Annotated in this window: 48 protein-coding genes and 1 tRNA gene (1 of these 49 cut by a window edge); 15 read left to right on the top strand and 34 right to left on the bottom strand. The window is 73.6% G+C overall.

From position 1 onward, the window contains the following. The 11 genes from GCL72_RS02715 to GCL72_RS02665 form a co-directional block, all read right to left on the bottom strand. Positions 1-755 carry the 5' portion of a ribose-phosphate diphosphokinase gene (locus GCL72_RS02715; RefSeq protein ID WP_153143177.1) on the bottom strand. 226 nt of this gene lie to the left of the window's left edge, so only the first 755 of its 981 coding nucleotides appear in the window; its start codon is at positions 753-755; its stop codon lies beyond the left edge, outside the window. Positions 756-803: 48 nt separating this feature from the next. Beyond that, positions 804-2,279 carry a bifunctional UDP-N-acetylglucosamine diphosphorylase/glucosamine-1-phosphate N-acetyltransferase GlmU gene (glmU, locus tag GCL72_RS02710; protein ID WP_153143176.1) on the bottom strand — a complete coding sequence of 492 codons (1,476 nt, stop codon included), beginning with the start codon at positions 2,277-2,279 and terminating at the stop codon, positions 804-806. Between the two features lie 90 nt (positions 2,280-2,369). Beyond that, a tRNA-Gln gene (locus tag GCL72_RS02705) sits at positions 2,370-2,441 on the bottom strand. 177 nt (positions 2,442-2,618) lie between these two features. Further along, positions 2,619-4,421, bottom strand: coding sequence for a calcineurin-like phosphoesterase C-terminal domain-containing protein (locus GCL72_RS02700; protein WP_211364949.1), 1,803 nt, complete (start codon positions 4,419-4,421; stop codon positions 2,619-2,621). Positions 4,422-4,626: 205 nt separating this feature from the next. After that, positions 4,627-6,564 carry an ABC-F family ATP-binding cassette domain-containing protein gene (locus GCL72_RS02695; protein ID WP_153143175.1) on the bottom strand — a complete coding sequence of 646 codons (1,938 nt, stop codon included), beginning with the start codon at positions 6,562-6,564 and terminating at the stop codon, positions 4,627-4,629. An 89-nt stretch (positions 6,565-6,653) separates the two neighbouring features. Continuing rightward, the gene (locus GCL72_RS02690; protein ID WP_153143174.1) at positions 6,654-7,631 is read right to left on the bottom strand and encodes a 4-(cytidine 5'-diphospho)-2-C-methyl-D-erythritol kinase; all 978 of its coding nucleotides are present in this window, start codon (positions 7,629-7,631) and stop codon (positions 6,654-6,656) included. 120 nt (positions 7,632-7,751) lie between these two features. Continuing rightward, positions 7,752-8,258 (bottom strand): DUF3995 domain-containing protein, encoded by a 507-nt coding sequence (locus GCL72_RS02685; protein ID WP_153143173.1) that lies wholly within the window; start codon positions 8,256-8,258, stop codon positions 7,752-7,754. Position 8,259: 1 nt separating this feature from the next. Continuing rightward, positions 8,260-9,261, bottom strand: a complete 1,002-nt coding sequence (gene rsmA, locus GCL72_RS02680; protein WP_153143172.1) for a 16S rRNA (adenine(1518)-N(6)/adenine(1519)-N(6))-dimethyltransferase RsmA — start codon at positions 9,259-9,261, stop codon at positions 8,260-8,262. Next, a complete protein-coding gene (locus GCL72_RS02675) occupies positions 9,258-10,196 on the bottom strand; it encodes a TatD family hydrolase (protein ID WP_153143277.1) in 939 nt (312 codons plus the stop codon). Before GCL72_RS02675 ends, rsmA begins: the two co-directional genes overlap by 4 nt. A gap of 301 nt (positions 10,197-10,497) precedes the next feature. After that, entirely contained in the window at positions 10,498-12,399 is a 1,902-nt protein-coding gene (locus tag GCL72_RS02670; RefSeq protein ID WP_153143171.1) for an AMP-dependent synthetase/ligase, read from the bottom strand. Between the two features lie 26 nt (positions 12,400-12,425). After that, entirely contained in the window at positions 12,426-14,075 is a 1,650-nt protein-coding gene (locus GCL72_RS02665; protein ID WP_153143170.1) for a dolichyl-phosphate-mannose--protein mannosyltransferase, read from the bottom strand. A gap of 119 nt (positions 14,076-14,194) precedes the next feature. On the opposite strand from GCL72_RS02665, the gene rsmI reads away from it, so the two are divergent. Next, the gene (gene rsmI, locus GCL72_RS02660; RefSeq protein ID WP_153143169.1) at positions 14,195-15,184 is read left to right on the top strand and encodes a 16S rRNA (cytidine(1402)-2'-O)-methyltransferase; all 990 of its coding nucleotides are present in this window, start codon (positions 14,195-14,197) and stop codon (positions 15,182-15,184) included. A gap of 74 nt (positions 15,185-15,258) precedes the next feature. On the opposite strand, the gene galE is transcribed toward rsmI, so the two are convergent. After that, positions 15,259-16,197 carry a UDP-glucose 4-epimerase GalE gene (galE, locus tag GCL72_RS02655; protein ID WP_153143168.1) on the bottom strand — a complete coding sequence of 313 codons (939 nt, stop codon included), beginning with the start codon at positions 16,195-16,197 and terminating at the stop codon, positions 15,259-15,261. A 309-nt stretch (positions 16,198-16,506) separates the two neighbouring features. Here galE and GCL72_RS02650 point away from each other — a divergent pair, with 309 nt between their 5' ends. The 3 genes from GCL72_RS02650 to GCL72_RS02640 all read left to right on the top strand — a co-directional run bounded on the left by GCL72_RS02650 (position 16,507) and on the right by GCL72_RS02640 (position 19,308). Further along, the gene (locus tag GCL72_RS02650; RefSeq protein ID WP_153143167.1) at positions 16,507-18,126 is read left to right on the top strand and encodes a glycosyltransferase family 4 protein; all 1,620 of its coding nucleotides are present in this window, start codon (positions 16,507-16,509) and stop codon (positions 18,124-18,126) included. A gap of 9 nt (positions 18,127-18,135) precedes the next feature. Then, entirely contained in the window at positions 18,136-18,801 is a 666-nt protein-coding gene (locus GCL72_RS02645) for a 5-formyltetrahydrofolate cyclo-ligase (RefSeq protein WP_153143166.1), read from the top strand. A gap of 132 nt (positions 18,802-18,933) precedes the next feature. Further along, positions 18,934-19,308, top strand: a complete 375-nt coding sequence (locus tag GCL72_RS02640; protein WP_153143165.1) for an FmdB family zinc ribbon protein — start codon at positions 18,934-18,936, stop codon at positions 19,306-19,308. A gap of 87 nt (positions 19,309-19,395) precedes the next feature. On the opposite strand, the gene cpaB is transcribed toward GCL72_RS02640, so the two are convergent. The 6 genes from cpaB to GCL72_RS02610 form a co-directional block, all read right to left on the bottom strand. Then, on the bottom strand, positions 19,396-20,091 hold the full coding sequence (gene cpaB / locus GCL72_RS02635) for a Flp pilus assembly protein CpaB (RefSeq protein ID WP_153143164.1): 696 nt from the start codon (positions 20,089-20,091) through the stop codon (positions 19,396-19,398). Between the two features lie 442 nt (positions 20,092-20,533). Beyond that, the gene (locus GCL72_RS02630) at positions 20,534-20,890 is read right to left on the bottom strand and encodes a hypothetical protein (RefSeq protein ID WP_153143163.1); all 357 of its coding nucleotides are present in this window, start codon (positions 20,888-20,890) and stop codon (positions 20,534-20,536) included. A 4-nt stretch (positions 20,891-20,894) separates the two neighbouring features. Continuing rightward, positions 20,895-24,920: a DUF4011 domain-containing protein gene (locus GCL72_RS02625; protein ID WP_170289537.1), complete on the bottom strand. Its 4,026-nt coding sequence runs from the start codon at positions 24,918-24,920 to the stop codon at positions 20,895-20,897. Between the two features lie 62 nt (positions 24,921-24,982). Further along, complete coding sequence (gene guaA / locus GCL72_RS02620) at positions 24,983-26,533, bottom strand: glutamine-hydrolyzing GMP synthase (protein ID WP_153143276.1); 1,551 nt, start codon at positions 26,531-26,533, stop codon at positions 24,983-24,985. A 129-nt stretch (positions 26,534-26,662) separates the two neighbouring features. Next, positions 26,663-27,157: a DUF3817 domain-containing protein gene (locus GCL72_RS02615; RefSeq protein ID WP_153143161.1), complete on the bottom strand. Its 495-nt coding sequence runs from the start codon at positions 27,155-27,157 to the stop codon at positions 26,663-26,665. Beyond that, positions 27,150-28,097, bottom strand: coding sequence for an SURF1 family cytochrome oxidase biogenesis protein (locus tag GCL72_RS02610; RefSeq protein ID WP_153143160.1), 948 nt, complete (start codon positions 28,095-28,097; stop codon positions 27,150-27,152). Before GCL72_RS02610 ends, GCL72_RS02615 begins: the two co-directional genes overlap by 8 nt. 160 nt (positions 28,098-28,257) lie before the next feature. Between GCL72_RS02610 and GCL72_RS02605 the strand changes: the two genes are divergently transcribed. Then, a complete protein-coding gene (locus tag GCL72_RS02605) occupies positions 28,258-28,902 on the top strand; it encodes a VOC family protein (protein WP_153143275.1) in 645 nt (214 codons plus the stop codon). 21 nt (positions 28,903-28,923) lie between these two features. On the opposite strand, the gene GCL72_RS02600 is transcribed toward GCL72_RS02605, so the two are convergent. From GCL72_RS02600 to GCL72_RS02575, 6 genes are all read right to left on the bottom strand, one after another. After that, positions 28,924-29,691, bottom strand: coding sequence for a histidine phosphatase family protein (locus tag GCL72_RS02600; protein ID WP_153143159.1), 768 nt, complete (start codon positions 29,689-29,691; stop codon positions 28,924-28,926). A gap of 169 nt (positions 29,692-29,860) precedes the next feature. Next, positions 29,861-31,555 carry a hypothetical protein gene (locus GCL72_RS02595; RefSeq protein WP_153143158.1) on the bottom strand — a complete coding sequence of 565 codons (1,695 nt, stop codon included), beginning with the start codon at positions 31,553-31,555 and terminating at the stop codon, positions 29,861-29,863. Between the two features lie 9 nt (positions 31,556-31,564). Next, positions 31,565-33,547: a hypothetical protein gene (locus tag GCL72_RS02590; protein ID WP_153143157.1), complete on the bottom strand. Its 1,983-nt coding sequence runs from the start codon at positions 33,545-33,547 to the stop codon at positions 31,565-31,567. Between the two features lie 46 nt (positions 33,548-33,593). Next, the gene (gene panD, locus GCL72_RS02585) at positions 33,594-34,016 is read right to left on the bottom strand and encodes an aspartate 1-decarboxylase (RefSeq protein ID WP_153143156.1); all 423 of its coding nucleotides are present in this window, start codon (positions 34,014-34,016) and stop codon (positions 33,594-33,596) included. Positions 34,017-34,264: 248 nt separating this feature from the next. Next, positions 34,265-35,761 carry a lipoprotein intramolecular transacylase Lit gene (locus GCL72_RS02580; protein WP_153143155.1) on the bottom strand — a complete coding sequence of 499 codons (1,497 nt, stop codon included), beginning with the start codon at positions 35,759-35,761 and terminating at the stop codon, positions 34,265-34,267. A gap of 153 nt (positions 35,762-35,914) precedes the next feature. Next, complete coding sequence (locus GCL72_RS02575; RefSeq protein ID WP_211364948.1) at positions 35,915-36,904, bottom strand: stage II sporulation protein M; 990 nt, start codon at positions 36,902-36,904, stop codon at positions 35,915-35,917. 51 nt (positions 36,905-36,955) lie between these two features. On the opposite strand from GCL72_RS02575, the gene GCL72_RS02570 reads away from it, so the two are divergent. Both GCL72_RS02570 and ahcY read left to right on the top strand, forming a co-directional pair. Next, positions 36,956-37,774 (top strand): RDD family protein, encoded by an 819-nt coding sequence (locus tag GCL72_RS02570; protein ID WP_153143154.1) that lies wholly within the window; start codon positions 36,956-36,958, stop codon positions 37,772-37,774. 202 nt (positions 37,775-37,976) lie between these two features. Then, a complete protein-coding gene (gene ahcY / locus GCL72_RS02565; RefSeq protein ID WP_153143153.1) occupies positions 37,977-39,452 on the top strand; it encodes an adenosylhomocysteinase in 1,476 nt (491 codons plus the stop codon). 140 nt (positions 39,453-39,592) lie between these two features. Here ahcY and GCL72_RS02560 read toward each other — a convergent pair whose 3' ends face one another. From GCL72_RS02560 to GCL72_RS02540, 5 genes are all read right to left on the bottom strand, one after another. After that, entirely contained in the window at positions 39,593-39,859 is a 267-nt protein-coding gene (locus GCL72_RS02560) for a GlsB/YeaQ/YmgE family stress response membrane protein (RefSeq protein ID WP_153143152.1), read from the bottom strand. Positions 39,860-39,861: 2 nt separating this feature from the next. Beyond that, complete coding sequence (locus GCL72_RS02555; protein ID WP_153143151.1) at positions 39,862-40,542, bottom strand: hypothetical protein; 681 nt, start codon at positions 40,540-40,542, stop codon at positions 39,862-39,864. Positions 40,543-41,233: 691 nt separating this feature from the next. After that, positions 41,234-41,659: an Asp23/Gls24 family envelope stress response protein gene (locus tag GCL72_RS02550; protein ID WP_170289536.1), complete on the bottom strand. Its 426-nt coding sequence runs from the start codon at positions 41,657-41,659 to the stop codon at positions 41,234-41,236. Further along, complete coding sequence (locus GCL72_RS02545) at positions 41,656-41,841, bottom strand: DUF2273 domain-containing protein (RefSeq protein ID WP_153143150.1); 186 nt, start codon at positions 41,839-41,841, stop codon at positions 41,656-41,658. The genes GCL72_RS02550 and GCL72_RS02545 overlap by 4 nt, the downstream gene beginning before the upstream one ends. Before the next feature lie 29 nt (positions 41,842-41,870). Next, complete coding sequence (locus GCL72_RS02540) at positions 41,871-42,389, bottom strand: Asp23/Gls24 family envelope stress response protein (protein WP_246160976.1); 519 nt, start codon at positions 42,387-42,389, stop codon at positions 41,871-41,873. Between the two features lie 225 nt (positions 42,390-42,614). Between GCL72_RS02540 and GCL72_RS02535 the strand changes: the two genes are divergently transcribed. The 3 genes from GCL72_RS02535 to GCL72_RS02525 are packed head-to-tail and all read left to right on the top strand — an operon-like array spanning position 42,615 to position 44,048. Next, positions 42,615-43,193: an RNA polymerase sigma factor gene (locus GCL72_RS02535; RefSeq protein ID WP_153143149.1), complete on the top strand. Its 579-nt coding sequence runs from the start codon at positions 42,615-42,617 to the stop codon at positions 43,191-43,193. Beyond that, complete coding sequence (locus tag GCL72_RS02530; protein WP_153143148.1) at positions 43,190-43,717, top strand: Asp23/Gls24 family envelope stress response protein; 528 nt, start codon at positions 43,190-43,192, stop codon at positions 43,715-43,717. Before GCL72_RS02535 ends, GCL72_RS02530 begins: the two co-directional genes overlap by 4 nt. Beyond that, complete coding sequence (locus tag GCL72_RS02525; RefSeq protein ID WP_153143147.1) at positions 43,710-44,048, top strand: hypothetical protein; 339 nt, start codon at positions 43,710-43,712, stop codon at positions 44,046-44,048. The genes GCL72_RS02530 and GCL72_RS02525 overlap by 8 nt, the downstream gene beginning before the upstream one ends. A 7-nt stretch (positions 44,049-44,055) precedes the next feature. Here the strand turns inward: GCL72_RS02525 and GCL72_RS02520 are convergent, their stop codons facing one another. The 4 genes from GCL72_RS02520 to GCL72_RS02505 all read right to left on the bottom strand — a co-directional run bounded on the left by GCL72_RS02520 (position 44,056) and on the right by GCL72_RS02505 (position 50,571). Beyond that, positions 44,056-44,490, bottom strand: coding sequence for a DUF3499 family protein (locus GCL72_RS02520; RefSeq protein WP_153143146.1), 435 nt, complete (start codon positions 44,488-44,490; stop codon positions 44,056-44,058). A 95-nt stretch (positions 44,491-44,585) separates the two neighbouring features. Beyond that, positions 44,586-46,376 (bottom strand): DUF5719 family protein, encoded by a 1,791-nt coding sequence (locus GCL72_RS02515; protein WP_153143145.1) that lies wholly within the window; start codon positions 46,374-46,376, stop codon positions 44,586-44,588. Next, positions 46,373-49,747: a hypothetical protein gene (locus tag GCL72_RS02510; protein ID WP_153143144.1), complete on the bottom strand. Its 3,375-nt coding sequence runs from the start codon at positions 49,745-49,747 to the stop codon at positions 46,373-46,375. The genes GCL72_RS02515 and GCL72_RS02510 overlap by 4 nt, the downstream gene beginning before the upstream one ends. Before the next feature lie 242 nt (positions 49,748-49,989). Then, positions 49,990-50,571, bottom strand: a complete 582-nt coding sequence (locus GCL72_RS02505; RefSeq protein ID WP_153143143.1) for a WhiB family transcriptional regulator — start codon at positions 50,569-50,571, stop codon at positions 49,990-49,992. 241 nt (positions 50,572-50,812) lie between these two features. Here GCL72_RS02505 and GCL72_RS02500 point away from each other — a divergent pair, with 241 nt between their 5' ends. After that, positions 50,813-51,667 carry a TIGR03089 family protein gene (locus GCL72_RS02500; protein WP_343030137.1) on the top strand — a complete coding sequence of 285 codons (855 nt, stop codon included), beginning with the start codon at positions 50,813-50,815 and terminating at the stop codon, positions 51,665-51,667. 21 nt (positions 51,668-51,688) lie between these two features. Here GCL72_RS02500 and GCL72_RS02495 read toward each other — a convergent pair whose 3' ends face one another. Further along, positions 51,689-52,285 (bottom strand): GtrA family protein, encoded by a 597-nt coding sequence (locus GCL72_RS02495; protein WP_153143141.1) that lies wholly within the window; start codon positions 52,283-52,285, stop codon positions 51,689-51,691. Positions 52,286-52,559: 274 nt separating this feature from the next. On the opposite strand from GCL72_RS02495, the gene GCL72_RS02490 reads away from it, so the two are divergent. The 4 genes from GCL72_RS02490 (at position 52,560) to manA (ending at position 57,418) form a co-directional block, all read left to right on the top strand. Further along, positions 52,560-53,750, top strand: coding sequence for a 5-(carboxyamino)imidazole ribonucleotide synthase (locus tag GCL72_RS02490; protein ID WP_153143271.1), 1,191 nt, complete (start codon positions 52,560-52,562; stop codon positions 53,748-53,750). Continuing rightward, complete coding sequence (gene purE / locus GCL72_RS02485; RefSeq protein ID WP_153143140.1) at positions 53,747-54,328, top strand: 5-(carboxyamino)imidazole ribonucleotide mutase; 582 nt, start codon at positions 53,747-53,749, stop codon at positions 54,326-54,328. Before GCL72_RS02490 ends, purE begins: the two co-directional genes overlap by 4 nt. Beyond that, complete coding sequence (locus tag GCL72_RS02480; RefSeq protein WP_153143139.1) at positions 54,328-55,959, top strand: LCP family protein; 1,632 nt, start codon at positions 54,328-54,330, stop codon at positions 55,957-55,959. Before purE ends, GCL72_RS02480 begins: the two co-directional genes overlap by 1 nt. A gap of 118 nt (positions 55,960-56,077) precedes the next feature. Next, entirely contained in the window at positions 56,078-57,418 is a 1,341-nt protein-coding gene (gene manA, locus GCL72_RS02475; protein ID WP_170289535.1) for a mannose-6-phosphate isomerase, class I, read from the top strand. Positions 57,419-57,427 lie beyond the last annotated feature (9 nt).

The following is a 57,427-nucleotide window of genomic DNA, read 5'->3' as shown; positions in this document are numbered from 1 at the left end:
TTCGCCCCGGCGTCCTTGAGCACCTTCACCGCCCCGGAGATCGTGCCGCCGGTGTCGATCATGTCGTCGATGAGCACGCAGGTCCGGCCCTCGATCTCGCCGACGACCTGCTTGGACTCGGCCATGTTCGGCTGGGTCAGGTCGCGGGTCTTGTGCACGAAGGCCAGCGGCGCCCCGCCGAGCCGCTCGGCCCACTGCTCGGCGACGCGCACGCGGCCGGTGTCCGGCGAGACCACGGTGACCGCGTCGCCGGCGACCTGGGCCTTGATGTGGTCGGCCAGCAGCGGGACGGCGAAGAGGTGGTCGACCGGTCCGTCGAAGAAGCCCTGGATCTGTGCGGTGTGCAGGTCGACCGACATGATCCGGTCGGCGCCTGAGGTCTTGTACAGGTCGGAGACCAGACGCGCCGAGATCGGCTCACGCCCGCGCCCCTTCTTGTCCTGGCGTGCATACGGGTAGAACGGCGAGACCACGGTGATGCGCTTGGCCGAGGCACGCTTCATGGAGTCGATCATGATGAGCTGCTCCATGAGCCAGTTGTTCAGCGGGTACGGGTGCGACTGCAGCAGGAACACGTCCTTGCCGCGCACAGACTCCGCAGAGCGCACGTAGAGCTCGCCGTTGGCGAACTCGTAGGCGCTCATCGGAAGCAGCTCGGTCCCCAGCTCGGCGGCGATCTCGTCCGCCAGCTCGGGGTGCGCCCGTCCGGATGCCACGACGAGGGTCTTCTCCCCGCTCAGCCTGATCTCGTCCATGCCTGTTATTCCTTCTCTCCGGTCGCTTCCCTGGCTGCTGTCTCGACTCTACTCCGCCGCATCCGTCGGCTCGTGCGAGGACCCCGCCGCACGACGGGCCGCCTCGGCCGATCCGCTGTCCGGACGCCTGCGCTCCACCCAGCCGTCGGCGTTGCGCTGCGGGGCCACCGACAGCGCCAGCGCCCCGGCGGGCACATCCTTGCGGACCACCGCACCGGCTCCGGTGTAGGCGCCGTCGCCGACGTCGACCGGCGCGACGAACACCGTGTTCGAGCTGGTGCGCACATGCGAGCCGATCACCGTGCGGTGCTTCGTCTCGCCGTCGTAGTTGGCGGTGATGTTGCCGCAGCCGATGTTGGTGTGCTCGCCGATGACCGCATCCCCGGCGTAGCCGAGGTGGGAGAGCTTCGCACCGCGGCCGATCTCGACGTTCTTCGTCTCGTAGAACGCACCGATCGTGCCGGTCTCGCCGAGCCGGGTGCCCCGGCGGAGGTAGGTGAAGGGGCCGACGCGCGCGCCGTCGCCGATCTCCGCGCCCTCGCCGTGAGTGCGGGTGACCGCCGCGCCCTCGCCGACGGTGACGTCGGTCAGCGTGGTGTCCGGCCCGACGACGGCGTCGCGGCCGATGCGCGTCGTGCCGTGCAGCTGGGTGCCCGGCAGCACTGTGGTGTCCTCGTCCAGGGTGACGGTGGCGTCGATCCAGGTGGTCGCCGGGTCGACGACAGTGGTGCCGCCGCGCATATGCGCCTCGACGGTGCGGCGGTTCAGCTCCGCGCCCAGGGCCTGCAGCTGGACGCGGTCGTTGGCACCTTCGACCTGCCAGCGATCCTCGGTGACGACGGCGGCGACGCGGCCGCCCTCGGCCCGGGCCAGCGAGAGCACATCGGTCAGGTACTTCTCGCCCTGGACGTTGTCGGTGGAGACCTGCGCCAGCGCCCGAGCCAGCACTGCGGCGTCGAAGGCGTAGATCCCGGAGTTGATCTCGCGGACGGCACGCTGCTCATCGGTGGCGTCCTTGTACTCGACGATGCCGGTGACCGAGCCGTCCTCGGCGCGCAGCACCCGGCCGTAGGCGCCGGCGTCGTCCAGCACCGTGGTCAGCACGGTGACGGCGTTGTCCTCGGCCTCGTGGGCGGAGACGAGCTCGGCGAGCATCTCGGTGCTCAGCAGCGGGACGTCGCCGTAGGTGACCACCACGGTGCCGGCCTCGGCGGGGACGCCGTCGGCGGCGAGCTGCTCCAGGCCGCATTCGACGGCGCGGCCGGTGCCGGGAACCTCGTCCTGGTCGGCGAGGACCACGGAGGGGTCGAAGGAGCTGATGTGCTCGGCGACGGTCTCGCGCTGGTGGCGCACGACGGCGACCAGGTGCTCGGGCCGCAGGCCGGCGGCGGCGGTGAGCGCGTGCCCGATCATGGACACTCCCCCGAGGCGATGCAGGATCTTCGGCGTCCGCGACTTCATGCGGGTTCCGGCGCCGGCGGCGAGGACGATCACGGCGGCGGGGCGAGTCTCGAGCGTGGGCACGTGCTGATGCTCCTTGACACGGGGGCGGAGGACCCCTCGATCCTATCGGGAACCCGGCGATCCGGGAGCCCGGGGCCGAGGCCGGGGCCGTTCCGCCCCTAGGACTCGAACCTAGACTGCACAGCTCCAAAGGCTGGCGTGCTGCCATTACACCAGGGCGGACCACACGCGCGGGCACGCATGCAGTCCATCTTCGCATGAGAGGCGCGGGGAGTTCACATCCGCGCAGCGGCCGGGCACCTCGGGGATTCCGGGGCGTCGGGCGCGGCGGTCCTGCACCCCGAGAGTCGCGCGGGCCCCCGGGGTGCAGGACGTGCGCGGAGGATCACGAGCGTCGCATCACTCGGTGACCTCGAACTCGAAGGTCTCGGTCGTCGCCTGTCCGTCGACGCCGACGGCGGTCACTTCGGCGGTGTGGGCGCCGACGGCGAGGCCCTCCGGCATCGGCAGCCGCCAGAGATGCATGGACCGGTCGGCGACGTTGCCGCCGTCGACCAGCTGCTGCTGGACCGCCTCCGGGTCGGACCACTCGGCGCCGACGTGCTGGCCCTCGCCGTCCATCGCCTGAGTGCGCTCGGCGCTGCGGACCGGGCCGCCGTCGATGCTCACCTGCACCTCGGAGCCGGAGCCGCCCATCCAGAAGTTCGTGCTCAGCCAGGTCTCGCCGAGGTCGGACTGAGCCACCGTCCCGGCGGTCTCCAGAGCGGGCGCCTCGCCGGCGCTGTCGCGGTAGGTGTCGAACCAGTCGCGATAGGACGGAGTGTTCAGCCCGATGTTCATCTGGTTCGACCCGTCGTCGCCACGCTGGGTGAAGTGCTCGGCGATCTGTCCCCCGCGCGCCTCGAGCGTCACGACACCGGGCACGCCGCCGTCGCGCTGGACGGCCGCCGGGTAGCCGGCGTCGAGCAGCTCGCCGGAGTACCAGTCGCCGGAGATCGCTCCGGCGGTCAGGTGGGTGAAGGGCAGCTCCTCGACCCCGAAGTTCTCCTGCCAGCCCGCGAGGCTGTCGCCGACACGGAGATTCTCGATGCTGTGGGTGTGGCCGCCCAGGGCGATCGCCTCCCGGCCGGAGAGGATCTCGTGGATCTCGGCGACCTCGTCGACCTGGTGCTTCGTGCTGTCCTGGTCGGCGTAGTCGAGCAGCGGGATGTGCGAGGCGACGACCACAGTGCGGTCCTGGGGCGTCTGCGCGATGTCCCGGCGCAGCCACTCCAGCTGCTCGTCGCCCAACGAGCCGTTGTAGCTGTCGCCGACGGGGTACTCGATCGAGTTCAGCGCCACCACGTGCAGCTTTCCGACGTCGTAGGAGTAGTACTGCGCACCGAACTCCGAGCGGTAGGTGTCCACCGAGTGCTCGCGGGTCGCGGCGTCGAAGTCCAGATCGTGGTTGCCCGGCAGGAAGCGTGCCGGGCCGTTGAGCCGGGCGGTCTGCTCGCGGACCCCCGAGTACAGCGACAAGTCGTCGCCGACGACGTCGCCGATGAACAGCGCCCCGCAGGAGGTGTAGTCCTCACGGGCGGCCAGATCCGTGAAGGCCCCGGCGGCCGCGTAGCCGACCTCGGAGGCAGTGTAGGGCTGGATGTCGCCGCCGATGACGCAGTTCTGCAGCGGGTGCTTGGCAGCCTTGCTGGAGGCCAGCGGGAAGTTCACCGCCTCCGGCAGCGCGCCGGTGGGCTCGATCCCGCCGTACTTCAGGCCCGGAGACCCCTCGGGCATGTGCGTGTAGGAGAACTGGGCGACGTTATCCTCGTCGACCGGCACCTGATAGCCGCGCGGCTGGGTGACGAAGACGTCCATCCCCGGCTCGACGGTCAATTCGTACCGACCCTCCGCGTCCGTCGTCACGACGTCGTGGCCGTTCGAGACCGACACTCCCTCGATGCCGCGCTCGCCCGCGTCCTGCGTGGAGTCGCGGTCGGCATCGTCGAAGACGACGCCGCTCAACGTCGTGGCCGAGGCGTCGTCGCCGGGGACGACCTCCACGTCACCGCGGAAGGCCTCCTGGTTCCAGTCGCCGCCGCGATGGGGGCCGCCCGGCTGTCCGCCGGGATCGGCGACGGCGGCCGGAGCGGCGAGGATCGTGACGCCGGCCAGGGCGGCGCCAAGGCTCGTGCGCAGTGCTCGAGTGCGCGTTGGATTCACGGATGCGTCCCTTCGTGTGCGGTGGTCCGGTGGGTGATCATCGGACCCGCACGAGGCTGTCGCATCGGCGTGAATTCCCGGCCAACCGCAGGTCAGGGGGATCTACATCGGAATGAAGGGCACCGTGGGCGGATCCTTCCGGTCAGCGTCGACGAAACGCCGGATCATGGCGTCATGATCATCCGCAGAATGTGCGGCGGCGAGCTCACTCCGCCAGTTCGCCGGCCTCCAGCCAGGTCTCCTCGAGCTCGCCGAGCTGGGCGTCGACGTCGTCGAGCTCGGCCTGCAGCGTGCGCAGCCGGTCGACGTCGCCGGCCTCGGAGGCGGTGGCCATCTCCTCGTGCAGCTGGCGCTGCCGGGAGGAGAGCTTCTCCATCTGCTTCTCCACCCGCTGCATCTGCTTGCGCGCCTGCCGCTTCTCGGCCGCGGAGGCGCCGTCGGGGGTCTCGGCCGCGCCGGCGGGCCCGGAGTCGGAGGACGACGCCGAGCTCGTCGACTCCCCCGAACCCGCCGGTGCGGCGGCGGACCCACGCCCTGAGGCCGTCGCGCCGGCCTCGGCGCTGGTCTGACCGCGGTACGTGCGGATCGCCTCGCCGGGGGCGGCCTCCCTGCCCGACCGGATGCGCAGGTACTGCTCGACGCCGCCGGGCAGCAGGCGGACCGAACCGTCGCCGAGCAGCGCGACCTGATGGTCGGTGACGCGCTCGAGCAGATAGCGGTCGTGGCTGACGACCACCAGCGTGCCGGGCCAGTCGTCGAGCAGATCCTCCATCGAGGCCAGCGTGTCGGTGTCGAGATCGTTGGTCGGCTCGTCGAGCATCAGCACGTTCGGCTCGCCGGTCATCAGCTTCAGCAGCTGCAGCCGCCGCCGCTCGCCGCCGGAGAGGTCACTCACCGGGGTCCACTGGCGCTTGCGGTTGAAGCCGATCTGCTCGAGCAGCTGCGCGCCGGAGAGCTCCTTGCCGCCGACGACGAAGACGTTCTTCTCCTCGGTCATCACCTCGTGGACGCGCATATGCGCCTTCTCCCGCAGCTCCTCGACCTCCTGGGAGAGGATCGCGGTCTGGACGGTCCGACCGCGCTTGATCCGGCCCTCGTCGGGGGTGACCTGCCCGTCCAGCAGGCGCAGCAGCGTCGACTTGCCGGCGCCGTTCACGCCGACGACGCCGACCCGCTCGCCGGGGCCGAGCCGGAAGGTGACGTCGTCGAAGAGCGTCCGACCGTCCGCGACGGCCGGCTCGTCACCCTCGCCGCGCAGCCGCAGGGTGACGTGCTCCAGGTCGAGGACGTCCTTGCCCAGCCGGGCGGTGGCCATCCGCCGCAGCGAGACGGTGTCCCGCGGCTCGGGGACGTCGTTGATCAGCGCAGTCGCCGCGTCCACGCGGAACTTGGGCTTCGAGGTGCGCGCCGGAGCGCCGCGGCGCAGCCAGGCGAGCTCCTTCTTCACCAGCTGCTGACGCTTCTGCTCCTCGACCGCCGCGGCCCGATCCCGCTCGGCGCGGGCCAGCGTGTAGGCCGCGTAGCCGCCCTCGTAGGTGTCCACCGTCGCATCGTGGACCTCCCAGGTGGTGGTGCAGATCTCGTCGAGGAACCAGCGATCGTGGGTGACCACCAGGAACGCGCCCTCGTCGGCCTTCCAGCGCTTCTTCAGGTGGTCGGCCAGCCAGGCCACGCCCTCGACGTCGAGGTGGTTGGTCGGCTCGTCGAGCATCAGCACGTCGTGCTCGCCCATCAGCAGCTTCGCCAGCGCCACGCGACGCCGCTGGCCGCCGGAGAGCGCGCCGACCGGCTGATCCCAGTCGAGGCCGCCGAGCAGACCGTCGGCCACATCGCGCAGCATCGGGCTGGAGGCCCACTCGTAGTCGGCCATCTCGCCGACCACCGCCCGTCGGATGGAGTCGTCGCCGTCGAGGACGTCGGACTGGTCCAGGAAGCCCACGTCGACGCCGCCGCGCCAGGTGACCCGGCCGTCGTCGGCCTGGGCTCGGCCGGCCAGCAGACGCATCAGCGTCGACTTGCCGTCGCCGTTGCGTCCGACGATGCCGATGCGGTCGCCGGCGTCGATGCCGATGGTCAGTCCGTCGAGGATGGTGCGGGTGCCGAACGTCAGGGTGAGCCCTTCGGCTCCGAGGAGATGCGCCATGGGCTCCAGGGTATTGAACCGCGCGGGCTCAGGGAGAATCAGCGGCCCCGGACGAGACGACGGCGACTCGCCGCGCCCGCTCCGCTGGATCAGGTCGTCAGCAGCCGCGCCCCCGGCGCCGGAGCGGTCACCGGGATCGCCCAGACCGAAGTGCGCTCCTGCAGCCGCGTGGCGACCTGACCGGCCGACTCGGCGTCGCGCGCCAGGAAGACCAGCGTCGGCCCCGACCCGGAGACGATCCCCTGCAGCGCGCCGTCGACGAGCCCGGCGTCGAGCATGTCCTCCAGCGAGGGGATCAGGCTGACCGCCGGAGCCTGCAGATCGTTGGCCATCAGCGTGGCGATCAGCTCTGCATCGGTCGTGCAGAGTGCGCGCACCAGGTCGGGGTCCAGCCGCGGCGCCTCCGCCTCCACCGCGGACTCGGCGCGCATCGTGTCCAGCCGCCGGTAGACCTGAGGCGTCGACAGTCCCGCGGCGGCCGGGACGATGACCAGATGCAGCTCGCCGCGAGTCAGCAGCGGGGAGAGCTCGTCGCCGACGCCCTGCCCGACGGCGGCTCCGCCGAGTATGGCGAAGGGCACGTCCGCCCCCAGCTCGGCGCCGATCTCGGCCAGCTGCTCCTTGGTCAGTCCGGCCTCCCAGAGCGCCGAGCAGGCGACCAGCGTGGCCGCCGCGTCCGCGGAGCCGCCGCCCATCCCTCCGGCGACAGGAACGTTCTTGGTCAGAGTGATGTCCACTCCGCGGCGATGGCCCAGCCGATCGCGCAGCGTCGACGCCGCCCGATGGGCCAGGTTCCGCTCGTCCAGCGGCACTCCGGGAGCGGACGCGTCGTCCACGTCAGGGTCGTCGAGCGGGGCGGAGGTGAATGCAGACCGTTCGGAGAGGCTCAGCGTGATGGCCTCGTCGTCGCGCGGGACGACGCTGGCCTCCTCCTGCAGCGAGACAGCCAGGTAGAGGGTCGCGACCTCGTGGTAGCCGTCCTCGCGGAGCGGCCCCACGCGCAGACTCATGTTCACCTTGCCGGGGGCGACCGCGGTGACATGGCCGAAGAATTCGCTGTCCCTCATCCTGGGGAGTTCCTCCTGGGAGATCGATGTGTCTGATCCGGCACTCTATCGCGGGCGACTGGACGGCGTCCGCGCCGACGTCCAGCTCACCACCAGCCGCTCTCGAGGAATCGCTCCAGGTCACCGACTGGGCCGCGAATCGCCGCCGAGGAGTCTCGAACGCGCCAGGCCTGCCAGCAGCGCCGCGGCCCACAGCGAGAACAGCGGCCCCCAGATCAGCAGGTGGCCGGCCAGCGCCACGGGGGCCTCCGGTGCGCCGAACAGCCCGAGCAGCCCGACGCCGCTGAGCAGCATGTGCCAGACGAGGCCGTAGGCCAGCAGCACGACGGCTGCGCACCACTCGGCGGCGCGCAGCAGGCGTCGGAGCCGTCCGGGCATCCGCTCGACGAGCAGCGGCGTCCAGGCGGCGGCGAGCTTCGCCGCTCCGACGGCGCCCAGCGCGGCCGCCGCCGACCCCGGGGCGTCCTCCACAAGTGCGGTCGCCAACCCGCCGGCGGTCGCCAGCAGCCAGTCGCCCCCGGCGGCCCACACCAGGCTCGTCGCGGCGTGGAGCGTGCCGCAGACCGCGGCCAGCAGGAACCACCCACGGCCCCGCCGGGGCGACGTCGACGAGGGCGGCCGGGTCATCTCAGGGAGCGCTCGCCTCCGGGTCGGGCCCGTCCTCAGCGTCGGGGTCGTCGTCGCCCCGGCCCCGCAGCGCCTCGGCGATCCGCGTGTAGGCGCCGACCTCCAGCGTCTCGCCGCGCGCCCGGGGATCCACGCCGGCGGCGCGCAGCACCTCCTCGGCGTCGACTCCCGAGCCGGCGAGCGAGGACAGCGCCGCCCGCAGCGTCTTGCGGCGCTGGGCGAAGGCGGCGTCGACGACGGCGAAGACCTCCTGGCGGCTCACCGTCTCCGAGGCCGGATCGCGCCGGTCGAAGCGCACCAGTCCCGAGGAGATCCGCGGCTCGGGCCAGAAGACCCGCGTGCCGACGACTCCCGCCTTGCGCATCGAGGTGTCCCAGGCGGCCTTCACCGAGGGCACCCCGTAGATCTTCGACCCCGGCCCCGCGCAGAGCCTGTCGGCGACTTCGTCCTGGACCATGACCAGCCCCTTGGTGAGGCTGGGCAGGACCTGGAGCAGATGCAGCACCACCGGCACCGCGACGTTGTAGGGCAGGTTGGCCACCAGCACGTCCGGGGCGCCCACCTCGGCGTCGACGTCGTCGCCGGCGAGCGCCTCCCCGCCGGAGCCGGACCCGCCGACCCTCCGCCCGTCGGCGCGGTCAGTCCCCAGCGTCATCGCATCCTGGCGGATCACGCGCAGCCGCCCCGCGCCGGCGGGACGCATCTGCTCCATCGTCTCCGGCAGCCGCGCGGCGAGCCGGGGATCGATCTCCACGGCGGTGACCTGCGCGGCCTCGTCCAGCAGTCCCAGCGTCAGCGACCCCAGCCCGGGGCCGACCTCGAGCACATGCTCGGAGCCGTCGAGCTCGGCCAGGCCGACGATCCGCCGGATCGTGTTCGGGTCCACGACGAAGTTCTGCCCCCACTGCTTGGTGGGATGCACCCCCAGCTCCTCGGCGAGGGCGCGGATCCGCGGCGCGCTGAGCAGCTCGCCGCCCGCGGCGCCGTCGCCCGGGCCGCTCACAGCCACGCTCCGTAGGCCCGGACGGTGTTGTCCATGACCTGCCGGCACAGGGCGTCCAGCTCGACGCCGCGCCGCTCGGCCATCAGCCGCATCGTCTGCGGGATGAGATACGGGGCGTTGGGCCGGCCGCGGTGCGGGTGCGGGGTGAGGAACGGGGTGTCCGTCTCGACGAGGATCAGCTCGGGATCGGCGACGTCGAGCCCTTCGCGCAGCGACTCGGCGTTCTTGAAGGTCACCGTGCCGGCGAAGGACATGTACCAGCCGTTCTCCGTGCAGATGCGGGCGAGCTCGGCGTCGCCGGAGAAGCAGTGGAAGACGACCACCTCGGGCAGCCGCGGGGCATCCCGCAGCACTGCGACGACGTCGTCGTGGGCGTCGCGATCGTGGATCTGCACCGGCAGGCCCTGTTCGGCGGCCAGCTGCAGATGATCGGCGAAGCTGCGGCGCTGGGCGGCACGCCCCTCCTCACCGGTGCGGAAGTAGTCCAGGCCGGTCTCGCCGACTGCGACGACCTCCTCGTCGCCGGCCAGCTCGGCGATGCGGGCCAGCGCGTCGTCGTACGTCCCGGCGGCCGCCAGCTCCGGGGCGTCGTTGGGGTGCAGCGCGACGGCGGCCTTGAGCCGACGGTCCTGGCGGGCGGCGCGGACGGAGAACTCGCTGGAAGCGACGTCGTAGCCGACGTTGATCGCCCCGGCGACGCCGACCGACGCTGCGGCGTCCAGCGCCTCGGAGACGCTCACCGCCGCCTGACCGTCGCGGAAGTCCAGATGAGCGTGGTTGTCGATCACCGACACTGCCAGCGGCTCGGGCGCCGGCGGGTACTCCAGACGCCGACGGCGGCCGGAGTTCTCCTCCGCCGGATCGCGCCGAGGCGACTCGTCCTCGGGGGCAGAGGCTTCCTGGGGCCGATAGACCGGCGGGGTCTCGCCGGGCACGACGGGATGCGGTTCGCGGACAGCGGGCTCGCTCGCAGCTTCATCACTCACAGCACCCCAGCTTAGCCGCCGTCGCCGCCGGCCCGGCCGACGACGTCGATTCCGGCTCCTCGAGACGCCGAGCAGCTGGCCCCGGACCACCGCTCGGTTCTGGCCGATCCGTCCGTGCTGTTCCTCCCGACGGATCGGCCCCGTGCTGTTCGCCGGGCCTCGTCCAGTTGGACCGGGACATCGGAACACGACGGGGACGGGTGGTGTCCCCGCCCCACTGGACGGGGAGGGACGGGACCGTCCGGCGAGCTCAGCGGGAGTAGATCGCCTCGATCTCCTCGGCGCAGTCGGCGATCACCCGGTGCCGCTGCAGCTTCTGCGAGGGCGTCACGTGTCCGGTCTCCTCGCTGAACTCCAGCGGCAGGATCCGGAAGGTCCGCACCGACTCGGCTCGCGAGACCGCCTCGTTGGCCGCGTCCACGGCCTGCTGCACCTGCACGCGCACTGCGGAATGCTCGGCGGCCTCGCTCAGACTCATCTCCTCGTGGCCGGCCGCGGCGCTCCAGGAGGCCACTGCCTCGGCGTCGAGGGTGATCAGCGCGGCCACGAACGGCCGATCGTCGCCGACGACGACCGCATGCGCCACCAGCGGGCACAGCCGGATCCGCTCCTCCAACGGCGCCGGGTGGATGTTCTTGCCCCCGGCAGTGACCAGCAGCTCCTTCTTCCGGCCGGTGATCGCCAGGTATCCGTCCTCGTCCAGGGCGCCCAGGTCGCCGGTGCGGAAGAAGCCGGCGTCGTCGAAGGCCTCCTCAGTGGCCCGCTCGTCGCGGTGATAGCCGTCGAAGACCACCGATCCGCGCAGCAGGACCTCCCCGTCGTCGGCCACGCGCACGGTGCTGCCCGGCACGGGCAGCCCCACAGTGCCCAGCCGCGTGGCCCCGGGGATATTCAACGTGATCGGCGCGGTGGACTCGGTCAGTCCGTAGCCCTCCTGGACCGGCAGGCCGGCTCCGGTGAAGAAGTGGGCGATCTCCGGGTTGAGTGCGGAGGCGCCGCAGACCATATAGCGGATCTGCCCGCCGAGCCGGTCGCGCAGCCGGCGGTAGACCAGCCGATCGTAGAGCGCGCGCTTAGCCCGCAGCGCCGTCGAGGGACCGTCCCCGCCGTCGGCCTGCCGCTGCCGGGCCTGCGAGTACTCCACCGCCGTGCGCCGCGCCGACTCGGCGATCTGTGCGCGGCCGGCGTCGCGGGCGGCGTCCTGCAGCGAATGGTGGACCTTCTCGTAGACCCGCGGCACCGCGAGCATCCACTCCGGGCGGAAGCTGGCCAGGTCGTCGGTGAGCCGGGCGGCGCCGGGACTGTGGGCGACCTGGATGCCGTGGTGCAGGCAGATCAGCTGCACCGCCCGGGCCAGCACATGGGCCAGCGGCAGGAAGATCAGCGTGCGCGAGGGCCCTGCGCCGAGGATGTCGCGGGCGAAGGGCACGATGTTCGCCGCTCCCTCGGCCAGGTTGCGGTGGGTGATGCGCACCCCCTTGGGGCGGCCGGTGGTCCCGGAGGTGTAGACCAGCGTGGCGACGTCGTCCAGGCACGCCGCCGAGCGGGCCGCCTCCAGCGTCGCCTCGTCGACGCCGTCGCCGTGGGCGGCGATCGCGCGCAGCGCCTCGTCGCCGTCGACGGCCAGCACCCGGACCGCCTCCGCGGCGGGGCGGTCCCGGTCGTCCGGATCCGGTGCACCGGCCCCGTGCTCGCCGGTCCCCTGTCCCCCAGCGGCGGCCTCGACGCCGCGACGGACCGTCTCGGCGATCTCCGCGCCGCCGACCAGCGCCAGTCGCGGCGCCGCATGGCGGACGACGTCGGCCACCTGTTGCGGGGAGCTGGTCTCGTAGATCGGGACCGAGACGCCGCCGGCGAACCAGATCGCCTGATCGATCACCGCCCACCAGTAGCTGGTCGGGGCCATGACCACCACACGGTCGCCGACGCCCACGCCGAGGCCGATCAGCCCTCGAGCAGTATGACGCACCTGTCCCACGAAGCTGTCGATGGTCACGTCCACCCAGCCGCCGACGCCGTTGGGCACCGCGTAGACGGGGCATCGGGGGTCCCTCTCGCACAGGGCGAGGACCCCGTCGGTCACGTTGGTCGCCGGGTCAGGATGCGCCACCTGTTCGGTGGCGGCCTCGGTGATCGGGGCGTCAGCAGTCACAGTCGCCACTCTATCGGCCGAGCGACTCACACCCAGGACTCCAGCCACATGCGCCACTGCCACTGGTCCGTCGGGATCAGCTCCGCGGTCCAGAGCGGATGGAAGAAGATCGAGGCCGCCGTCGCCAGCAGGACGAAGGCCAGCACGAGCGCCGCCGCACGCTGAGACGACCCCGCGCGCCCCGGTCGACGCCTGCCGGCGCGGGCGGCTCCGCGGCGCATCACCAGGGCTGCGACGGCGACGAGCGCCAGGATCAGGAAGGGCTCGTAGGCGACGGTGTAGAAGAAGAACATCGTCCGGGCGGGGAAGAACAGCCAGACCGCCCATCCGGCGAGGACGCCGGAGAGGATCGCCCCGTGGCGCCAGTCCCGACGTCCCAGCCACAGGGCGACGACGACCAGCAGGGCGACCAGCCCGCCCCACCAGATCACCGGGTTCGCCAGGTCGAGCACCGCCTGCGAGCACGCCGCCTCCCCGCATCCCGACGACCCGGCCTCGATCGACTCGTAGTGCATCGACACCGGACGTCCCATGAACGGCCACGTCCAGGGCGAGGAGGCGTAGTCGTGCCCGTCGCTGAGCCCTTCGTGGAACTCGAGGATGGAGACGTGGTAATGCCACAGCGACCGCAGCGGCCCGGGCACCAGCTGCCCGAGGCCCTCGGCCGGATGCGTCAGATGCCAGGTCCTCCCCCAGCCGCCGGAGGTGACCAGCCATCCGGTCCAGGTGATCACATAGGTGACCGCGGCCAGCGGCAGCACGGTGACCACGGCCAGCAGCCCGTCTCGCAGCCCGGCGCTCGACCAGCCGCGCAGCCCGGCCGCGCGGCGGGCCTGCAGATCCCAGAGCACGACCAGCACGCCGAAGACGGCGACGAAGGCCAGCGCCGAGAGCTTCACCGACGTCGCGCAGCCCAGGAGCACGGCGGCGGCCAGCCGCCACGGGCGCCAGAGCAGCAGCGGACCGCGCCCGCTTCCGGCACAGCCGCCGTCCCCGCCCCCGGCCTCCGGGGCACGGGCCAGCAGCGCGGCCAGCCGTCGTCGTCCCTGCCAGCGGTCGGCCAGCAGTGCGCCGAAGGCCGCGAGCACGAACAGCGAGAGGAAGATGTCGAGCAGCGCCGCCCGGCTCATCACCAGGTGGTGGCCCTCCACCGCCAGCAGCACGCCGGCGACCCCGCCCAGGAAGACCGAGCGGAACATCCGCTGCGCGATCAGGGCGACCAGCAGCACGGTCAGCACCCCGGCGACCACTGAGGCGATCCGCCATCCGACGGCCGAATCCGCCCCCACGGCGCGGATGCCCAGCGCGATGAGCCACTTGCCCAGCGGCGGGTGGACCACGAAGGAGGCTTCGTCCTCCGGGGCCGGGGCCCCGGCGAGGAAGGCCTCGTCGGCCTCCTCCGGCCAGGAGAGCTCGTAGCCGGCCTGCAGCAGGGCGTAGGCATCCTTGGCGTAGTAGGTCTCGTCGAAGATGAGCTCATGCGGACGCGCCAGCCCGGGCACGCGCAGCGCGGCGGCGAGCATCGTCACCAGCGCCGGGATCCAGACGCCCCACAGGCCCGGACGGAAGGGCTCGGCGCCCAGTCGACGGATCAGCCGGGCGCGCCGGGCGCCGAGGGCGGCCTCGGTCGACGTCGCGCGATCCGTCGCGGCGACGATGGGAGTCTGGCGGGTCACGGTGGGTATGCTACGTGGCGAGCTCCGAGACCTCGGCGCTCCCACTCCGGACGGTCGCGACGTCGCCGACGCATCTCCGGAACGCTCCCGCACCCCGTCCGCCGATGGAGGCCGCCGCCATGTCCGACCACGACGCGCAGGACGAGCTCCGGGGCGGACCGCAGGACGACGCCCCGGAGGACGCCCCGGCCGACCGCGCCGACGACGCCTCCGAGGACGCTGCCGAGGACGAGCACGGAACCTCCGCCGTCGCCGTCCCCGCCGGCCTCTGGGACGTGCCGCTGGTGCTCGCCGCGACCCCCATCGGCAATCTCTCCGACGCCAGCCCGCGGCTGCGCGCGCTGCTGGCCAGCGCCGAGGTCGTCGCCGCCGAGGACACCCGTCGCACCCGGCACCTGTGCCAGGCGCTGGGCGTGCGCCCGACCGGGCGGCTGGTCAGCCTGCACGAGCACAACGAAGCCTCCCGCGCCGCGGAGGTGGTCGAGCGCGCCGCCGCCGGCGCCCGGGTGCTGGTGGTCTCCGACGCCGGGATGCCGGCCGTCTCCGACCCCGGATTCCGGCTGGTCGCCGCCGCCGTCGAGGCGGGGGTGGAGGTCACCGCCGCCCCCGGAGCCTCGGCGGTGCCCACCGCCCTGGCGCTCTCCGGACTGCCCACCGACCGGTTCACCTTCGCCGGCTTCATGCCGCGCAAGGGCGCCGAGCGCCGTCGGCTGCTGCATCGGCTGGCCACCGAGGAATGGACCACGGTGCTCTTCGAGTCCCCGCATCGCACGGCGGCCACGCTGGCCGAATGCGCCGAGCAGCTCGGCGGCGGACGCGGCGCGGCGATGTGCCGGGAACTGACCAAGAAGCACGAGGAGGTGCTGCGCGGCAGCCTCGCCGAGCTGGCCGAGCAGATCTCCTCCCGGCAGCTGCGCGGCGAGGTGGTGCTGGTCATCGGCGGCGCCGCGGAGCAGGCGGCGCCCTCCCACGAGGACCTGGTGGCCGAGGTGCTGCGCCGGGCCGAGGCGGGAGAGAAGGTCAAGGCCGCGGCCAAGGAGGTCGCCGCCGCGCACGGGGCGACCTCCCGCGAGCTCTACGACGCCGCCGTCGCCGCCCGGAAGGGCTGAACGCCCCGCGGCGGCGCATCGCGACGACGCCGCGTGCGGTTCAGCGCCGGAGTCGGCTCAGCACCGGGGTCGGCTCAGAGGTGATCCCAGGCGTCGCGGACGATGTCGACCAGGGCGCGCCGCGGCGTCCAGCCCAGCACCTCGCGGGCCTTCTCCCCGGAGGCGACCAGCGTGGCCGGATCGCCGGGGCGGCGGCCCTCCTCGGTCACCGGCACCCGACGACCGGTGACGGTCTCGACGGCGTCGAGGACCTCGCGCACGCTGGAGCCCACGCCGGTGCCGAGGTTGAACACCTCGTGGGTGCCCGGCCGGATCTGCTCCATCGCGCGCAGATGCGCGTCGGCGAGGTCGAGCACGTGGATGTAGTCGCGCACCGCGGTGCCGTCATGCGTCGGGTAGTCGGTCCCGAAGAGCTTCGCCGGCTCGCCGCCGCCGGCCGCGGCCCGGAGCAGATTCGGGATCAGGTGCGTCTCCGGGTCATGGCGCTCGGAGAGCCCGTCGCTGGCGCCGCCGACGTTGAAGTAGCGCAGGCTCGCCGCGGCCAGCCCGTGGGCGGTCGCCTCGGCGGCGAGCATGTGGTCGATGGCCAGCTTCGAGGCGCCGTAGGGGTTGATCGGGGCGGTCGGATGGTCCTCGGTGATCGCGTCGCTGACGGGCGTGCCGTAGACCGCCGCGGTCGAGGAGAAGATGAACCGCGGCACGCCCGCGGCGCGGACGGCGTCGATCAGCGCCAGCGAGGCCACGATGTTGCCGTGCCAGTACCGCTCGGGGTGCTGGACGGACTCGCCCACCAGGGACTTCGCCGCCAGATGGATGACCGCGTCGAAGCTGGAGTCCAGCACCTCGCCGGCGGCGGCGATGCTGCCCTCGTGCCACTGCGCTCCCGCCAGCACGGCGTCGTCATGGCCGGTGGAGAGGTCGTCGAGGATCACCACCTCGTGGTCGCCGGCGAGCAACTGCTGTGCCACCACGCCTCCGATGTAGCCGGCTCCTCCGGTCACCAGCACCTTCATGCAGGTCTCTCCTCGCTGCCTCGCTGCGTCGTCGCCTCGACGGATCACCGGTGGTCGCCGCGGCGCCATCCTCGGTGTTCCGTGGCGGAGCCTAGCAGGCCCGACGGCGGTCGGGGCGGTCGATCGCCGGGTCGATCGTGATCCCCCGCGGCTCCAGCGGACCGCCGTCGGACGTTCAGACGGTGCACAGCTGACGCCGAGACTCGCCACGTACCGTCAGCGCCGAGGCGCCCGCGCAGCTCGGCGCCGACGCCGTCGCGCCGTCGCGCCGTCGACCGGCAGGACGCACCTGGTGGGGAAGGAACTGACATGAAGATCGCCTATCTGCTCGTCGACCCTGCGGTGGGGCTCTTCGGCACGACCGGGGCCTCGGTCCGCGTGCAGGAGATGATCCGTGCCTTCCAGGCGCACGGCCACGACGTCACCGTGTTCTGCCTGACCCGGCAGGACCGTCCGGAGGAGGCCTCGGGAACGGGGTCTGGACTGAAGCCCGCCGGCCTGCGGGACCTGCCGGTGGTCACCGTGCCGGTCGAGGTGCCGCGGAGTCCGGTGCAGCCGGCCGAGGCCGAGGATGCGCCCCCGACGGGATCCGGCGGGGCCGGGGCGGAGTCCGCCGGCGACGCTCGCCGCGAGGCCGTCGGCCATGCCGCGGCGCAGCTGGCCTCCCGCGCCGTCGAGGAGGCGGTGCCGTTCGACCTGATCTACGAGCGCTGTTCGATGTTCTCCGACGCCGGCGCCCGGGTGAAGGAGCAGCTGGCCGCCGCCGGACATTCCGCCCAGCTGGTCATGGAGCTCGACGCCCCGCTGGTGGAGGAGCGCACCGACGCGACGACCTCCTGCTGGTCCCCCACCGTCCGCGCGCTGACGGCGGCGGACCTGATCACCTGCGCCTCCAGCTCGCTGGCCCGGTGGGCCGGCGAGCTGCTCGCCGGCGACGGGAGCGACGCCGCGGACCAGCAGGAGGAACAGGACGAGCAGGGTGCCGAGCGCGGCTCCGCGGCCGAGCAGGCGGCGGCGTCCCGCCTCGCCGTGGTCCCCCACGGCGTCAACACCGACCGGTTCATCCCCGCCGACCGCGACCCGGGGGCTCCGTTCACCGTCGGGCTGGTCGGCTCGCTCGACCCCCGCCACGACATCGACCTGCTGCTGCGCGCGCTGGCCGAGGCGCCCCACCCGCGGCGAAGCGACTGGATGCTGGAGATCATCGGCGGCGGCCCGCAGATGGAGCAGCTGCAGGTCCGCGCCGCGGAGCTCGACGCCTACCGTCAGGTGACGTTCCACGGACCGATCCGTTCTGCGGACATGCCCCAGATGCTCACTCGCGTCGACGTGGCCGTGGCCCCCTTCCCCGCCGCGCAGGAGGGCGAGGGGCGGCCGATCTCGCCGCTGACGGTCTACGAGCACCTCGCCTGCGGCGTGCCGGTGGTCGCCTCGGCCGTCGGCGATCTGCCGGCGCTGCTGCGCAGCCCGGCCTCTCGGCAGGGCACCTCCGGCGACCAGTCGACCCGTGAACCGGTGGACTCGGCCGAGCGGATCTCCGACGCCGACCGCGGACTGCTGGTCCCGCCCGGCGACGTCGGCGCCCTGGCCGCGGCACTGGGCCAGCTGGCCGACCAGCCGGATCTGCGGGCGCGGATGGCCTTCGCCGGCCGGGCCGCCGTCGTCGAGCGCCACACCTGGACGCGGCGCGCCGGCGAGGTCCTGCGCCTGCTGAGCCTGCCCAGCAGCACGCATGCGGGGCTGACCACGCCGATTCCGGTGGTGGACACCGCGACGGCGGCCGGCACGCCGGACGAGGCCGGCTCCCCCCGACCCGGCGTGATCTCCTCCGGCCGACGGCGACGACGCCGACCTCGCCGGCCTCCCGGTTCCCGCCGGCGGCGGCGTTCCCGCGGGCCGCACTCACCGCAGGTCGGAGGCGGCGGATAGGCTGGGGGCATGTCGACGAAGACTGAGCTGCGCCGCCGACTGCGTGCCGCCCGGACCCGGCTCGACGCCGCGGAGCAGGCCCGCCGTGCCGACCAGATCGCCGCGGTGCTGCAGGCGCATATCCGCCCGACGGCCGTCGTGGCCGCCTACCGGCCGATGACCGGCGAGCCCGATGTCGGCCCGTTCCTGACCGCCCACCTGGCGCGCGGCGGCACTGTGCTGCTGCCGCGCGTGGTGCCCGGTCCCGCACGCCGCATGGAGTGGATCCCGTGGACCCCGGAGACGACGATGCGGCGCAGTCGGCAGCTCCCCCTCGACGAGCCCGCCGGAGAACCCGCTGCTCTGGAGGTCCCCAGGGACGTCGACGTGATGCTGGTTCCGGCTCTGGCCGTCGGCCGCGACGGGGTGCGCCTGGGGCAGGGCGGCGGCTACTACGACCGCCTGCTGGGGCCGGGCCCTGAGACCGGCGAGGACACGGTCGACGCCGGTCCGGCGGGCATTGACGCTGAGCCGGAGGGCGCCGATCCTGAGGGCGCCGCGGGTCCGGAGCGGATCGCCGTGGTCCATCCTGAGGAGCTGCTCTCCGCCGGCGATATCCCGGTCGAACCGCATGATCTGCGCGTGGCCCGAGCGATCACCGCGCAGGGTCCGGTGCGGCTCGACCTGACCGGATGACCGACGCGCCCGCCGATGCCGCGTCCCCCGCCGGCGATGCGGGGGCGGGATGCGGCGCAGTATAGAATGGAGCGTCTGCCCGATCCGTCGGCGGCGGACGCGCCGCCATGACCTGTCCCCCGAGGAATCTCGATGCCCACCTATGCCTATGGCTGCAAGGACTGCGGCCACGCCTTCGACATCGTCCAGCCGTTCAGCGAGGATTCGCTGACCGAGTGCCCCGAATGCGGCGGCACGCTGCGCAAGAAGTTCGGCAACGTCGGGGTGACCTTCAAGGGATCGGGCTTCTATCGCAACGACTCCCGCGGCTCCGGCTCGTCCTCCGACAGTGCCTCGAGCTCCTCGTCCGGGTCCTCCTCCGGCTCCTCGTCGGAGTCGTCGACCTCCTCCGGATCCTCGAACTCCTCGAGCTCCTCCGAGTCCTCGACGAGCTCCTCCGGATCCGAGTCCTCCTCGGCCGCGTCGGGATCCACGAACAGCTCCGGCGCCCAGGCCGCCTCCTCCTGAGCGGCACGCACCGGGTCGCCCCCACCGGCGGCCGGCCCTCGCGGCGCCGCCGCACCAGGCCGGCCGCCCGTGCTCACTCGACCAGGCTCACTCGACCAGGCTGAGATCGATCCGCCCACGGTGAGCGGCCTCGGCCAGCGTCTCGGCGACGTCGGGCTCCACGGCGAGGATCACCACCTCGCCGGCCTGATCATCAGCCGGCAGCCAGTCGTCGGAGACGCTCTGCGGCGTCCAGAGGACCGGCGCCGCCTCCGCGACCGTCTCCGCCGGCGGCATGCCCTCCGGGCCTGACCCGGAGACCAGCACGTCGACCCGACGCCCCGGGGTGAGCATCCCGACCAGCGCCGTGTCGGCCGGCCGCACCGGCATGGCCACCACCTCCTCATCCTGCCCGTCGAGCAGCCCCGGCCCGACGAGCTGAGTCTCCAGGACCACGGCCCCCTGCGGCAGGGGCACGGCCGCCTGACGTCCGGCCACTCGGTCGAGGAGCTCCTCTCCGGCCCCGTCCCCGCCCTCCCCCGGCCCGCCCCACGCGGCGGCCGCGGCCCCGGCCGGCACTGAGGCGGCCTCGACCCGGGCCGTCTCCAGCTGGGCCGCCTCCAATCTCTCGCCCGCCGCGGCCTCGCCGGTGGTGCGCACGACGGTGACCCTCTCGCCCGGCGGCGCCGTGCCGCCGGCGAGCATCCCCGCGGCCACTGCGCAGCAGGCGAAGAGCAGCGCCAGCGGCAGGCGCATCCGGCGCACCACGCGCGTCGACGAGGCGCCGCGGAGCCGGCGCGCCATCCGCGGCGGACGCTCTCCGCGCGGTCGCCGCGCCGACCGGCCGCCGGACCGGCGCCCGGACCGGCGCCCGGACCAATTTCCGGATCGATGGCTCCGCCCCGCAGGTCGCGTCCGGTCCCCGCGGCCCGGCGGGGGCGGATCCGCGGTGACGGAGTCAGGATCGGGCGTCCCGCTCCGCGCGGCAGCCGGAGTGGGACGCGGCGGGGCCGGCAGGCGCATCGGCTGCTGCTGGCCGAGACGGCGGGCTCGACGCGACGTCGGCGGAAGCGACGGCGCCGGGGAAGAACCGGCGGCGGAGGCGGCGGATCCACGGGAGGCTGTGCTCATGGCTCCAGCGTCGCCGCAGCGGGCCCTGGCGACCAGCAGCGTCCGGGGAGCTGTGGACGGAACGGCGTGTCCGACGCGGACAGCGGAGGCCTGTGCAGGAAGGCCCCGGAGAGTCTCACCAGTGCGGCGGACGTTCCTCGAGGATCCACCGGTCGCGCGGGCTCAGCCGCTCGGCTCCCTCGGCCGGACGGGCCACGCGCGTCCTCGGCGCCTGCGCCGACTCCTCCGAGCCGTCGTCGGCCGTGCCGGACGTCGGCTCGCGCGTCGCCGCGTCGCCGTCGGCAGAGGCGGAGTGGAACCGCCGGGCCTCCTCGGACTCCGGCCGGCCCGACGTCGCCGGAGCCACCACCCGTCGCGCCCCGCGCCGCCCGCGCCGGACCGCGCGGGCGCCCGGGCCCCGAGGGCTCGGCCGCTCGGCGCCCTCCGCCCCGACGACATCCTCGACGCGATCCTCGCTGCGGTCCGCGGGCATCGGCTCAGCTGGTCCGGTCGTGCTGACGCGACGACGGCTCAGTCGTCGCGCGGCGCCGGGAGTCCTCGTCGCCGACGTCGGCGGCCCCGCCGAAGCGCACGCGGGCCCCGACAGCCTCCTCCGGTTCGCGGTCGGCCAGAGCGCCGGTGGTCTTCAGCGCGATGCGGCCGTGCTCGGCGAACTCCGGTCCGGCGGCCAGACCGACCTTCTCGGCGACCGTCTCCGTGCAGCGCGCCGGATCGGTGAAGACCTCGATGGTCCAGAGCACCACGTGGGTCCAGCCCAGCTGCTCGAACTGCTCGGGATTCTGCCGGGAGCGCTCGCGCACTGACATCGCCGCATAGCCGTCGGTGCCGTCGGAGACCATCGCCACCGGGGTGACCGGCACCTGCGGCGAGATCTTGCGCGGGCAGGCCGCGAGATCCAGCGTCCCGTGGAAGCCGTCCTCGACCCGACCGCCGCGAGCCCGGATGCGGTCGACCAGGTCCAGCACCAGCGGGTCGGTCAGCGTCGCCGACGCCGTCGGGTTGCCGCCGCCCCGCAGGCCGCGGTCGACCAGCCGCATCACCAGCGCCGCTCCCGGATCCAACGACGCGACGTCGAGCTGGTCCGGCGTCAGCGAGGTCACCAGACGCAGCTGCTCGCGCGCTCGGGTGGCGGCGACGGCGGCGTACTCGCGGCCGCGGGGGCCGGAGAGAGCGCCGAACTCGCGCACCGGGTCGCCGGCCACGCCGCGGCCGAAGCCCAGCGAGAAGATCACCTGGTCACGGACCAGGTGATGGGCCCGCTCCACCGGTGCGACGACGAACCGCTCGCGCCCCTCGGCCTCGAAGAAGCCCCGGGCCCAGGAGTGGTTGGCCAGATTCACCTTCAACGCGTCGGCCACCCGGCGGGCGTGGCGCTCCGAGCCGGTGATCACCGCCAGCGAGGCGTCCCGCCGGGACCGGATGTGGTCGAAGACCATGTCGACGACGCGGTTGACCTCGCGCGTCGGCGAGTCGGGGACGTCGCCGGCGCTCGGCACGGCAGAGGACTCGGCGAGCGACTCCGCCGTCAGCCGGCGCCCCTGGCCGGTCAGCTGCGCGGCGTCGGGCAGGCGCATCAGGTCGCCGTCGTAGACCTCCTCGGAGAGCTGCTCGGTGAGCTCCTGGTCCACGCCGCGGTGCACGCGGCGCAGCCGGTGCACCGGCAGCACCCGGGCCAGCCGGTCGAGGATCGACTCGGGGACCTCCCGGCCGACGGCCGGAGCCGTCGGATCGGCGGAGATCTGCAGCGGCTTCGGCACCCCGGTCGCCGGGTCGCCGAAGGCGACCACCTGCGCGCCGCGGGTGATCGCGCCCAGCGCCGACGCCGTGGACAGCGATTCGGCGTCGAGCAGCACCACCGCGTCGGCGCGCAGGTCCTCGGGGAACTGCTCGACCAGACCCAGCGGGGAGCTCGTCCAGACCGGGACCAGCGGCTGGACCAGCTCGTCGGCGACCTCGTCCAGCGCCGCGACCGTCGGGCTGCCGTCGCGCAGCAGCTCCTTCAGCCGCGCTGCGGCCTGGGGATGAGCCTCGACGGCGGACTTCCAGCGGACCGACAGGCTGTGGTCCAGCCGCCGGGCGCCGGCCTCGATGTGGGCGGCGTCGGCGGCGCGGAACTCCTCCTCGATGCGCCGCAGATTCTCCCCCGAGGTCATCGCGAGATAGTCGTCGCCGGAGATCATCGCCTCCAGCGTGGACTGCCACCAGGCCAGCTCCAGCTCGTCGGCGACGCGCTCGGCCGGGACCTCGCGCTCGGCCAGGTCCTCCATCAGCTCCCGGAAGCCCTGCTCGCGCAGCTGCTCGGTGACCAGCGTGCGCTCGGGCAGCGTCTCCAGCGGCTCCGGGTCCTCGGCGAGGGCCTCGACGATGTCGACCATGCGGGCGAACGGGATGTCCAGCAGCGTTCGACGCCCGGAGCCGGCCGAGTCCGCGGCGCCGTCGCCGCCGGCCGGCTCGGAGCCGCCGGCGACGCCGTGCAGCTGCCGCTCGGCGACGTCGGGGTCGAGCACCTCGACGAGCTTCTCCAGATGCGACTGCACGGCGCCCACTGCGTCGGCCAGCCGGTCCAGGTTCTTCGGGACCTTCGGCCGGACCTCGTCGACGGCGTGCTCGGCCCACTCCTCGCGCTCGGTCTGGACCTCGACCAGCGAGGAATGCAGATCATGGATGGAGACGCCGGGGCGGATGTACTCCTTGGCCACCCGGCGCAGCCGCGAGCGGGCGATGGAGGTCATCTCCACACCGTGCTGCTTGCGCCACCAGCCCGGGGCCGTGGCGGCGATCAGGTCGTCGACCGGCTTGGTGTAGACGTCATGGGCGAACTTCCCCAGCGACTCCTGCACCCGCTGGAAGAGCATCACCTGGGCGTGCCAGTCGGAGAAGGAGGTCCCCGGCCGCAGCCCGGTGACCGCGGCCGCAGTCTCCATGTGGCCCTTCAGCCGCGGCAGCTCCTCGCGCAGCCGGGCGACCAGAGCCGCCGCGTCGTCGGTCTCCTGCCGATTCCGCGGCCGGGCGTTGTACCAGGGGCTGCGCCGGGTCTCGGCGGAGAAGGCGCCCAGCTCGGCGGCGCGCACGAGCTTCACCGTGACCTGGCTGCGGTCCACTGTGGTGTCCAGCACCGAGCGCTTGAGCCGCACGCTCGTCGACGGCGCCGGGTTCAGCGAGGTCAGCGCCGCCAGCGCCTGCATCGCCTGATACGGCGAGCAGCTCCACCGGCTGCGCACCTGGTGCAGCGAGTCCACGTGGTCGACGAGCTCGTGCCGGCGCTCGCGCAGCCGCTCCTGCAGACCGGTCAGTCGCGGCGGCTCGGAGCGCTCGACCCGCTTGATCGCGCGGATGAGCTGCTGCCGGAGGTCCTCGGTGGTCGTCGACGCCGGCACCTGCAGCGCCAGCGTGCCCAACCGCGCCTGCGAGAGCCGGCGGGTGAACTCCTCCACCGCGGCGGCCCGCTCGGAGACCACCAGAGTGCGTTTGCCCGCCCAGGCCAGCGCGGCGACGGCGTTGACCGCCGTCTGCGTCTGTCCGGTGCCCGGCGGGGCGGACACCGCTATCGACTGCCCGGCCGCGACGGCGTCGAGCACCGCCTGCTGATCGGCGTCGGCGTCGACCACCAGTCGTTCGTCCTGCGGATCGCGGTCGTCCAGGCTCGGCGCCGCCTGCGCCTCGGCGTCGGCCTCCGGCTGTGACAGCGGCTCGGACGCGGCCAGCGCGCGCAGCACCGGATGCGACGAGTCCAGCCCGGCGGGCCGACCCAGACCGCTGACGTCGGCGAAGGTCGACAGGTAGACCTGGCGCCAGACCTGCAGCGAGCCCAGCGCACCGTCGCCGTCCTCGGACTCTCCGGCGCGGCGGGCGGCCAGCCGGTCGAGCAGCTCGGAGGTGCGCGAGGGGTCGAAGCGCGCCGTGGCGTATCCGGCGGCCTCGAACTCGGCCGGATCCAGCACGAGTCCGTGGCGGTCGGCCAGATGCCGAGCCAGCGCCGGATTCAGCCGGGCCGGGGCGGTGAACTGGACCTCGAAGTCGTCGCCGTCGGGCCGCGGCCGCAGCGAGACCGGCACCAGCATCACCGGGGCGGTGAACTGCTCGGCGCCGGCGGCGGTCTCCTCGGTCCAGCCGGCGACGCCGGCGGCGAGATGCCCGACGTCGATGCCGCGCTCCTCGGACATCTCGCGGACCTTGGCGCGGATCGCCGCGGCGGCCTCGCGTCCAGCCGCGAAGGCGGCGTCCTCGTTGAGCAGCGTCGACAGGCGCGTGCGCCGTCCGGCGAAGAGCTGCATCTGACCCGAGGAGTTGGCGTCGGTGAGGTCGACGGCGTTCTGCCGCGACGGGGTGAAGCGCAGCATCGTGTCGTTGTCCGCGCCTGAGTCCAGCGACTCCGCCCAGGCCGCCACCGGGTCCGCGGGGTCCGCGACGCGGTCGGCCCGCGCCGCGGCGTGGTCGACGGCCTGCTCCGTGGACGCGGCGCTGACCAGGTCTTCGTGCACCGCCGATCCGGCGGTGCTCATGTCGTCTCTGCTCACTTCTGACCTTCCGGCAGGATCACCTTCTCGTGGACGATGATGCGGGATCATTCCCATTCGATAGTCCCCGGGGGCTTCGAGGTCACGTCGAGGGTCACTCGGTTGACCTCGGAGACCTCGTTGGTGATGCGGTTGGAGATCCGCGACAGCAGGTCGTGCGGCAGCCGCGACCAGTCGGCGGTCATCGCGTCCTCGGAGCTGACCGGGCGCAGCACGATCGGGTGGCCGTAGGTGCGCTCGTCGCCCTGCACGCCCACCGACCGGACGTCGGCGAGAAGCACCACGGGCATCTGCCAGACGTCCTGGTCCAGCCCGGAGGCGGTGAGCTCCTCGCGCGCGATGGCGTCGGCGCGGCGGAGCACCTCCAGGCGGTCCTCGGTGATCTCGCCGATGATGCGGATGCCCAGCCCCGGCCCCGGGAAGGGCTGACGCTGGACGATCTCGGCCGGCAGGCCCAGCTCGGCGCCGACGGCGCGGACCTCGTCCTTGAACAGGGCGCGCAGCGGCTCGACGAGCTGGAAGACCATGTCCTCCGGCAGCCCGCCGACGTTGTGGTGGGATTTGATGTTGGCCGCGCCCTCGCCACCGCCGGACTCGACGACGTCGGGGTAGAGCGTGCCCTGGACGAGGAACTCGACCTTCGCGCCCTCGGCGTGGGCCGCGGAGAGCACCGCGGCCTCGGCGTCCTCGAAGGCGCGGATGAACTCGCGGCCGATGATCCGCCGCTTCTGCTCGGGATCGGAGACGCCCTCCAGGGCGGTGAGGAAGCGCTCGCGCTCGTCGGCGACGTGCAGCTTCGCCCCGGTGGCGGCGACGAAGTCGCGCTCGACCTGCTCGGCCTCGCCCTCGCGCAGCAGGCCGTGATCGATGAACACGCAGGTCAGCTGCTCGCCGATGGCGCGCTGGACGAGTGCGGCGGCGACGGCGGAGTCGACGCCGCCGGACAGTCCGCAGATCGCCCGGGCGTCGCCGACCTGCTCGCGGATCGCGGCGACCTGCTCCTCGACGATGTTGCCGGTGGTCCACTCCGGCGTCAGCCCCGCGCCGTCGTAGAGGAAGTTCTCCAGCACCTTCTGGCCCTGCGGCGAGTGCCGGACCTCAGGGTGCCACTGCACGCCGTAGAGGCGGCGGTCCGCGTCGGCGAAGGCCGCGACCGGCGCGCCGTCGGAGGAGGCCAGCACCTCGAAGCCGGCCGGCGCGGCCTGCACGGAGTCGCTGTGGCTCATCCAGGTGGTCTGGGTGGTGTCGGTGCCGGACAGCAGCGAGTGCGGGGCGTTCGTCGACCGCACCTCGGTCTTGCCGTACTCGCGGTCGCCGGTGCGGGCGACCTCGCCGCCGAGGGCGTGGGCCATCGCCTGGAAGCCGTAGCAGATGCCGAGCACCGGCACCCCGGCGGCGAAGAGCTCCTCCTCCACCGACGGCGCGCCGTCGGCGTAGACGCTGGCGGGACCGCCGGAGAGGATCACCGCGGACGGGCGACGCTCGAGGATCTCGGCGGCGGTGAGGCTGTGCGGCACGACCTCGGAGTAGACGCGGGCCTCACGCACGCGGCGGGCGATGAGCTGAGCGTACTGGGCGCCGTAGTCGACGACCAGCACGGTCTGGGCCTCGTGGGCGGGCCGTTCGGAAGCAGGCTGAGAAGTCACTCGTCCATCCTAAAGGACACCGCCGACCGTGCGGACGCCGGCGCCGAGCACCCGGGCATCCGGGCACCCGGGGCCGGGAGCTCAGTACCGGCGGGCGGCCTCGGGGTTCTGCTCCATCTCGCGGCGGGCCTCGCCGGCGATGCGGCGCTCGACGATGAAGCTCAACAACGGCACCACGCCGCCGAGCACGATCGTCGCCAGCCGGCCGAAGGGCCAGCGCATCAGGAACCACAGCCGGAAGCCGGAGATCAGGTAGACCACGTAGATCCAGCCGTGGACCACCGCCACCCAGTACGAGACGGCCTGCCCGCCGACCACCGAGCCGATGCTGTGGAAGCCCAGCGCATTGGCCGAACCGTCCTCGGCGGTGCCGCCGGCGTAGAGCTCGACGCCGACGGCGTAGGTCATGATCATCTTGGCCACCAGCAGCAGCAGCATCATGCCGGTGACGTAGGCGCAGACGCGGTAGAAGCCCAGCGCCCCGGAGATCTGGGCGATGGTGCCCTGGAAGCGGCGCTGCTTCGGCCGCGGCGGGGCGGGAGGGAGGTCGTCGTCGGGGGTCGGCTGGTCAGTCATGCGTCTGCTCCTCGGGTCCATCAGATCCTGGCTCTCCGGCCGGGCGGCCGGACTGCTCGGCGCGTCGGGCCAGCTGCTCGCGGCGCCACTGCTCCTCCCACTCGCGATCCAGCCGCTCCTCCTCCAGGCGCCGCTCGTGGTCGTCCCTGACCAATCGCCACCACAGATAGCACGCGAAGCCGGCGAAGAACGTCCACTCCACCCCGTAGAAGACGTTGAGCCAGTGGATCTGCGGGCCCTCAGGCTGCGGACCGACCCAGACGCTCTCCAGCGGCGAGTCCTCGGCGGCGGCGTCGACCTGAGCGCCGTCGAGCTCCCCCGCCGGCCCGGCCGACTCGGACGCCTCCGCCGGCTGCGCGGAGAAGGCCACGACGAAGCCGGAGTAGGAGGAGGTGTCCCACCGGTTGATCAGCTCGGCCACGGAGAGCGAGGGCAGCACACGGCCGTCGGGCCGCGGCTCGGCCTCCGGGGCCTCCGTGGGCAGCAGTCGGCCGACCACGGCGAGCTGATCGTCCGAGGGCGCGGCGTCGGCGTCGTCGGGATCGGCCACCCAGCCGCGGACCACCGGGATGACCTGGCCCTCCGGGGCGCCGTCGACGGCGAAGGCGGCCACCGCCCAGTAGCCCTCGCGATCATCCTGGAGCCGCTGGTCGATCAGCACCTCGGTGCCCTCGACGAACTCCCCCTCCAGGCTCACCACGGTGTCGGCCTGCGGACCGCCCATCGGCTCGCCGGGGCGGATCACCTCGGTCAGCGGCGTCGGGTCGTCCAGCGCCTCCTCGAGTGAGGCGCCGGCCGTCGCCGGGTCCGCGCCGGTGGCGTCGTCGTCGATCTGCGAGCGGCCGAACTGCCAGGCGCTGAGCACCACGAACACCGTCGCGAGGATCAGCGCCAGGGCGAGGGTCGCCAGCCATCTCGGCTGCAGAGCGGTCTTGAGCACCTGACAAGGATACGTGCCCGCGGCCCCGCGCCGCGTGCCGCCGACCGGGTGTTTCTACATGCCGTAGAAGATCACCCCAGGTCAGCGGCCGGCGTCATGAACCGGCCCGGATTCGTGAGACGGACCACGGCGGTGTCACGATGGGAGCATGAATGCACCCATGATGCGTCTGGATCACGTCTCCTATGCGGTGGGCCCCGATGGCATGGACGCCACAGTCGACCGGATCGTGTCCGCACTCGGGGTGGAGCGCGTCAGAGGCGGCATCCATCCGCGCTTCGGCACGCGCAACGCCATCATCCCGCTGGCGAACCGTCAGTACCTCGAAGTCGTCGAGGTGCTCGACCACCCCTCGGCGGACAAGGCGCCCTTCGGCCAGGCGGTGCGCAACCGCTCGCAGGTCGGCGGAGGCTGGATGGGCTGGTGCGTCACCGTCGACGACCTGGCCCCCTTTGAGGAGCGGCTGGGCCGCCGCGCCGTCCCCGGCAACCGCAAGTTCCCCGACGGCCAGGAGCTGACCTGGCAGCAGATCGGGATCAAGGGGCTCATCGCCGATCCCCAGGTCCCCTACCTGCTGCGCTGGGACGACGGCACCGAGGACCTCCACCCCTCGCAGGCCTACGAGCCGGAGGCCGAGCTGGTCCGCCTGTCCATCGCCGGCTCCCGCGACCGCGTGGCCGACTGGCTGTCCTGCCCCGACGCCGATCCCTTCGAGGACGTCGACGTCGACTGGGTCGCCCCGTCGGGCACGCCCGGGATCATGTCGGTGACCTTCCGCTCCCCGCAGGGCCACGTCACGATCTGAGGCTCCGACCCGCCGGCGGCCTCAGGCGGACGTCTCCGCCGTTCCGGCCGCCGTCGCCAGCACCTCCGGGGACAGGTTGTACATCCGCAGCCTGGCCCGGGAGCGGATCTGCGCGTCGTCCAGCCCACGGATGATCTCCGCCTCGGCCTCGGCCCCGCCGGCGACGGCGGCGCCCCCGCCGGGCAGCGAGGAACTCAGCGGTCCGTCGTGCAGCGGCACGTCGACCACGCTGATCGCCCCCGCCGTCAGGGAGATGACCTGCGAGCGCTCTGCCAGGCCGAGCCCCTCCAGCAGCGCCTTGGTGGCGGTGCCGTGCGAGACGAGGACCACGGTGCGCAGGTCCTGCTCGGCATCGACCGAGGGGGTGGCCGGCAGCTCGGCGGCGGCGCGGACGATGCCGCAGAACGCCCGGGTCATGCGCTCGACGACGGCGTCGGTCGGCTCGCCGCGCGGCGGCGCGCCCTCCCCGCGCTTCCACGCCCGGTACCGCTCGGCGTCGCCGTCGCGCACTGCGGCGGTCTTCCGACCTTCCCAGTCCCCGAGGCTCTGCTCGACGAGATCGGCCCGCTCCGTCGGCTCGAAGTCCAGGCCGAAGGCGTCGAAGGTGGCCCGAGTGCGGGACAGCGGCGAGACGTAGCCGGCGGTCGGATGCTGCCCACGCACGTAGCGGCCGGCCGCACGGGCCTGCGCGACCCCGCTGGCCGCGAGATCCACCGCCGACCGGCCCTGCAGGCGGTGGGCGATGTTCCACTCCGTCTCCCCGTGCCGGACACAGATCACCCGGATCATGCGATCCCTTCCTCTCCCCCGTCCCTCCGACGGGCCTGCTGCGCGAGCTCGCCAGCCTACCGGGCGGCGCGCCCCGCCCTGCCCCCCCCGCCGCCACGATGGCTTCGTCGCCACGATGGCCCCGTGGAAACTGTGGGAAAGCGCTCGCGTTCCCACACCTCCGGCGGAGTCATCGCCGTCGGAGCCCGCCTCCCGGCAGTCCGGCGGCCAGCGGCCCCGTCTCCAGCCGGGCGAGGTAGTCCTCCTCGTCCAGCGCCAGCACCTCGGCCGCCCGGCCGTGCGGGGTGACGAGTCCGGCGCCGACGAGCCGGCGGGTGAACCGGAACTCGAAGCTGAGGTCGTGCATCACCACCGGGTCGTTGGCCAGCGAGTGCGGGCCGAAGCTGGCCGCCTCGTCGCGATAGCCGGCCGTGGTCACCTCGGGGCCGACGTAGAAGTCGGCATGGAACAGCGAGATCTCCGCCGGCGCGAACTGCAGCAGGTCGTAGAGGATCCGCTGCACGCCCATCGGGGCCCCGCGGAAGTACAGGCCGAATTCGGTGCGCGCCAGGCGGAGCCCTGCGGGCAGGCCGGCGAGATCGCCGCCGAAGAACGGCAGCGCGTGCGGGCGGGTGACCGCCAGCCGCAGCTCGCCGTCCTCGATCAGTCGGGCGATCTGCTCGCCGGTCCGGGCGACGTCGATGACCGCGTAGTATGCGATGTCGGTCCGGGCCCCGATCTCCTCGGCGGCCTCGGGGCCCGGGGGCCGCCGCAGATTGGTCCGCACGACGACGTCGTGGGAGTCGATGAGCTCGCCCACGGCGGCGTCCGGCGCGGCCGGGCCGACGACGGCGACCCGCCGGCCGGCCACCAGCTCGCGCATCCGCTCCTCGCCGGGCAGCGTCAGCTCGGCGGCGCGGGCGGCGACGTGGTCGTGCAGCGGCGTGGGATCGCCGGACCACAGGGCGGCGTCGGCCTGCAGCGCCGCGGCCTGGCGGGCGACGATCGGGTCGGCGCGGTCCACCGGGGGCCGTGCCGCCGTGCGGGCCAGCCGCTCGTCCTCCTCGAGATGTGCCAGCGCGCCCAGCAGGTGCTTCAGCCACAGGCCCGACTCCAGCGGGATACCGCCCAGCTCACGGACGCGGTCGACCGCCATCATCCGGCGCATCCGGGCGCCGGCGCGGAAGGCGCCCAGCAGCTGCAGCCGCGCCGCCAGCGTCTCGATCAGCAGCTGGTGCAGCCGCGGGACCTCCTCGGCGCGGGCGTCGAGCGCCTGCACCGCCCGGCCGACCGTCTCGGCCTCCGGGTCCTGGGCGAAGAGCGGGTCCACCGCCTCCCAGAGGGGCGCGCCGGCGACCAGCGGGCCCCGCGACGGCTTCAGCGTCGCCGCGGCGCGCCAGATCCGCGGCCAGTCGTAGTGCGACCGCGCTCCGCTGACCAGCACTCCCTCGACGGCGCGCAGATCCCGGGGGTTCGCCGCGAGGGCCTGCTCATAGGCGGCGGCGGAGGCCTCGAAGTCGGCGACATAGGACCTCCGCAGCGCCGCGGCCACGGCGATGAGGTTCCCGGCGGAGGGGTCCTGGTCGGCGCGGGCGCGCAGGGCGGGCAGATCCGGGGCGGGCTCCGGCGCCGCGGCGGGGAGCAGGCCGGCCACGACGTCCTGGGCGACGGCGTCGCCTCCGGGACTAGGCCCCACGGTCTGCCGCAGCAGCGTGGCCGCGATCCCGCGGTGCGAGCCGGTGGGCTCGCCGACGGGCTGCAGCCGCTCGGCGAGGGCGGACGCCGCGCCGCGCGCCCCCGGCAGCCGCGCCGCCCGTCGCACCCCGGCCTTGAGCACCGCCGCCGCGGCGATCTTGTACCGCAGGTGGTGGAGGTTCACCGCCATGGCCGCACCTCAGCCGAAGAGCGGAGCGGCCTCGACCCGCTCCAGATAGTCGTCCAGGTCCAGCGCCATGACTTCGGCGGAGGCCCCGTGGGCGGTGAGCCGGCCGGTGGCGGCGACGGCCTGCATGAACCGGAAGTCGACGGCGAGGTCGTGGCTGGCGATGACGTCGTTCATCTTCGAGTACGGTCCGAAGCCGATGTGCTGCTCCTCCCAGTACCCGGCGGAGTAGGCCTGCGATCCGGCGTAGAAGTCGGCGTGGAACAGCGCGATCTCGGCCGGATCGAACTGCAGCACGTCGTAGACGATGCGCGGCACCCCCAGCAGGGCGCCGTGGTAGCAGAGCGAGAAGTCGTGGCGCGCCACGCGCAGCCACTCCGGCAGCTCGCCGCCCAGCAGTCCGCGGGCGGCGTCCATGCTCAGCGGTCGGGCGACCACCAGCGCCAGATCCCCGGCCTCGGCGGCCGCGGCGCCCTCGGCGGCGAGCAGCTCCTGGTCGCGGCCGGCGTAGTAGGTGATGTCGGTGCGGGATCCGAGGCGTGCGGCGTTCTCGGCGACGAAGTCGGCCTGGAACCGGGTGCGGACGACGACGTCGTAGGTGTCGATGAGCTCGCCCAGCTGATCGTCGGTCTGCGCCGGTCCGACGACGGCGACGCGGCGGCCGGCCACCAGCGCGGCCATGCGCTCCTCGCCGGGCAGCGGCACCTCGGAGCGGACCCGCGAGGAGTACTCCAGATAGGGGCCCGGCTCCCCGGCGGCCAGCTGGGCGTCGGCGCGCAGCTTCTCCAGCTGGCGACGCCCCCTCCGACTGTCGGGCTCCCAGGGCAGCGGGTCGATCAGCTCCAGCGCCTCCTCCTCGCGGCCGAGGGCCACCAGCGCGGCGAGGACCTTCTGCCGGTGCCCAGCGTGGCCGCCCGAGGAGCGGCCGAGCCAGTCGAGCGTGCGCTCGGCCAGTCTCCGGCGCAGGGCGAAGCCGTCGCGCAGACGACCGGCGAACTGCAGCCGCAGCACGATGAGCGACGTGGTCGCCCAGCGCAGCCGGATGCCGCGGGTCTCGGCGTGGAAGAGCAGCGCCATGATCGTCTCGGCCCGCTCGGCGTCGAGCTGCGGCGCGGTCACCAGCGGCTCCAGCTCGGCGGCCAGCGCCTGCCGCCGCGCCAGCCCGCGGCGGAGGCCGGCCTCGTAGCGCATCGCCGCGGCCCAGAGCCGCGGCCAGTCCTGGCCTGCCCGGGCGCCGGCCGAGATGACCCCGCGCAGCGCGACGCTGGAGTGCGGCGCCCGGTCGAGGGCCTGCTCATAGGCGTCCAGCGCACGATCCAGCTGCAGCACGTGGGGCCGTCGGGCGCGGTGGGCGTATTCGATCAGCCATCGGGCGTCGGGCCGGCGGGCCACGGCGGCCTGCAGGTGATCCAGCCCGTCCTCGGTCCGACCCTGGTCGAAGGTCAGGCAGCCGAGCTCGAAGCGGATCTCCGGGTCGTCGCCGGCCAGCTCCACGGCACGGGCCAGCGCGCGGCGCGCGGCCTCCTCCTCGGCCACCGGCCCCTCGACGAGGCCGGCGACGGAGTCACGGACCAGCCCGCCGGCGGCGGAGCGGCGCAGCGACGCCGCGAGGGCGCCCCAGCGCACGGGGTTCTCCGGCTGCAGGTCGACGGCCCGTCGACGCATGCGCAGCGCGGCCTCGTACTCGTCCACGGCCAGGAATCGCCGGGCCAGGCGCTCGAGCCGGGCCGCGTCGTCGATCCTCGCGACGTCGGTCGCGGCCAGCAGCCGCGCGGCCCCGTCCGGGTTGGCGGCGAAGAGCACGTCGGCGGCCTGCTCGTGCAGCGCCCCCAGCCGCGAACGGTCCGGGCGCAGCGCGTCGCCCCGGGCCGCGGGGACTGTGCGGCCGGCGGCGACGACGGCGCGGGCCAGGGCGAGATCGGCCCCCGGGGCCTTCGCGGCGGTGCGGACGGCGCGACGGCCGACGTCGGCGGCCAGCACGAGTGGTTTCAGCATCGTGACGCGAGTCTACTGGCCGGCGGCGACGCCGGCCCGTCTCGGCTCAGGCCGGCAGCGGGCTGCGCGGGGAGAGCTGATCGGCCGAGCCGGGCACCGGCTCGGCGGGGTCGTTCCCCAGCTGCACGATCCGGTTGTCGGCGTCGACGTGGACGACCTGCGGGACGTGCTCGGCGATCTCGGCGTCGGTGCCCATCCGGTAGGAGATGATGATGACCAGGTCGTCGGTGCCGACCAGGTGCGCGGCGGCGCCGTTGATGCCGATGATGCCGGTCCCGCGGTCGCCGGCGATGGTGTAGGTCTCCAGGCGCGCGCCGTTGGCGATGTCGACGACCTGGACCTTCTCCCCCTCGACGATCCCGGCGGCGTCGAGCAGATCCTGGTCCACAGTGATCGACCCCACGTAGTGCAGGTCGGCCTGGGTGACCCGGGCGCGGTGGATCTTGCCGCCCATGACGGTTCTCAGCATGAGGCGCTCGCTTTCGACGGAGGACTCGGTCGTGCTCGTGGTCCCGGCGGCCCGTCGGGGCGCCCCGGCACGCGCCGCGGCGGCCCGCGGACCCCGACAGTGTACTGGACGTGCCGGACTCGCTCGGCAGGCGCCGGGCGCCCGGCCTCAGGCTCGAGCACACTGTCGAACACCGGGTAGAACGAGATCCGGGCCCGCAGGATTCCCCTGCGGGCCCGGATCTCTGCGAGGGAGACGGTGCGGTCGGCTCAGCCGCGCGCGGCGTTGGAGTACTCGGCGTCCTTGGTCAGCTCGGCGACCAGCTTCTCGCGGCGGGCTTCCTGGACCTCCTCGAGCCGGGCCCGACGGCGGGCGCGGCGTTTCTTCGTCGGCCAGGTGATGATCAGCAGCAGCAGCGCGATGAGCACCATGAGGCCGCCGACGCCGATGGCGGCGTCCATCCAGAACTGCCCCGGGTAGAGTCGGATCAGCGTCGAGTCTGCCGGGAACTGCCAGCTGCCCTCCGCGAAGAGCACCCCGTGCACGCCGGAGAAGAAGTCCTGCCAGCCCAGCACCGCCAGCGTCACCAGCGCGGCGACGAGCACCAGGGCGACCCAGGCGGCGGAGAAGAATCCGCGGGCGACCGCCCCGGGGCGCCACCGGCGCAGCAGCAGCACGAAGATCAGTGTGACGATCAGCAGCACCGCCGCGACGGCCATGCCGATGAGCATGACCCGCTTGACGTCGGCCATGTGCCCGACCTCGGCCTCGGTGAACAGCGGACCGCCCTCGACGGCGAGCTCCGAGAGGTACCGGGAGTCGGCGCCGTTGAACAGGTAGTCCACGCCGTAGGAGCCGTAGAGGGTCCGGTCGTCGGTGCCGAATCCGAGCTCGTCGGCCGGGAAGTGCGGCAGCCGGTACTCCAGCCAGACGAACAGCGGCGAGGCCACCAGCCGGACTGCGGCGGCCAGCACCAGCAGCGGGACGAAGATCGCCAGCAGCACCTGCAGCAGGCGCGAGGCGCCGCGCTTGTCCTTGGCGACCTCCTCGTCGAGGTCCTGATCGGTGATCGCCTCGTCGGCGGCCGTGCGCCCGACGACTGCGGAGCCGCCGGCCGCACCGGCCGCGCCCGCGGCGGCCGGCTCATAGGGCAGGTCGCGGGAGGCTTCGCTCGGCTGCGGTTCGCGGGCCGCGCTCAGCGTGGCGGTCTCCTGCTCGTCGGCGCCGCCGCTCGCCGGCTGCGCGCCGGGGGCCGGCTCGGTGTCCACGGCCGGCGCCGGGGCCGGCTCGGTGTCCATGGCCGGGGCCGGGGCCGGCTCGGTGTCCATGGCCGGCGCCGGGGCCGGGGTCGATGCGGAGCCGGCCTGCGAAGAGCCCTCCGACTGCCCGCCGGTCGCCTCGGTCGCGACGTCGCCCAGCGGACGCGTCGCGTCGTCGGAGGCCGCAGTGCGCGGCATCGCGGCCGTGGGCTGATCCTCGGCGCGCGGAGCGGACGCCCCGCCGATCGGTTCAGTGGGCTGCTCGCCGGCCGCGGCCGCGCGCCCGGCGGTCTCAGTGGTCTCGTCGTCGGACGTCGGCGCCGCGCCGGCGTCGTCCGCGGCCTCGGGGGACCCCTCCTCCGGCTCCTGCGGCGTCGCCGCGTCCGGCCGGTCCTCCGGATAGTCCGGCGCGTCCTCGGCGAACGCCCCGTAGTCGAGGCCGGACTCGAATCCGCCTCCGGTGTCCTGCGGCTCCCCGTGCTCGGGCCGCTGTGAGTTCGCGCTCATGGTTGCCTCTCCACGCAGTGATGTCCACTGTCGAGGGTACGGGGCAGAGCCCGTCGCGCCCGGTCAGACCTGCCGGAGAGTCGAGGATCCGCGTGGTTCCGGCCGCGTCGCCGGCTCGTCTCCGTCGGTGATCAGGCGGATGACCGACGCGGATCAGGCGGTGAGCTCGTGGGCTCCGGAATCGTAGCGGGCCAGGTCGCCGGTGATGCCCGCCCGGCGGGCTCGACCGCCGAGGACCAGCGTGTAGGTCCAGTAGCCCGCCAGCACCGCGGCGCCGATGAGGATCTTCACCGCGGCCGGCAGGTCGCTGGGGGTGACGAAGCCTTCGACGACGCCGCTGACCAGCAGCACGGCGGTCAGGCCGATCGCGACGGTGATCAGCCGGCGGCCCTCCTCCGCCAGCGCGGTGAGCCGCCGCCGGCGTCCCGGGGAGACCCAGGCCCAGAAGATCCGCAGCCCGGCCGCGCCGGCGACGAAGACCGCAGTGAGCTCCATCAGACCGTGCGGCAGGATGTGGGCCCAGAAGGTCCATGCCTCGCCCTGCTCGAACATCACCCCGGCTGAGATCCCCAGTCCCTGCGCATTGACCAGCAGCACCGCCGGCACCCAGACGCCGGTCACCCCGAGGGTCACCTCCTGCGCGGCGATCCAGGCGTTGTTGGTCCACACCTGAGCGGCGAAGGAGGCGTTGGGGTGGTCCGAGTAGTAATCGACGAAGTCGTCGCGGGCGTAGGCGGCCCGGGCCTCGTCGGACATCAGCAGCTCGATCTGCGGATGGTGCTGGGTCCACAGCGCGAAGGCTCCGGAGACCAGCAGGAACAGTGCGCCGACGACCACTGTCGGGACGGCGACGCGGTGGAAGGCCGCCGGCAGCACCTGCATGACGAAGCGGGCGATGCTGACCAGCAGATTGTCCCCGCCGCCGGTGAGCCGGCCGCGCGCCCGGCCCAGCCGCGCCGAGAGACCGGCGGCGACTGCGCCGCCGGGGTCGTGGGCCTGGATCATCGACAGATGGGTGGACGTGCGCTGGTAGAGCCGCAGCAGCTCGTCCGCCTCGTCGGCAGTCGGTCGGGTGCGGGAGGAGAGCTCGGCCAGGCGGTCCCACTCCCCCTGGTGCACGGCGACGAAGGCATCGATGTCCACATCCCCGACCCTAACTCAGCTCATGCGCCGAAGAGCCGCTAGGCTGGCCGCATGCGCACAGTGATCACCGGTGAGGCGGTCCAGCTGGACCTGCCGGCGGCCTCGGTCCTCGTCCGCGGACTGTCGCTGATGATCGACCTGGCCGTCTATCTGGCCGCCTATCTCGGGATCCTGCTGCTCTTCGGCGCCTTCTCCGGGACAATGGCCGTCTCCCCGGACCCCGCCCTGACCCAGGCGGCCATGCTGAGCACGCTGATCCTCTGCTTCGTCGTCGCCCCGGTGACGGTCGAGGCGCTCTCCCGAGGCCGCTCGCTGGGCCGACTGATCCTGGGCGTGCGGGTGGTCCGCGACGACGGCGGCCCGGTGCGGCTGCGCCATGCGATCGTCCGCGGGCTGCTGCTCTGGCCCGAGGCGGTGCTGAGCCTGGGCCTGCTGCCGCTGCTCTGCGGGCTGCTCAACTCCCGCGGCAAGCGCCTGGGCGACATGCTGGCCGGCACCTACGGGGTGCTCACCCGCCAGCCGCAGACCAAGCCGATGATGCTGCCGGTGCCGCAGCACCTGTCCTCGTGGACGCAGATCGCCGACGTCGGCCGCGTCCCCGACGGCCTCGCGCTGCGCATCTCCCGGCTGCTGCAGCGCCTGGACTCCGGGGGCAGGGCCGTGGACTCGGAGGCGCTGCGGCGCAGCGCCGACCAGCTGGCCGCCGAGCTGCGCCCGCACGTCATGCCGCCGCCCCCGCCGTCGAGCACTGTGGAGTTCCTCACCGCGGTGATGGCGGAGCGGCGCAATCGCGAGTATCGGCGGCTGGTGCGCCGGCAGGAGCGCAGCGCGCGGCTGGGCCGGCGGCTGCACGCGCTGCCCTACACCTGAGCGCTCCGCCCCGCCCGTCCTGGCCGCCCGTCCGGACCGGCGCGTCCGGCGGGAGCTCGCCGTCGCACCGGTGACCCCCGGTGACGTGCGGGGCCGCCGCCGGCGGAGGCCCCGCGATACGCTGGTCCCGACCCGTCCGCGCGCGACGGCGTCCCGCCGGCGCGCCGTCGACGCCCACTCCCGAGACGAAGGACCCCCCTGCATGAGCTTCGACTTCCGCATCGCCGACATCTCGCTGCACGAGGCCGGCCGCCACCAGATCCGGCTGGCCGAGCACGAGATGCCCGGCCTGATGGCCCTGCGCGAGGAGTACGCCGCGGAGCAGCCGCTGGCCGGCGCGCGGATCGCAGGCTCGCTGCACATGACCGTGCAGACCGCGGTGCTGATCGAGACCCTCACCGCCCTGGGCGCCGAGGTGCGCTGGGCCAGCTGCAACATCTTCTCCACCCAGGACGAGGCCGCCGCGGCCGTCGTCGTCGGCCCGCACGGCACGGTCGAGGACCCGCAGGGAGTGCCGGTCTTCGCCTGGAAGAACGAGACGCTCGAGGAGTACTGGTGGGCGGCCTCGCAGATCTTCGCCTGGCCCGGAGTGGACTCCGACGCCTCCGCCGGGGCGAACATGATCCTCGACGACGGCGGCGACGCGACGATGCTGGTGCACCAGGGGGCGGCCTTCGAGGCCGCCGGGGCGGTGCCCTCGGCGACCGAGGACGACCCGGAGGAGTACCGGGTGGTCCTGGAGACGCTGCGCGCCTCGCTGGCGGAGAACCCGTCCCGCTACACCGGGGTATCGCAGGCGATCCGCGGCGTGACCGAGGAGACGACCACCGGAGTGACCCGCCTGTCGCAGATGGCCCGCGACGGCGAGCTGCTCTTCCCGGCGATCAACGTCAACGACTCGGTGACCAAGTCGAAGTTCGACAACAAGTACGGCATCCGCCACTCCCTGCCCGACGGGATCATGCGCGCCACCGACGTGCTGCTCGGCGGCAAGGTCGCCGTCGTCGCCGGCTACGGGGACGTGGGCAAGGGCGCGGCCGAGGCGCTGCGCGGCCAGGGCAGCCGCGTCATGGTCACCGAGATCGACCCGATCAACGCGCTGCAGGCGGCCATGGACGGCTTCCAGGTCGTCCGCATGGACGACGCCGTATCCCAGGGCGACGTGTTCATCACGACCACCGGCGGCAAGTCGATCATCACCGCCGAGCACATGCGCGCGATGAAGGACAAGGCCATCGTCGGCAACGTCGGCCACTTCGACAACGAGATCGACATGGCCGGCCTCGCCCAGCTCCCGGGCGTGGAGAAGGTCGAGATCAAGCCGCAGGTGCACGAATGGCGCTTCGCCGACACCGGGCGCTCGATCATCGTGCTCTCCGAGGGACGGCTGCTGAACCTCGGCAATGCCACCGGGCATCCGAGCTTCGTGATGTCGAACTCCTTCGCGAACCAGACCATCGCCCAGATCGAGCTCTTCCGCAAGACGGCCGCGGGCTACACCGACGACGACGGCTACACCACGGATGTGCACGTGCTGCCGAAGGTCCTCGACGAGAAGGTCGCCCGGCTGCACCTGGGTGCGCTGGGCGCCGAGCTGACCGAGCTGACCAAGGAGCAGGCCGAGTACCTGGGCGTCGACGTCGCCGGCCCGTACAAGCCGGATCACTACCGGTACTGAGCCCGCCCGGACCCGGCGCAGCGACTGCGCCGGGTCGACGGGCCGCAGACACGACGGCCGGGGCGCGCTCCTCCACGAGGAGCCCGCCCCGGCCGTCTCTGCACGGTGCCCACGCCCCGGCGAGGACGTGGGCTGCATTCTCAGCGCTTCGCGACCAGGCGCCAGACGAACGAGAACACCAGCGCGCCGATGACGGCGATGATCAGGGACCCCAGCGACCACGGGTCGCTCATCACAGCACCCATGCCCTTGCCGCCGAAGAGCCCGAAGAGCAGCCCGCCGAGGAGGGCGCCGACGACGCCCAGCAGGATCGCCGAGAGCCAGCCTCCTCCCTGTTTGCCCGGCATGATGAGGCGGGCGAGGACGCCTGCGACGAGTCCGACGATGATCCAGCCGATGATGGCCATCCTTATCTCCTGTTCTCCGAGGTCTGAAGCCCCGGCTTTCGTTGATTCTGCGCGGCTGTTGCCCCGCCAGTCTTCTTCTCCGGAGCTCCTCGACGAGCCGACGATCGTTGCGGAACGTCGACGCTCTGCGCAGGCTCTGCGTCGCACGCCGGATCGAGCACGAGGGAGACTGCCCGCAGATCCGTCTGCAGTGTCGCCGCCATGCCTCCGCCGATCCGTTCCACGCTCCGGCGCAGCACCATCGCGAGGTCCTGACGCTCATCGACCTCGACGTGGGCCAGGACTTCGGGCGCCGATGCCGTGCCGGTGATCGCGATATGCGCAGCGAGCACTCCGTCCAGCTGCTGCGCATCCCGTTCCGCCGCCCGTTCGATCACTCGCGAGGACACCGCGGTGATGCCCTCACGACCGTCGTACTGCAGCTGCAGCCTCCATGCCGGAGGGAGGCGCGGGACCGCACGAACGATCCAGACGATCGCCAGTGCGGCCAGCACCGCCGAGACCACCACCAGCACGACCGCGGCACCGGGAAGAACTTCCGCGGCGGACGGCATCCCGTCGCCGACCCGGCCGTCCGCCGGAGGAGGGTCAGGCAGATTCACCGTCGTCCGATCGACGACGGCCCGCCGCACGGACCCCGCCGCGCCGGTGCCCAGAGCGACTCCGACGACGCCGAGGACCACCAGCGCAGCTCCGATGAGACCGAGCCAGACGCGGTTCATCGTTCGAGGACGGGTGATCATGATCTGCCTCCTCGGTGCAGCCGGACGCGCACTCGACCCGGCCGCTGCAGCGGGAGCTCTCCGAGACGCCGCATGATGCGCGCATGCACGACCCGGCGGTCGGCGTCAGCATCGTCCCCCGTCGTGACGGCTCGCACCTGGAGTGCACCGCGTCGACGACGGACTCGTTCCGAGCTGATGCCGCCGGAGCGTGAGGCCTCTCCGGCGGCGATATTCGCCAGCCCGCGCGTGCTGACATAGGTCCGGACGCGACGCACGTCGAGGATCGGACCCTGCGAGGAGCTGCTCCGCTCCTCAGGTGCGTCTGCGCCGCGACCGTCGTCCATGCCCTCGGCGACCCCGTCGGTCGCAGGACGCAGGATTGGCGCACTCCGGATCTCGCGCACCAGAGGCGGACCCGGTCGCGCCGCCGCGAGGAGGAGGATGCCCGCCAGGAGCAGCGCGCCGGCCGAGGCGAGGACCCCCGACGAGTTCCAGCGGAGCTCCTCAGCCGGGATCTGCGCGCCGTCGGGACCGGCGAGGAGGAGATGCCCTCCGAGCCAGAGACCGCCGACGGCGATGCCCAGCAGCAGGATCGCCACCACGATGCTCGTCGCCGCTCGGGCAGACCGTCGGCGTATCAGGGGCCGGCTCATGCTGTCTCCCGTCCGGAGCTCCTGGTCGACCGACCTCGAACACCGCTGGAGACCTCCAGATGTTCGATGGAGAAGTTCACCGCCCGCACCGGAAGCCCGGTGAGCGCCTCTACGCGCCGCTTGAGATGACTGCGCGCACTCTCCGTGATGGCCCGCAGCGGGCTGCGGTAGAACTGGGCCAGCGTGACGTCGAGCTCGACCGTTCCGCCGATGAGCCGCACCGCGACGTCCGGGCGGGCGTTCTGAGCGGCGCGGCGGTGGAAGACGCCGGTCGTCGCCCACACCTCCGGCAGCTCAGAGGCGGCCTGCGCCGCGGAACGTCTCACGACCGGCTCGCGGATCGTCAGCCGCCCGCACCGGAGCTCGTCCGGCTCGTCGGCGTCCGTCCGCGTCTTCTCCTGCACATCCCGCCGAGCACTCACCTGCGGCTCCTTCCGCCGCGGAGCAGGTCGACGAGGTCCAGGCGCCCGGAGTCGACGAACGTTCCCAGGACGAGGCCGACTGCGCCGAAGCAGAGCACCCCGAGCGTCGCCCAGAAGCCGCCGACCACCGCCGCCAGACCGACGAGCAGACCGGCGAGCAGACCCACATGCATGGCTTTCATCGATCCTCCTTCTCGGCCGAGGACTGCACTCAGGCCAGCTCGCCGTCCTGGGACTCTTCCTCGTCCTCCGGCAGATGGACATCCGCGACGGTGATGTTGACCTCGATCACGTTCAGGCCCGTCCCGTGCTCGACCGACCGGATCACGCTGCGGCGGACCGTCTCGGCGACCTCGACTACCGAGGCGCCGTATTCGACGATGACCGTGAGATCGATGGCAGCTTCCTTCTCGCCCTTCTCCACGGACACGCCCCCGGCCACCTGGGCCCGAGACCCGGGGATCCGCTCGGAGATCGCGTCGAACGTCCGCCGAGCGGCGTTGCCCATGGCGTGCACGCCGCTGACCTCACGAGCTGCGATCCCGGCGAGCTTCTGGACGACCGTCTCCTCGATCGTCGTCGTCCCCTGTGTGGTCACCAGCGGGCTGTCGGCCTGCCGGGCTCGCTGCTGGAGCATCTCGCGACGAGTCTCCTCGGCACGCTCGTCATCCGTGCGAGCCCCGTCCTCCGAGGACTTCGCCGCCTTCGCTGTCGTGTGCTGCTCACTCATGTTCCTCTTCCTTCCGTTCGGCCGTGCCGGACGGCACGGTCATCGACGTCGGCATCTGTACAGACGCCCTTCGAGCAGGAACGTCACGCTCCCGGGCAGACTTTTCTCCTCCGCAGTCGCCGTGCCTCCCACCGGCGACGTGAGTCGGCGGCCGCCCTCGTGGACGCGATCCGTGCCGGACCGGACGACGTCGGCCCGGACGGACTGCGCATGTAGGATGAGAGCATGACGAGCGGAGCGCGGACCACGCCTGCCGCCGGGCTCGAGGAGGCGACCCTCGTCGTGCGGTCTCAGGACGGCGACGTCGAGGCATTCGAAGAGCTGCTCCGGCGCTACGACCGGCCGCTCCTCCGTCTCTGCACTCGGATGCTCCGGGACCCGGGCGAGGCGGAGGACGTCGTCCAGGACACGTTCCTGACCGTCTGGCGCCGGTTGTCGACGCTGGAGTCGATCGACCAGTTCCGCACCTGGCTCTACCGCACGGCGAGCAATCGGTGCCTCGACATCATCCGCCGGCGGGAGCGGCGACCGGCGCAGGCCACCGATCCCGATTCTCTGGGCTCCGTCGAGAGCGGAGGGCCGTCCCTGGAGGACTCTGCCGAGACAGGAGCCGCGGTGCGGCATCTCGAGCAGGTCCTCGGCACGCTGCCGGCCGAGCAGCGGATGGCCTGGCTGCTCCACGAGGTCGAAGGTGAGACCTACGCGACGATCGCCGCCATGATGGGCACCACCGACGGGAGCGTCCGGGGCAGGCTCCACCGGGCGCGGACAGCGATCGTGCGAGGAATGGAGGGATGGGCATGACCAGCCGACACGATCCCCCGCACCAGGACGAGGGGGTGGAGGACATCGATGACTTCCACGGGCTCGCCGAACTCACCGATGCCGAACTCACCACCAGCCATGAACGCCTACGCCATGTCATCGCTGAATATCGCGAGACCACTGATTCGCTGGCTGATCGTCCGACGGTCGGCCTGCGAGAACGCGTCCTCGACATCGTCCACCGCGAGACCGCGATGGGGCCTTCCACCGAGTTGAGAACACCCCGGGGGCGGCACTTCGAGGTGCTCACCGCCGCCGTCCGGGCGATCGTGCGAGACGTCGTCGACGAGACGCCCGGTCTCGCCGCCCGTCGAGTCCACGTCGACGCGCACGACGACGGCGCCGCGATGAGCCTGCGCATCGGTCTGTCCATGGCGCCGCATGTCGGCATCGATGATGTCGAGCCGCAGCTGCGCACCGAGGTCGATGACGCCGTCCGCCGCGAGGTCGGGGTGTCGACCGCGCGGATCGACCTGGTGCTGGAGGAGGTGCACGATGGGTGACGCCGTCGGCGCAGGTGCGCGGCCCCCTGCCCCGCAGGACGTCCTCGACCACGTCCGATCCGTGCCCGGCGTCGCGAGGCTGGTGCCGGGATTCCGCGAGATGCTCACCGCTCGGGTGCGATCCATCGTCGATCTCGACACCGCCGAGCCGGCCACCGGAGTCGACGTGGTCGTGCGCGACGGATCGGTGATCGTCTACATCGACTGCGACGTCGACGGCTCCCGTCCCATGGCGCACGTCGTCGACGACATCGTCGACGGACTGCAGTCGACCGAGACCGTGGCCGACAGGCGCGTCGCCGTGCGCGTGCTCCGACGCCAGCGACCCTAGGGCCGCGTCAGGAGTCGTCCACCACCCGCAGGTGGCCGCGCACCACTGCGGACCTCGCCTCCGGCGGCGCGATCCTGCCGCGGCTCTCGCGGGAGGGCAGCGTGCCCGGCGCCGGAGAGCCCGATTCGTGGCCGGAGGAGTCCGTCGCCGGGGTGGAGTCGTCCTCGCGCTGGACGGCGTCGACGACGGCCAGCAGGTCGTCGGCGGCCGCCGCGCCCTCGTCGGCCGGCGCCGACGGGTAGTCCAGACGGAGGGCCTCCCAGCCGCGCGGCGGAGTCACGCTGTCGGCGTGCCGGGCGCAGAGGTCATAGGTGTGGGGCTCCGGATACACGCTCAGCGGCCCCACCACCACAGTGGAGTCCCGGTAGCTGTACGTCAGCGTCGCCACGGCGGGCTGACCGCAGCTGCTTCTGGTGCATCGGCGCGAAGAATCCACGGTCATCCACCCTAACGACCCGGGCGCTCCCCGCCGGTCAGGCCGGACGCCGTGTCCGCGCCGGCAGAAGCGGAGCCGAGTCCCGGGGGGGGGTCTCCGCCTCAGTCGCGCAGCCGCACGCGCACCGCCTGGTGCGGGTCGCCGAGCGGTGCGAGCCCGGTCATCGACAACCCGTCCTCGCCGGAGACGCGCAGCGAACCGACGACGGGGGCTCCGGGCTCCTCGAAGACGATCGCCGAGGCCTGCTCGCCCCCGCCGCCCTGACCGGAGAGCCGCAGGTCCTCGGAGCCGAGCGCGGCCGAGCCCTCGGCCGGGATCTCGACCTCCCGCGGCCCGCCGAAGCTCCCCTCGCCGTCCATGAGCCGATAGGTCGCCGTCGTCGCCTGCTCCTCGGCCCGCAGGTGCACCGATGCCTCGCCCTCGGCGGGCAGCAGCGTCCCCGAGCCGGCGCGCAGACGCTCGACGCCGGCCTGCCAGGCGAAGTCCGGGCCGGACGCTCCGGCTTCCTCGCCGCCGTCATCGCCGTCGCCGCGCTCATCGCTGGAGACGGTCCGCATTGCCGCATGGGTCGGCACGGAGGTGCGCACCACCACGTCATGGGCACCGGCCGGCACCCCGGCGAGGTCGATGGCGCGGACCGCGCCGCCATCGACGCTGAACACCGAGGAGCCCTCCAGCGGCTCCAGGCCGTCCTCGCCGAAGACCTGCACCTCGACAGTCGCCTCGTCCTCGCCGGGCACGTGGACCCACAGCGTCCCGCCGCCGTCCGTGTCCGGCAGCGGGACCGCAGGCATCCGGTGCTCGCCCGCCGCCCCGGCCTGGCCGGGCAGGAACTCGACCCCGGCACCGACCGATCCGGCGGCCGCCGAGGACGTCAGCTGCGCCGCGACCGGTGCCCCGGAAGACTCCACGGAGACGCCGATCGCCCCGTCCTCGGCGAGCCCGGCGAGGTTCACCGTGCGCAGCGAGTCGCCGGGCACCACCACCGTGCGCGTGCCGGCGCCCGAGCGCGGACCGTCGGCGTCGTGGACGGCGACTTCGACTGCGGCCTCCCGCTCGGCCGGATTCGCCAGCGTCAGCAGCGAGGTCGCCTGCGAGCCGGTCTCCGGCCCCAGGAAGAACTGCTCGCGCTGCGGCACGGCGCACCGGGCGGCGGCCACGCCGCTGACCGGCCCGGAGGAGGCCGAGTACTCGAGCATCGCCGAGGCGGCGATCGGCGCACCGCCGGGCCCCGGCCCGATCTCGAGCAGCGCGGCGCGCCGCGGATCCTCCTCGGTCACCACAGTGGTCTCCCGGTCAGCCAGCGCCGAGGCCGAGGCCCCCTCCGCCGGCGCGTCGGCTCCCTCGACGACGGTCTCGGCGTCCCGGCGCCCGTCCTCGGCGAGCCGGGCCCGCCGCACCTCGGGGAAGCTGCCGGCATCGTCGACGGCGAAGACGAGCCCGTGGAGGGCCGAGGAGGCCGCGTCGTCGCGCTGCTGGTAGGACACCCGCCCGTCGGAGCTCAGCGTCTCCGGACGCCCGGGCATCGGCGGGCAGACGAACGGAGTGTCCGCCGCGGCGGTGGGGAACAGCGGGGCGTCCACCGGGCGAGTGCCGGGAGCGGCGTCCGTCACGTCGCGGGCGATGGATCCGCCGGCGACGGCGACGACGGCGAGCACCGCCAGCACCGCCGGCACCGCCGGCACGGCGCCGGTCCGGCCCCCGCCGCGGCGTCGCCCGCCGGCGGCCGGCATCGTGTCCGCGGCCGGTGTCGTGTCCGCGGCCGGTGTCGTGTCCGCGGCCGGCGGCGCCGGAGCGGGAGGCCGCGGCGTGCTCGCGGACCCGCGACGCCGGGCACGGCGCCGGTCGCGCTGCAGGCGGCGGATATGGCGACGGACCTTCTTCGCGCTCATGCCTCCCCCTCGGATCGTGCCGCGGGCCGGTCGCCGAGCTCACCGCGGGTGGCCACCGGCAGCAGCCGCACCCGCCGCGGCAGCGGCACCGCGATCAGCGCCACCAGCACCAGGACGGCGGCGACGGCGATCAGCGCCGGCGCGCGCCAGACGCTGCGATGCTCGACGACGAGCTCTCCGGAGAGCTCGCCCTCCGGCAGGCGGAACTGCTGACCCCACAGCGGCGGCCCCTCGCCGGAGCCGCCGGCCAGCGACTCCAGCGGCTCGCCGTCCAGCTCCGCGGACCAGCCCGCGGCCGGGGCGGTGGCCAGCTGCACGTGGACATCCTCAGCGGCGGCCTCGGCGGAGAGTCCCTCTCCCCCGTCGGGGGCGGCGAGCGCGTCCAGGTCGACGTCGACCCGCCCCCCGTCGGCCGGCAGCAGCGCCAGCGTGGTGCCCTCGGCGTCGACCAGCCGGGCCCAGGAGGTGGCCGCACCGCTCATCGAGGCCGCCCGCGGGAGCCCCGCGGCGTCCTCGAGGTCGGCGCGCCAGAGCTGCCCCTGGTCGGTCGACCCCACGCCGACGAGTCCGGCGGCAGTGTCCACTGCGCCGGCCAGCGCCCCGTCGCCGGGGCCGTCGACGACCACGAAGCCCACCGCCAGCTCCTCCATCAGCGCCGGCACCTCGGCCGCTCCGGGCGTGATGAGCGCGGAGATGAGCTGGCCGGTGCGCGCGCGGCCGGGGCTCAGCTCGGCCACCGACCCCTGCACCGGCTCCTCGACGGCGGCTCCGTCGCCGCCGCCCAGCCACGTCGGCAGCAGCTCCGGGTCGGTCCACAGCGGCGCGTCTCCGGCGGTCAGCGCCGATCGGGCGGAGTCCAGCGTGCGGCCGGAGCCGGCGACCAGCTCGCCGACCACGCCGTCGGCAGAGCTGGTCAGCACCAGGGTGCGCAGCGCCGCCGGCCCTTCGCCCTGGTCGGCGGCGGTGGCCGGGAGCTGCCGCACGGTGCCCGCCCGGATCTCCGCGGGCTCGGCGGTCATCGCCGTCAGCGCGGGCCGGGAGCCGGAGCCCTCCAGCACCCGCGGCGCGGCCCAGGAGCCGACGGAGGCGACCACGGCCAGCACCAGCAGCGTGGCCAGCACGGGTCCGGCCGCGGAGCCGGCGCGCGGCAGCGACCGGGGCAGCCCGTCCAGCAGACGGGATGCGCCGAGGAGCAGGCAGAGCATCATCACCGAGACCAGCGGGGCCGCATGTGCCGGCGTCAGCTCGACGCCGTCGTCGCCGACGGCGACCAGACCGGCGGCCGCCGAGACCAGCAGCGTCAGCAGCAGCGTTCCGGCGACGCCCCACGCGCCGGCGGACCGTGGTCCCGGCAGCAATAGCCCGGCCAGGCCGAGCAGCAGCAGCGGCAGGCCGATGACCAGCATCAGTCGCAGCGCCCAGTGCGGAGTGCTCAGCAGTTCGGGCAGCCAGTCCAGATCCGGCCCGACGCTGAGCCCGGCGGCCGGGTCGACGGCGCGAGCGTGGCCGAGCAGCTGCTGCCACAGCGGGGCCGGGTCCGCGGCCAGCAGACGCGTCGGCGCGGAGAACAGCACGCCCAGCACGTTCTGCCCGGTCAGCGCCGCCGCGCCGAGCATGGGGGCCGCCAGCGCCAGCGAGGGGAGCGGGATCAGCCAGAAGGTGCGTCCGCCGCGGGTCAGCGCCGCGAGGGCGCAGACCAGCGTCGCCGGCAGCAGCAGGATTGGCGCGGCGGCGGTGACGGCGGCCAGCAGCAACGCGGTGCCGGCGGCGTGCTCCCAGGAGCTCGCGCCGCCGCGCGCCTCCGGGCCGGCGGCGGCCGGTCGGCGGCCCGCGGCGCGCACGCCGAGGCGCACCACCAGCGGCAGCAGGATATGGGCGATCACCGCGCCGAAGCGTCCCTCGCCGAGAGCGGTGTGCAGGCTCGGCACCGCGACCCACAGCAGCGCGGCGAGGATCCGGGCGGTCGCCGCGGCGGTGACGACGCCGGCGGCGGCCCAGGCGGTCAGCGCGGCCAGCGGCAGCGCCAGGATCGTGAGCCAGACCAGCACGGCGGAGGCCTGTCCGGCGCTGAGCACCGAGAGCACCAGCAGCACCAGGTCGAAGGGATTCGCCGCGGCCAGCCGGCCCAGTCCGTCGGTCGCGACCAGGCTCGTCGTCTCGGCGAAGACCTCCCCGACCGTGTCGGAGACCGGCAGCGCGGCACCGCCGACGACCGCCTCCGCCCCCAGCAGGCCGCGGTGGACCACCAGCGACAGCGCCGTCAGCCCGAGCAGCAGCAGGAACAGGCCCAGCCGGTCCCCCGAGCGTCGCGAGGCCAGCTGATCGAAGTCGCCGTCGCCGGAGCCGCCGGCGAGCATCGCGGCGTCCTGGGCGCCGTCGTCGCCCGACGGCGGGGCCACGGTCTGGGCGGTGAGGCTGCGCCGTCGCTCGGCGCGCACCGTCGCCGCCGGGAGTCGCAGCCGCCGCGAGGTCCGCCGGCCGTCGCGGACCAGCTCCCGGGCGGCGCGGGTCGAGGCGAGGCGCTCGTCGCGACGCAGCCGCTCCAGGACGGCGCGCCGCCCCTGGGCGGCGAAGCGCCGGGTATGGACGAGGGCACGCAGATTCAGCAGGGCCCGGGCCGAGGCGACCAGCTCGCCGACGCCGGCGTCGGGGGCCTTCACCGCGGTCAGTCCGACCAGCCGCAGCAGCGCCGCCAGCCAGCCGCCCAGCCAGATCACCGGCGTCGCGAGCAGCGGGACCTCGGCCAGGCGCCGACGGATCTGTCCGATCCGCTGCTCGGCGGGCAGATGCAGCGTGCCGCCCAGCCGGTGGACCTGCTCGCGGCGCGGCGGGGTCAGCCGGCGGATGCGGGCCTGCGGCGCGACGACGACATGGGCGCCGACCTCGCGGGCCCGGTCGGCGAAGCGCGCGGCGGCGTGGTCGCCGGAGATGGTCGGATCGAAGCCGCCCAGGTCGCCGAGCAGCGGGGCGTGGACGAGCATCCCGTGCAGCGAGGCCGCTCCGACGGCATCGCGCCCGTCGTACTGGCCCTGGTCCAGCTCCATCGGCTCGGTGGTGGGCACCACCTCTCCGGAGCGGGCGCTGGAGAGTCCGACGTCGACCAGCCGATCCGGCCCGTCCGCGCCGCCGTCCCGGGCGTCGTCGACGTCGTCCGGCGCGGCGTGCAGCTGCTCGGCGCCGACGACCTGCAGCGCGGCGTGGGTCTCCTCGTCGGTGACCGTCAGCAGCCGTTCGACCAGCTGCTCCAGCGCATCGGGGGCCGGAATGGAATCGGCGGTGAGGATCCACAGCCACTGGTGGCGTCCGGCGAAGCCCTCCGGCAGCCGCCGCTCCAGGCTGCGCCAGAGCGGTGTGACGCGTTCGCCGGCCACGCCGCGGGTGGAGATCCGACGAGCGTGGGCCGGATCGCGCAGCAGCCGCGACTGCAGCGAGCGCGAGAGGTCCTCCGGCCCGCGGAAACCGGGCGCGGAGAGCTCGATGATGGTGTCGGGGGCGCGCGTCTGGGCCTCGAGGGCCGCCCTCAGCTGCGCGACGGCGCGTCGGTCTCCGGACGCGGAATCGCCGCCGGCGCTCAGGACGACGGCGGCGATATGCGGTGCGGCGAGGGCGGCGATCAGACCGCTCGCTTCCTCAGCTTGCGGCGCTCGCGCTCGGACATGCCTCCCCAGATCCCGAATCGCTCGTCGTTGGCCAGCGCATAGTCCAGGCACTCCTGCTGCACGGTGCAGGCGCCGCAGACCTTCTTCGCGTCACGGGTCGAGCCGCCCTTCTCCGGGAAGAATGCCTCCGGGTCGGTCTGGGCGCAGAGGGCGTCGACCTGCCAGGCGAGCTCGCCCTCGATCTCCTCGGCCGGGATCAGCGAGGGCAGCCCCAGCCAGACGCCGTCGCCGGAGCGTCCTGCCTCGCCGTCCTCACGGTCGGTGCGGTCAGTCCGGTCGGCGCGGCGGGAGGGAGCCTCGGTCAGCGACACGGGAGCCTCGACGGGCTCGGCGGCGCGCCGATCCTGGCCCGCCTCCTCGTGGTCGGCGAGGTAGGCGGTAGCCTGGTCGTCCAGGCTCCGACCATGCTCGAGACCCTCGGCGGCGTCAGGATCGGCCGGGTCGACGAACCAGTCGGCGGGGACGTCGAGTCCGGACCGTCGCGTCGGTCGGGACGTCTCCTCCTGCTGTTCGCTCAGCCGCTCTGCGTTCCCCATCAAGGGCCTCCCCGTCGTGGTCCATCTCGGTGGTCTGTCGGATCCGGCAGGACCCGTCGAACGTCTCGTCTCCGGCGGCATTCCGGGGATCCGGGGCCGCCGCACCTAATTACACTGGTGTAGGCAACTATCCGTCAAGTGCCGTCGACAGCCGCCCCTACCCCACTCCGGCCCGCCGTCGCGGGCGACACGCCGCGGGGCCGCGGGCCATGCATCGGCGCGCCGCGTCCAGGAGGACCTCATCGTTCCGCTGCTCCCGACCACGAGTTCACACGAGATTCCCAGCTCCTGCCCAGCGCTGCTGGAGCTGCTCGCCGCGCGCCCGCAGCCGGCCGTCGTCTGGTACGGACCCGAGGGCGAACGTGTCGAGCTCTCGGGCCGCGTGCTGCACAACTGGGCGGTCAAGCTGATCGGCCTGCTGCGCGAGGAGGTCGAGCTGGTCCGCGGCGCGACGGTCCTCGTCGACACGCCCCCGCATTGGAAGGCGGCCGCCGTCGTGCTGGCCTGCCGGGCGCTGGGCGCCGAACCGCGGATCACCCGCCGCGACGCCGCAGCCGACTCCGCCGCGGATGTCGGCGCCGACGCCGAATCCGCGCTGGTGGTCACCGACCGGCCCGCAGCCTGGGAGCGGTCCGCCGCCCTGGGCGACGCCGAGCTCGCCGCGCTCTCCCCCGGTCTGCTGGACGGCTCCTGGGCCGAGGTCGCCGGCGAGGAGCTGCCCGCCTGGGTGCTGGACGTCTCCGCCGAGGTGCGCCAGCATCCCGACCAGCTCGTCGAGCCGCTGGAGGAGCTGCCGCTGCCGGCGCTCGACGCGGCGGCGCGGACGGTCCCCGACGGGTCGGGCGGCTCCGCCGGTCCGGACGACCTGGAGGCCCTGGACCGCCTGGACGGGCTGATGGTGCTCGAGGCGGACGCGGCGACGACGGCGTCCTCCGTCGCCGCGGACTGGACCCGGTGGGCCCTGCGCGGATGGACCACGCAGACCGCCGCGGAGCTGCTGAGCCTCTGGGCCCGGGGACGGCCGGCGGTGCTCGTCGACGCCGAGCCCGGCGGGCCCCAGTGGGAGCGCGCGCTGGCCGACGAGTCGGTCGGCTGATCAGTCCGCTGCGCCGGCGGATCAGTCCATCTCGCCGGCGGACCGCGTCCCGGTCGGGCGGTCGGCAGGATGCTCCGCCCGCTGGTCGCCGTCGGCCGTGCTGTGCTCGCCGACCACCGGCACCTCGCCGGTGAGCAGCTCCCGATCGGAGAGCATATGGGCGTGCTGGTCCTCCTGATCGCCGGTGAAGACCCAGAGCTTATAGGCGACGAAGCGGAACGATGTGGCCAGCACCAGGCCGATGACGTTGCCGGCGATGAAGACCTGTGTCACCGAGCCCAGGCCGAGCAGATACTTGCTCACGCCCACGCAGCCGGTCTGGATGCCCAGGCCGATCGCATTCATCACCAGGAAGAGCATCAGCTCACGGGCCTTGCCCGCCGACCGCTTGTGCCGGAAGGTCCAGTAGCGGTTCGCCACCCAGGAGAACAGCGTGGCCACAGTCCCGGCGATGACTTTGGCCTTCAGCTGCGAGTCGGGCATCGGTCCCTGCAGCAGCGCCAGGAAGACGCCGGAGTCGATGATGAAGGCCAGACCTCCCACGACGCCGAACTTCGCGATCTCCCGCCAGAGCCTCAGGAACAGATCGACAGCGCGGCGGGCCAGACGGGCGATCATAGGTGGTCGGACTCCTGGTCGGTCGACGACGGCGGGGGCGGAGGTCCGGCGAGGGTCTCCGGGCGATGCCCAGTCTACGGATCCCGTCGGGCGATCAGCTGGACGTCGGCCCGACGCCGGCCGAGAGGTCACCCCTCCGGCGTGTCCGCCTGATCCTCTCCAGGACGGTGATGCCCCATAATGAGGGACTGTGACACGACCAGCCGCTCTCCCCGCGTCCCGTCCCGCCCGTCCCGGAGGTCCGGAGACCGGAGCCCGCCCGCCGCGCGTCGGCGTGCTGGGCGACGGTCAGCTGGCCCGGATGATGGCTCCGGCCGCCGCCGAGCTCGACGTCGAGCTGCACCTGCTCGCCGGCTCGGCCGAGGCCTCGGCCGCCCAGGTCATCGCCCGCACCACGCTCGGCGACCACCGCAGCGTCGAGGACGTGCTGGCCTTCGCCGCCGCCGTCGACGTCGTCACCTTCGACCACGAGCACGTCCCCGACGACGTGCTCGCCGCGCTGGCCGGCGCCGCAGTGCCCATGCATCCCGGCCCGCAGGCGCTCGTCCACGCCCAGGACAAGCTGAGCATGCGCCGCGCCGTCGAGCGTCTGGACCTGCCGAACCCGCGCTGGGCCGCCGTCTCGTCGGTCGAGGAGCTGGTCGCCTTCGGCGAGGAGGCCGGCTGGCCGGTGGTGTTGAAGACGCCGCGCGGCGGCTACGACGGCAAGGGCGTGCGGGTCGTCGACGCCGCCGCCTCCGCCGACGAGGCCGCCGACTGGTTCTCCCGCGCCGCGGAGCAGGGCACGCCGCTGCTCGCCGAGGAGAAGGTCCCCTACACCCGCGAGCTCTCCGCCCAGGTCGCCCGCTCGGCCGCCGGCGAGGTCCGCGTCTACCCGGTGGTCGAGTCGCTGCAGACCGACGGCGTCTGCGACGTGGTCACCGCGCCGGCCCCGGTCGCCGTCGACGACCGCGAGGGGGCCGAGCGGCTGCGCGAGGCCGCCGAGATCGCCGCGACGCTGGCCGAGGAGCTCGACGTCACCGGCATGCTCGCCGTCGAGCTCTTCGAGATCGCCGACGGCGAGCGCGCCGGCGTCCACGTCAACGAGCTGGCCATGCGCCCGCACAACTCCGGCCACTGGAGCATGGACGGCGCCGTCACCGGCCAGTTCGAGCAGCACCTGCGCGCCGTGCTGGGGCTGCCGTTGGGCGCGACCGACCCGATCGCCGGCCCGGGGTCGACGACGGTGATGAAGAACATCCTCGGCGGCGCCGCCGAGGATCTGCACGCCGAGGCCCTCGAGGCGATGCGCGCCGCGCCGACCGCCAAGATCCACCTCTACGGCAAACAGCCGCGGCCGGGTCGGAAGATCGGCCACGTCACCGTGGTGGCCCCCGGCGGCGAGACCGGCGCCGACGTCGCCGCGACCCGTCGGACCGCCGAGGAGACCGCCCGCCGCATCGCCGAAGGGACCGAGAGCCGATGACCGACGCCGCCCCGTCCACGCCGACGACCCCCGCCGCGCCCGAGACTCCGCAGGTCGGACTCGTGATGGGCTCGAACTCCGACTGGCCGACGATGCGCGCCGCCGCCGAGGCGCTCGACGAGTTCGGCGTCAGCTTCGAGGCCGATGTCGTCTCCGCCCACCGGATGCCTCAGGAGATGCTCGACTACGGGCGCCGCGCCCATGAGCGCGGCCTGCAGGTGCTCATCGCCGGCGCCGGCGGCGCCGCGCATCTGCCGGGCATGCTCGCCGCGGTGACGCCGCTGCCGGTGATCGGCGTGCCGGTCGCGCTGAAGCACCTGGACGGCATGGACTCGCTGCTGTCCATCGTGCAGATGCCGGCCGGCGTGCCGGTGGCCACCGTCTCCGTGGGCGGGGCGCGCAACGCCGGCCTGCTGGCGGTGCGCACGCTGGCCGCCGGCACCGGCGAGCAGGCCGCCGCGCTGCGCGAGCGGCTGCTCAGCTTCCAGCAGGAGCTGGCCTCCTCCGCGCATGCCAAGGGCGAGGCCCTGCGGGACGAGGCCGCCGAGCTGCCCACGAACCGGAGCCCGCTGAGCTGATGGCCGGATCCAGCGTCTCCTACCACCGCTTCACCACCGAGCCGGAGGTGCTGCGCAGCCCCCGGACCGGCTCCGAGACCGACCGGTCGCGCCGGGCGTTCCTGCTGCTGGCGCTGACCCTCGTCATCCCCGGCGCCGCCCAGATCGCCGCCGGGTCACGGAGGCTGGGCCGGGTCGCGCTGGCGGTGACCGTCGGCGTCTGGGCGACGCTGCTGCTGGGCCTCGTGCTGTTCTTCACGCTGCGACCGCTGCTGCTCAATCTCCTCACCCGGCCGGTGTCGCTCTGGACCGCCACTGTGGTGCTGGCGCTCCTCGCCGTCGGCTGGGCGATCCTCTGGCTGGACACGCTGCGGCTGATCCGGCTGAGCTCGCTGGCCCCGGGCATGCGGCCGATCGTCGGCGCGGTCACCGTGGTGCTCCTGGTGCTGACCTCCGGGTCACTGGGGTGGGCGGCGCATGCGGCGAACACCTCCCGCGAATCCCTGGGCGGAATCTTCTCCTCCGGGCCCTCCCTCGACCCGGTGGACGGCCGCTACAACTTCCTGCTGATGGGCGGCGACGCCGGCGAGGGCCGCCAGGGGCTGCGCCCGGACTCGATCCACGTGGTCAGCGTCGACGCCGACACCGGCGAGTCGCTGATGATCTCCATCCCGCGCAACCTCCAGAACGCGCCGTTCCGCGAGGGGTCGCCGCTCTGGGACGTCTACCCCGAGGGCTACTCCTGCGGCGACGAGTGCATCATCAACTTCCTCTACACCGATGTGATGCAGGAGCATCAGGACCTCTACCCCGACGCCGAGGACCCCGGCGCGCAGGCGATGATGGACGCGGCCTCCGGCATCCTGGACCTCGACATCCAGGGCTACGCGATGATCGACATGGGCGGCTTCACCGAGCTCATCGACGCGATGGGCGGAGTCGAGGTCGAGTCCGGCGGCTGGGTCCCGTACCGCGGCGTCCGCCCCGACGGCACCTGGGGCGACACCTGGTTCGAGCCCGGCACCCTCGAGCTCACCGGCACCGAGGCGCTGGCCTATGCCCGCTCGCGGCATTTCGCCACCGACTACAACCGCATCCAGCGCCAGCAGTGCATCCAGAAGGCGATGATCGACCAGTTCGACCCGCAGACGCTGGTCAGCCGCTTCACCGAGATCATGCGCGCCGGCGAGCAGGTCGTCGAGACCGACCTGCCGCAGCAGCAGCTGGGCTCCTTCGTCTCGCTCGCGGCGCAGGCCAAGGAGCAGCAGCCCGAGCAGCTGGTGCTGGGCCCTCCGGACTTCGGCGAGCTCGGCGACCTGTTCTCCACCTACCCGGACTACGACGCGATCCACCAGCGAGTCGACGAGCTCCTCGCCGAGCAGGATTCCTCCGGCGACGGCGGCGGGCTCTTCGGCGGCGCCTCCGGCGGCCCGTCGCCCGGACATCCGACGCTGGCGACCATGGTCGCCGCCTCGGCCGAGGGCGGGTCCTCCGCCGGCGCGGAGGACTCCGGCGAGGAGGACGAGCTGCCCACCCAGCCCGACGGTTCGCCGCTGACCCGCGAGTACCTCATCGAGGCCCAGGACGCCGGGCAGACCGCGATCCTCGAGGAGGCGGCCTCGACGAACGACGAGTGCTCGCCGGCGGGCTGACCGGCCGGTGACGGCGCAGTGACGGCACAGTGACGGCGCGTCGACGCGACGGTGAGCCGCCGGCGCGTCACGGGCACGGCGGGACTCGCCGGTGACCGCCGCTGGTATGCTTCGAGCGATGTTCCGGATGATCAATCCCGTGCAGGACTACGCCTGGGGGTCGACCTCGGCGCTGACCGAGCTCTTCGGCTGGCCGCCGTCCGCAGAGCCCCGGGCCGAGGTGTGGATGGGCGCCCACCCGACGGCGCCCTCGCAGGTCGTCCTCGACGAGGACGGGCCCGAGACGACGAGCCTGGACACGCTGCTCGCCGACCGCCCGGAGCTGGCCGGCGCCGCCGACGGCGGCTCGGCCCGCGCCGCCGGTCTGCCCTTCCTGCTGAAGGTGCTCGCCGCCGCCCGGCCGCTGTCCATCCAGACGCATCCCGACGCCGAGCGGGCCCGCGCTGGCTTCGCGGCCGAGGATGCCGCCGGCATCCCGCGCACCGACCGCCGGCGCTGCTATCCGGATCCCAGCCCCAAGCCCGAGCTGCTCGTCGCCCTCGACGAGTTCGCCGCGCTGAGCGGTTTCCGGGACGCCGACGAGGCCGCCGAGGACCTCGAGGCCCTGGTCCGGCTGCTCCGCGCCGACGGCGCCGGAGCCGACGGCACCGACGGCTCCGAGGACGCGGAGGCCGTCGGATCGCTGGCCGACCTGCTCGCCGCCGGGGACCACCATGGAGCGCTGGAGGAGATCCTGCGCGGCCGCCGGGAAGAGTTCGTCGCCGCCGCCGAGCGGATCACTCGGCTCCTCGCTCCCGAGGCACCGGCCCTCCGCGCCGACGTCCTCGGCCGCCCCGGCGGGCTGGCGACGTCGACGGCGGACACGCTCCGCCGGGTCGCCGCGGCCTTCCCCGGCGACCCGGGACTGCTGGTGACCGTGCTGCTGCAGCGCGTCGACCTGCGGCCGGGCGAGGCGCTCTTCCTGCCGGCGGGCAACCTGCACGCCTACCTGCACGGCGTCGGCGTGGAGATCATGGCCAGCTCGGACAATGTGCTCCGCGGCGGGCTGACCGGCAAGCATATCGACGTCGACGAGCTGCTCTCCGTCACCGAGGCGCGCCGCCTGCCGGTGCCGCACTGCCCGCCGACGACGCCGGCGCCCGGCCGCCGCCGCTACACGCCGGAATGCCGGGACTTCGCCCTCGAGCGCATCGAGCTGCCCGAGGCCGGCTCCCCGCTGGCGCTGGCCGACGAGGGGCCGGCGGTGCTGCTCTGCACCGCCGGGGAGCTGGTCGTCGAGCGCCTGGCAGAGGAGGTTCGGACCGGCTCCGCCGACGGCGCCGTGATCCCGCGCGGGGCCGCACGCCTGAGGCTGCGACCCGGCCAGTCCGCCTACCTGCCGGCGACGGCGCGCCATCGGCTCGTCGGCGGAGACTCCGGACAGGCCTTCCTGGCCACGCGCGGGGCCGTCGCCGCCTGAGACGTCCGG

The sequence above is a fragment of the Nesterenkonia halophila genome (genome assembly GCF_009467795.1).
In the GTDB taxonomy this organism is placed as follows: domain Bacteria; phylum Actinomycetota; class Actinomycetes; order Actinomycetales; family Micrococcaceae; genus Nesterenkonia; species Nesterenkonia halobia.
This window is presented reverse-complemented; position numbering and strand designations above follow the sequence as displayed.

Coding starts and splice junctions, on each gene's coding strand:
- GCL72_RS02645 (WP_153143166.1), top strand. CDS start 18,136: ATGTCGACGAAGACTGAGCTGCGCCGCCGACTGCGTGCCGCCCGGACC.
- GCL72_RS02595 (WP_153143158.1), bottom strand. CDS start 31,555: ATGGCGGTGAACCTCCACCACCTGCGGTACAAGATCGCCGCGGCGGCG.
- manA (WP_170289535.1), top strand. CDS start 56,078: ATGTTCCGGATGATCAATCCCGTGCAGGACTACGCCTGGGGGTCGACC.
- GCL72_RS02690 (WP_153143174.1), bottom strand. CDS start 7,631: ATGAGGGACAGCGAATTCTTCGGCCATGTCACCGCGGTCGCCCCCGGC.
- galE (WP_153143168.1), bottom strand. CDS start 16,197: ATGAAGGTGCTGGTGACCGGAGGAGCCGGCTACATCGGAGGCGTGGTG.
- GCL72_RS02605 (WP_153143275.1), top strand. CDS start 28,258: ATGATGCGTCTGGATCACGTCTCCTATGCGGTGGGCCCCGATGGCATG.
- GCL72_RS02480 (WP_153143139.1), top strand. CDS start 54,328: ATGGCCGGATCCAGCGTCTCCTACCACCGCTTCACCACCGAGCCGGAG.
- GCL72_RS02630 (WP_153143163.1), bottom strand. CDS start 20,890: ATGCCCGCGGACCGCAGCGAGGATCGCGTCGAGGATGTCGTCGGGGCG.
- GCL72_RS02540 (WP_246160976.1), bottom strand. CDS start 42,389: ATGAGTGAGCAGCACACGACAGCGAAGGCGGCGAAGTCCTCGGAGGAC.
- GCL72_RS02695 (WP_153143175.1), bottom strand. CDS start 6,564: ATGGCGCATCTCCTCGGAGCCGAAGGGCTCACCCTGACGTTCGGCACC.
- purE (WP_153143140.1), top strand. CDS start 53,747: ATGACCGACGCCGCCCCGTCCACGCCGACGACCCCCGCCGCGCCCGAG.
- GCL72_RS02495 (WP_153143141.1), bottom strand. CDS start 52,285: ATGATCGCCCGTCTGGCCCGCCGCGCTGTCGATCTGTTCCTGAGGCTC.
- GCL72_RS02625 (WP_170289537.1), bottom strand. CDS start 24,920: ATGAGCACCGCCGGATCGGCGGTGCACGAAGACCTGGTCAGCGCCGCG.
- GCL72_RS02650 (WP_153143167.1), top strand. CDS start 16,507: ATGAAGATCGCCTATCTGCTCGTCGACCCTGCGGTGGGGCTCTTCGGC.
- GCL72_RS02570 (WP_153143154.1), top strand. CDS start 36,956: ATGCGCACAGTGATCACCGGTGAGGCGGTCCAGCTGGACCTGCCGGCG.
- GCL72_RS02535 (WP_153143149.1), top strand. CDS start 42,615: ATGACGAGCGGAGCGCGGACCACGCCTGCCGCCGGGCTCGAGGAGGCG.
- GCL72_RS02640 (WP_153143165.1), top strand. CDS start 18,934: ATGCCCACCTATGCCTATGGCTGCAAGGACTGCGGCCACGCCTTCGAC.
- GCL72_RS02525 (WP_153143147.1), top strand. CDS start 43,710: ATGGGTGACGCCGTCGGCGCAGGTGCGCGGCCCCCTGCCCCGCAGGAC.
- panD (WP_153143156.1), bottom strand. CDS start 34,016: ATGCTGAGAACCGTCATGGGCGGCAAGATCCACCGCGCCCGGGTCACC.
- GCL72_RS02505 (WP_153143143.1), bottom strand. CDS start 50,571: ATGGGGAACGCAGAGCGGCTGAGCGAACAGCAGGAGGAGACGTCCCGA.
- GCL72_RS02560 (WP_153143152.1), bottom strand. CDS start 39,859: ATGGCCATCATCGGCTGGATCATCGTCGGACTCGTCGCAGGCGTCCTC.
- GCL72_RS02530 (WP_153143148.1), top strand. CDS start 43,190: ATGACCAGCCGACACGATCCCCCGCACCAGGACGAGGGGGTGGAGGAC.
- GCL72_RS02590 (WP_153143157.1), bottom strand. CDS start 33,547: ATGCTGAAACCACTCGTGCTGGCCGCCGACGTCGGCCGTCGCGCCGTC.
- GCL72_RS02685 (WP_153143173.1), bottom strand. CDS start 8,258: ATGACCCGGCCGCCCTCGTCGACGTCGCCCCGGCGGGGCCGTGGGTGG.
- GCL72_RS02615 (WP_153143161.1), bottom strand. CDS start 27,157: ATGACTGACCAGCCGACCCCCGACGACGACCTCCCTCCCGCCCCGCCG.
- GCL72_RS02545 (WP_153143150.1), bottom strand. CDS start 41,841: ATGAAAGCCATGCATGTGGGTCTGCTCGCCGGTCTGCTCGTCGGTCTG.
- GCL72_RS02515 (WP_153143145.1), bottom strand. CDS start 46,376: ATGAGCGCGAAGAAGGTCCGTCGCCATATCCGCCGCCTGCAGCGCGAC.
- GCL72_RS02520 (WP_153143146.1), bottom strand. CDS start 44,490: ATGACCGTGGATTCTTCGCGCCGATGCACCAGAAGCAGCTGCGGTCAG.
- rsmI (WP_153143169.1), top strand. CDS start 14,195: ATGTCCGACCACGACGCGCAGGACGAGCTCCGGGGCGGACCGCAGGAC.
- GCL72_RS02580 (WP_153143155.1), bottom strand. CDS start 35,761: ATGAGCGCGAACTCACAGCGGCCCGAGCACGGGGAGCCGCAGGACACC.
- ahcY (WP_153143153.1), top strand. CDS start 37,977: ATGAGCTTCGACTTCCGCATCGCCGACATCTCGCTGCACGAGGCCGGC.
- GCL72_RS02600 (WP_153143159.1), bottom strand. CDS start 29,691: ATGATCCGGGTGATCTGTGTCCGGCACGGGGAGACGGAGTGGAACATC.
- cpaB (WP_153143164.1), bottom strand. CDS start 20,091: ATGGCGCGCCGGCTCCGCGGCGCCTCGTCGACGCGCGTGGTGCGCCGG.